The sequence below is a fragment of the Burkholderia theae genome, from assembly GCF_048565265.1.
Lineage (GTDB): Bacteria > Pseudomonadota > Gammaproteobacteria > Burkholderiales > Burkholderiaceae > Burkholderia > Burkholderia theae.
Window position 1 is genome coordinate 865,072 of the sequence record NZ_CP183463.1, and the last position, 57,671, is coordinate 922,742.

The following is a 57,671-nucleotide window of genomic DNA, read 5'->3' on the forward strand; positions in this document are numbered from 1 at the left end:
GCGAGCGCAGGATCGCGGCGGCCGACTTCTTCGTCGCGCCACTCACGACGATGCTCGACGATGACGAGATGGTCGTCCGCGTCGATTTTCCGGGCGTGAAGCCCGGGACCGGCTGGTGTTTCGAAGAATTCTCGCGTCGCGCAGGCGACTTCGCGTTGGCCGCTGTAGGCGTGTTGCTGGATGTCCGCGACGGCGTGATTCGCGATGCGCGCGTCGCGATGATGGGGGTAGGCGACACGCCGTTGCGGCGCAGTGCCTCGGAAGCGATCCTGCGCGGCAAGCCGGTGTCCGATGTGCTCGTGGAAGAGGCGGCGGAAGCCGCGTGCGACGGACTATCTCCCGCCATCGATCTGCATGCTTCGCCGGCGTACCGTCGCCATCTCGCGGGCGTGCTCGCGCAGCGCGCGATACGCAGCGCATGGCGCCGTGCTTCAGGAGTCCCGCAATGAACGAACATGACATTGGTCGCAAGCCCGTCTGGATGATCGTCAATGGCACGGTCGTCGAACGCAGCGTCGAACCGCGTCTGCTTCTGTCCGATTTCTTGCGACACGTCCTGTCGCTGACCGGCACACACGTCGGTTGCGAGCATGGCGTATGTGGGGCATGCACGGTGATCGTCGACGGCGATAGCGTCCGGTCCTGCCTGATGCTGGCGATTTCGGCCGACGGTTGCGACGTGCGTACCGTGGAGAGCATGGGCTCGCCTGATTCGCTGAGCCCGCTACAGGAGGCGTTCCGCGAACATCACGGCCTTCAGTGCGGGTTCTGTACACCCGGCATGCTCGCGACCTGCGCCGATGCGTTGCAGAAATACGCGCTCGACAGCGATGAAGAGATCCGCGACGCGCTGTCCGGAAATCTTTGCCGCTGTACCGGCTACCAAGGCATCGTCGAAGCCGTCCGTGTTTGCGTAACGGCGCGCGATGCATTGCGGCATGCCGCCGAATCCGAGCCAACCGAGGAAAATCAACGATGAAAATGCATGTTCTGAATGGCGGCCGGCTCCGGATGCGCAAGAGTGTTTATCTTCCGGAAGCTGAGCGAAGCGAAACGATCGACCTGCCGGTGGCATGCATGCTGTTTCGACATGATCAGGGAAACGTATTGTTCGACACCGGATGTCACCCGCAGGTCGTCGACGCTGGCGCAGCACGCTGGGGCACGATGGCGAAGGCCATGACGCCGATCGCCGGGCCGCGAGACAACGTCGTCGCTCAGCTGGAAACGCTCGGGCTCGCGCCTGACGATATCGATGTGGTCGTCAACTCCCATCTGCACTCCGATCATTGCGGCTGCAACGCTTTCTTCAAGCAGGCGACGTTCTTCTGCCATGCGAAGGAACTGGCGGCCGCCCAGGGGGAAGAGGCACTGCAACGCGGCTACATTCCCGCCGACTGGCAGCATCCGATGCCGACCGAACTCGTCGAGGGGGAGCGCGACGTCTTCGGCGATGGAAAGATGCTGCTGGTCCCGTTGCCGGGCCATACGCCGGGGAGCATGGGCATGCTCGCGACGCTGGAGCGTGACGGCGCCTTCCTGCTGGCTGCCGACGCCGTTGCACTGCGCGAGAATTTGACGCGCGAAGTGATGCCGCGCAACACGTGGGACCCGGATGCCGCATTGTCATCCCTCGACGAAGTCCGGCGGCTCGAACGAGATGGCGCAAGCGTGATCTTCGGCCACGACCCGCAACAGTGGGACACGCTTCGCAAGGGGGAGCACGCGTATGAGTAAGCCGCATCATGATCCTGGCGCGCCGCCGGACGCCGATGTCGGCATCGACGAACGGTCGCGCGGCGGCTTTGTCGGGCAGCCGGTGCGCCGATTCGAAGACGCGAGATTGCTCACGGGGCTCGGTCGTTACGTCGACGATCGACCGGCCGGAAATGCACTTCATCTCGCGATCGTGCGTAGCGACCAGGCGCATGCGCGCATCCGCGCCGTGCGTGCCGACGCTGCGCGGGTCATGGAAGGTGTATTCGGCATCTATGCGTGGGCCGATCTGGCCGGCCTCGTCAAGCCGGCTGTCGCGGTATCGCGCATGGCGGATTATCAACTCACGCCGATTCATGCGCTGGCCGACGGTGTCGTGCACTTCGTCGGCGAACCGGTCATCGCGGTGCTCGCTGATAGCCGCTATCTGGCTGAGGATGCGCGGGATGCGATCGAGATCGAATACGAAACGCTGCCGGTCGAGACCGATGCCGAGGCGGCGGCACAGCCCGGCGCGCCACTGCTGCACGAAGGATTGACGAGCAACGTGTTGGTCGAACGTCGGTTCGTGCGCGGCGAGATCGACGACGCGTTCGCGAACGCGCCCGTCACCGTTGGCGGCCGGTTCCGGTTTCACCGGAAGATGCCGACCGCGATGGAGCCGCGCACCTATATCGCGGAAGTGGATCAGGGCCGGGACGCCCTGACGCTCTATACGTCGAGCCAGATACCGGGCATCGTGCGCGACGCGATGGCGGATCTGCTCGACATGCCGGGCAACCGGCTGACGGTGATCGCGCCCGATGTCGGCGGCGGATTCGGCGGCAAGTCCTCGGTCTATCAGGAGGAAGTGCTCGTATGCGTGCTCGCGCGCAAGGTCGGGCGTGCGGTGCGCTGGAGCGGTGATCGGCTCGAGGACATGCTGTCGACGAGCCAGGCCTTCGACGAACGGGTCGATGCCGAACTCGCACTGGATAGCGACGGCCGGATTTTGGGCCTGCGTGCCGAAGTGATCGGCGATGTGGGCGCGTATTCGATCTATCCGTGGACTGCCGGCATCGAGCCGGTTCAGGTGATCAGTTTTCTGCCCGGGCCGTACCGGGTCCCCGTCTATCACGGACACGTGCGTGGGGTGACGACACCCAAGGCGCCGACCGGGCCCTATCGCGGCGTCGGACGCCCGACGTCGACATTCGCGATGGAGCGCCTGATGGATCTGGCGGCAAAGCGGCTCGACATGGATCCGACGGAGTTGCGGTTGCGCAACCTCGTGCGTCCGGACGAATTCCCGTATCGCACGCCGGTCGGCATCGTGTGGGATCAATCGGCATTCATCGAAGGACTCGAGGCAGCGAAGGAACGCTTCGACTACGCCGCTGCGAGGCAAGCACAGGCGCAGGCGCGTGCCGTAGGGCGCTGGGTCGGCATTGGCGTAGCCTGCTATGCCGAACTGTCCGGTATCGGGTCGCGCATTTCCGCATCGCCAGGTATGCCGATCAATACCGGCACCGATACGTGCGTGATCCAGCTCGATTCGACCGGAGCCGTCACGGCATCGTTCGGTTGCGCATCGCATGGTCAGGGACACGAGACGACGCTTGCTCAGGTGTTGGCCGACGAACTCGGCGCGTGCATCGAAGATCTGCGCGTGATCACCGGAAATAGTACCGCCGTGCCGCACGGTACCGGCAGTTATGCCAGCCGAACGGCAGTTATCAGCAGCGGGGCGGGAATGCTGGCGGCGCGCGAGTTGCGCGCACGGATGTTGCGCGTCGCCGGCCACCTGCTTGACGTGTCGCTGGCCGATCTTGACGTGATCGATAGTGTCATTCGCGTGCGCGGGAGCGATGCACGTCTCACGTTCGCTGAACTCGCGAAGGCGCTCTATTCACAAATGGGACGCGTGCCGCCGGAGTTCCGAGAAGACCTTTGTGTCAGTCGGGTGTATGACCCGGTGGTAGGCACGACCAGTTCTTCCACGCATCTCGTTCAGGTGGAAATCGATCCAGAAACGTATGGCGTTCACGTTCAGAGATACGTGATCGCGGAAGACTGCGGACGGGTGATCAATCCGTTGATCGTCGCGGGGCAGACGCGTGGAGCCGTGGCACAGGGCATCGGTGCTGCTTTGCTCGAAGAAGTCGTGTACGACGCAGACGGCCAACTGCTGACCGCGAGTCTGGTTGATTACCTGCTGCCGTCAGCACCGGAAATTCCGACGTTCGAGCTCGTACACCTCGACAAACTGGCACCCAATACGCTGGGCGGCTTTCGCGGCATGGGCGAGGGTGGCACGATCGGCTCGCCCGCAGCCATCGCGAATGCGATTACCGACGCGTTGTCGCCGCTGAACGTCGACATATCAGAGTTGCCGGCGACGCCCGAACGTCTGTATCGCCTCATTCATTCATTCCCCATTGAATCAACCAAGGAGCAACAAGATGGAATTCAGACTTGACGGAAAGGTCGCGCTCGTCACTGGCGGCGCCCGGGACGTGGGCCGCGAAATCGCACTCGGCCTGGCTGCCGAGGGGGCTAGTGTCGTCGTCAACTATCACGGTGCCAAGGCGACGGCAGAATCGGTCGTGGACGAGATTCGCGCGCAAGGCGGGCGCGGTATCGCGATCGGCTGCGACATCTCGGACCGTCGGGCCGTAAACCAGATGATCGACGAGACCGTCGATGTATTCGGCAGATTGAACATCCTCGTCAACAACGCGGGACTCGTCATCCGCAAACGCTTTCTCGATTCCGATCCCGACGAATGGCGCAGGCAAATCGACGTGTGTCTTTACGGCACGCTGAACTGCACGCATGCGGCTTTACCCCATCTCGAGTGGGATAAGGGATGCGGCCGCATCATCACAATCACAGGGGACTCGTCGAGGGTCGGTGAATCTGGTCTGGCGATCGGGGCGGCCGCGCGCGCGGCAAATATCGCGTTGATGAAGTCGATCGCACGCGAAACGCGTTCAGGCACGACTGCAAATGCGCTGGCGCTGGGATTGATCGAGACAGCACACGATCCAGCATTTCTCGAGGCGAATCTCGAACGGCTGGTCAAGCTGTATCCGCTTCGGCGTCTCGGTCAGCCGCATGATGTTGCGCCCATGGCGGTTCTGCTTGCATCGGAAAAGGGAAGCTGGATTACCGGTCAAGTGATCAGCATCAGCGGCGGCTTCAGTATGGTTTGACGGCGCAACCCACGGCTTCCTTCCGACAACTGACACATCGGCGCCGCCGACCGAATCCGACGGCAGTGCTCGAGGAGACAAACGTGATTCATACCGAGCTTATTGTTCCTGTCCACGAATTGCTCAAGCGCCATAAGGAGCGCAATCCGGACAAGGCCGCATTCGAGGACGCACGCACATCTATCACCTACGCGGAACTTGACGCGATGACGGCACGCCTCGCGACGCACTTCCAGCGGGCGGGCGTTCAGGCCGGCGATCGCGTCGCCGTCGTGCTGCCGAATTCGATCGAATGGGTGGTGACCTGCCTTGCCTGCGTTCGAGCCGGTGCAATCGCCGTGCCGATCAGCCACGAGGCGACGTCGCCGGAGATCGAGTATCGGCTCGACGATGCACGCTGCACGGCGCTGGTGACGAGCGATGCGCGAGAGCGAGAATTGCGCGAGATCGGTGCGTCGGTTGGCTCGGTCAACGAATACGTGACCGTGTCTGGCTCGTTGCAGCCAGTCGTCGGTACGCCATTTGCAGTCGCGATAGCGTGTGACGCCTCGAGCGAGCCGTTGGATCCGGATGCGATCGACGATCCCGCATTCGCGATCTACACGTCGGGAACGACCGGCAAGCCCAAAGGCGTGCTACTGTCGACGCACGGCATGCTGTGGGTCGCCGCCGCATGCTGGGCCCCGATTGCCGGCCTGACGGGCAGCGATCGCGTGCTGAGCGCACTTCCGCTGTATCACTCGTATGCGCTGAACTTCTCCGTGCTGAGCGTGCTCGCAGTCGGTGCGACCGCGTATCTGATGGAGAAGTATTCGTCGAGTGAAATCCCGCGGCTGCTGTCGGACGGGCGCTTCACGGTCATGCCGGGCGTGCCGACGATGTTCCACTACCTGCTCGAATCCGCGCGGGCGAACGGGCGTGGCTCGCTGCCCGGGCTGCGATTGTGCGTGTCGGCCGGCGCGATACTGCCGGGCACGACGAATCGCGAATTCGAAAACATGTTCGGCCTGAAGCTGCTCGATGGCTACGGCATTACCGAAACCTCGACGATGGTCACGATGAACTGGCCGACCGGTGCGCGCGTATTCGGCTCGTGCGGCCTGCCACTGCCGGGCGTAGCGGCGCGCGTCGTCGATCCTGTTGCGTTGCGCGATGTCCGTGTCGGAGAAGAAGGCGAGTTACTCGTCCGCGGCCCCAATGTGATGAAGGGATACCTGAACAAGCCAACGGAAACCGATGCGGCATTGAGCAGCGGCTGGTATCGCACGGGCGACTTGGCACGCTTTGATGCGAACGGCTATATCACCATCACGGGGCGCCTCAAGGAAGTAATCATTCGAGGCGGCCAGAACATCTCACCGGCCGAGATCGAAGAGGTGGTCTGCGAGTACGACGGCGTTCACGATTGCGCGGTCGTCGGCATGCCGCATGCGCATCTCGGCGAGGTGCCGGTGGTGTTCGTCGTCGAGCGAGCCGAGGGCGCTGTGGATATCGCGGCGCTGCTCGCGCACTGCAGTCTCCATCTGTCGGCTTACAAGGTGCCGTCCGCGATTCATGTGACGACGGAAATTCCGCGGACCGGATCTGGGAAGGTCATGCGGTTCAAATTGCGCGAAGCCGTACAACCGGCCGAGCACGGCGACGTCTGACACGTTACGCCTATCCTATGACTGGAGAAATATTGATGTCGACAATTTCATTGAATGGACAGGTAACGATTCGCAATCCTGAATTGCTAAGGCATGTATGCCTCATCGCAGGTGAATGGATTCCCGCTGACCAAGGGGGCACTATCGACGTGCGCAATCCGTCGACGGGGCAGTCGCTTGGGACCGTGCCGCGCATGGGGCGAGATGAAACATTGCGCGCGATCGACGGCGCCAATGCCGCGCTGGCCGAATGGCGCGCGCGTACTGGGAAGGAACGTGCGGTGGTTTTGCGTCGCTGGTATGAATTGATGATCGAGAATCAGGATGATCTGGCGGCGATCATGACGGCTGAGCAGGGCAAGCCGCTTGCGGAAAGCCGCGGGGAGATCGGCTATGCCGCGTCGTTTCTGGAATGGTTCGGCGAGGAAGCCAAGCGCGTCTATGGCGATACGATTCCGGGGCATGCGCGCGACAAGCGCATCGTCGTGCTGAAGCAACCCATCGGCGTGTGCGCTGCGATCACGCCGTGGAATTTCCCGGCGGCGATGCTGACGCGCAAGATCGGGCCGGCGCTCGCCGCTGGTTGCACGATGGTATTGAAACCGGCGAGCCAGACGCCATTCTCCGCACTTGCGCTCTGCGTGCTGGCGGAGCGTGCCGGCGTACCAAAGGGGGTGATCTCGTGCGTGACTGGCGCGGCGGCGGAGATCGGCGAAACGTTGACGGCCAGCCCGATCGTCCGCAAGGTCTCGTTCACCGGATCGACGGAAATCGGCAAGGTTCTGCTGGCGCAATGCGCGTCGAGCGTCAAGAAGGCATCGATGGAACTGGGCGGCAACGCGCCGTTCATCGTATTCGACGATGCCGATCTTGACGCGGCGGTGAAAGGTGCCATCGCATCGAAGTATCGCAATGCCGGACAGACCTGCGTATGTGCGAACCGGCTGCTGGTTCAGGACAGTGTGTATGACACGTTCATCGAAAAACTGTCGGTGGCCGTGCAATCCATGAGTGTCGGCGACGGATTCGAGGAAGGTGTCGCGATCGGTCCTCTGATCGATGAGCATGCCGTCGCGAAGGTTATGGAGCACGTCGACGACGCGATATCGAAGGGCGCGCGTGTCGTAGTAGGCGGAAAGCGGCATCAGAAGGGCGGCAACTACTACGAGCCGACGATTCTTGCCGATGTGACTCCGTCGATGCGGATCTTTCGCGAGGAGACATTCGGTCCCGTCGCCCCCATTTTCCGGTTCAGTACCGATGACGAGGCAATCGCGCTCGCGAACGACACCGAATTTGGTCTCGCTTCTTATTTCTACAGCCGAGATATCGGCCGCGTGCTCAAAGTGGCCGAGGCGCTCGAGTACGGCATCGTAGGCATCAACGAAGGCCTGATCTCGACCGAAGTCGCACCGTTCGGCGGTGTCAAGGAGAGCGGGCTCGGACGCGAGGGATCGAAGTACGGCATCGAGGACTACCTCGAGCTCAAGTATCTGTGCGTGGGCGGAATCGCCTGACGCTCGGGGCGGCACCTGGGTGCATCGACGCTTCGGTGCCGGTTCATCGTGAATTGTTCGATGGAGGTATCTCCCGCAATAAAGTCCAGTAATGAAAGTTAAACAACAACGATGAATCCATTGGTTTGGAGGAGCTAGACATGTCAACGGTCAATGTGGCAGTCCCTGCGTCGCGGATGTCCCGTGACGAAAAAAGGGTGGTTTTCGCATCTTCGTTAGGTACGGTGTTCGAGTGGTACGACTTCTTTCTCGCTGGCTCGCTGGCGACGTTCATTGGCAGGCACATTTTCTCCGGTGTCAACCCGACCGCGGGATTCATCTTTACGCTGCTGAGCTTTGCTGCGGGTTTCGCGGTGCGACCTCTCGGGGCGATCGTATTTGGACGTCTGGGCGACCTGGTAGGTCGCAAATATACGTTTCTCGTGACGATCGTCCTGATGGGCGGCTCGACGTTTCTCATCGGGTTGCTGCCGGGCTTTGCCACTATCGGGATCGCTTCGCCGATCCTGTTTGTCGCGATGCGGATGATTCAAGGGCTCGCGCTTGGCGGCGAATATGGCGGCGCGGCGACCTATGTCGCGGAGCATGCGCCGAATGACCGGCGCGGTGCATGGACCGCCTGGATTCAGATGACCGCGACGCTCGGGCTGTTCCTGTCGCTGGTGGTCATTCTGGGTGTGCGAACCACGACAGGCGAAGGTCTGTTCGCATCGTGGGGATGGCGAGTGCCATTCCTGATGTCCATCGTCCTGCTCGGGATATCGGTGTGGATCCGCCTTCAGTTGCACGAGTCGCCGGCATTCGAGTGCATGAAGGCGGAGGGCAGTCGCTCGAAGGCACCCGTAGCCGAGGCATTCGGGCAATGGAAGAACCTCAAACTGGTGTTGGTCGTGTTGTTCGGGCTGACGGCGGGGCAGGCAGTGGTCTGGTATACGGGGCAGTTCTACACGCTGTTCTTTCTGACGCAGACGCTCAGGCTCGAGGGTTCGACGTCGAATATGATCCTTGCCATCGCACTCGTGATCTCGGCGCCGTTCTATGTCGTGTTCGGTTCATTGTCCGACCGAATCGGACGCAAGCCGATCATCCTGATCGGTTTCGCGTTGGCGGCCGCCACGTATTTTCCGCTGTTCAAGGGGCTCACGCACTTTATCAATCCCGCGCTGGAGACGGCACAACGGAATGCGCCGATTGTGGTGAAGGCATTTCCTCGCGAGTGTTCGTTCCAGTTTAATCCGGTCGGTACGGCGACCTTTACCAGTTCATGCGATATCGCCAAGAGTGCGCTCTCGAAAGCTGGGCTGAGCTACCGTAACGAACCGGCGGCGCCGGGCGAGAGGGCAGCGATCGTCGTCGGCGCCAGCGTTATTTCGTCATACGATGGAAAATCCGTCGACGCAGCCATGCAAGGGCGTGATTTCGATCGGGCGCTGCAGCGTGCGCTGCATGATAACGGCTATCCGGCGAAGGCCGATCCGGGCAAGATCAATTGGCCGATGGCGATCCTTCCGCTGGCGATCCTGATGATCTACGGCACGATGGTCTACGGGCCGATCGCGGCCATGCTCGTCGAGTATTTTCCGACACGGATCCGCTACACGTCGATGTCGTTGCCATATCACATCGGTAACGGATGGTTCGGTGGATTTCTCCCGGCTTCCGCATTCGCGATCGTCGCGGCAAACGGGAACATCTATTCTGGCCTCTGGTATCCGATCGTCATTGCGACCGCTTCGCTGATCGTCGGGATCTTGTGCGTGCGCGAGACGCGCGGCACCGATATCTGCGCAAACTGACCAGACAGCATATCCATACGGAGTCCAGCGGATTATGGCGTTATACGAATATCGAGGCGTGGCGCCGCGCGTCCATGCGACCGCTTACGTACACTCGAGTGCGAGCGTCATCGGCGACGTGATCGTCGGCGCTGGTTGCTATATCGGACCGTGCGCGTCTCTCCGTGGAGATTTCGGCGCCATCCGTATCGACGAAGAAAGCAACGTACAGGACAACTGTACGTTGCATGTCGGGCACGGAAAGACGTGCTGGCTGGGTGTACGATCCCACGTCGGCCATGGCGCCGTGGTACATGGCGCCCGTCTAGTGCGCAATGTCTTAATCGGGATGAACGCGGTCGTGATGGATGGCGTGACAATCGGCGAATCGGCCATCGTCGCAGCATGCACGTTCGTCAAGTCTGGTATGCAGGTGCCGGCAAGTACTTTGGTCGTGGGTGTCCCTGCTCGAGTCGTCCGAATGCTGACCGACGGTGAACTGCAGGCGAAAATCAACGCCACTAATAAGTACTGTGAACTCGCAGCGTTGAGCTCGGTGACGATACGCGCTATTGACCAGGCGGCGTCGTTGCCCGCTGAAAAAAGCGAAAATAAATAATCGTCAAACACTATCAAGTAGCTGCTTCGATGGCCGAGTTGAGACAGTTATACGGAATCTCGGTGATCAATTACTCGCTTTGCTTTGCCTGTAGAGGTTGCGGGTATACCCCCTGCAGCCAGGAGGTGCGCTATTGCTGAAACTCCAACTATTGATTTGATTCGTTGCTGCAGCTCGCGCGCAAGCGCCGCGCGATCGCCGTCGGTGACGGACGCGGCCACCTCGGAGCGCAGCTCGACCGCGAGGTCGAGCCTGTCCATATGACCGTCGCGCGACAACGTGATCTGGAACTGGCCCGACAGCTGCGGCAGCGCGACCACGATCTCCTCGATCTGGCTCGGAAACACGTTCACGCCACGCACGATCAGCATGTCGTCGGAGCGGCCCGTGATCTTCGCGAGGCGGCGCATCGCGCGCGCGGTGGGCGGCAGCAGCGCGGTGAGGTCGCGCGTGCGGTAGCGGATCACCGGCATCGCTTCCTTCGTCAACGACGTGAACACGAGCTCGCCCTGGCTGCCGTCGGGCAGCACTTCTCCCGTGACGGGATCGATGATCTCCGGGTAGAAATGGTCCTCCCAGATCACCGGGCCGTCCTTCGTCTCGACGCATTCGCACGCGACGCCCGGGCCCATCACTTCCGACAGCCCGTAGATGTCGAGCGCGTCGATACCCACGCGCGTCTCGACTTCCTCGCGCAGCGCCAGCGTCCACGGCTCCGCGCCGAAGATGCCGATCTTCAGCGACGACTCGGCCGGATCCATCCCCTGCCGCACCATTTCGTCGATCAGGTTCAGCATGTACGACGGCGTGACGAGGATGATCTTCGGCTCGAAATCGCGGATAAGCTGCACCTGCTTCTCGGTCTGGCCACCCGACATCGGCACGACCATGCAGCCGAGTCGTTCCGCGCCGTAGTGAATCCCGAGGCCGCCCGTGAACAGGCCATAGCCGAACGCGTTGTGGAGCGTGTCACCCGGGCGGCCGCCGGCCGCGCGGATCGAGCGCGCGGTCACGTTCGCCCAGGTATCGATGTCGCGCGCGGTGTAGCCGACCACGGTCGGCTTTCCGGTCGTGCCGCTCGACGCATGCACGCGCACGACCTGCTCGCGCGGCACGGCGAACAGCCCGAACGGATAGTTGTCGCGCAGGTCGTTCTTCGTCGAGAACGGGAATTTCGCGAGATCGGCGAGCGACTTCAGGTCGTCCGGATGCACGCCGGCCGCATCGAACGTGCGGCGATAGTGCGGTACGTTGTCGTACGCGTGGCGCAGCGACCACTTGAGGCGCAGTAGCTGCAGCGCTTCCAGTTCGTCGCGGCTGGCGGTCGTAATCGCGTCTGCGTCGACGACACAGTTATAAGAATACATAAAGCTTCTCTAGCGTATATGGAGTATCGCTGGCAAGACTTGACGCGAGTGCGGGCCGCGGTCAGCCAGCGTGTCATCGGCAAACACTTCACGCAAATCAAAATATTCCAGCAGATGAAAATACGATATCGGCGCGGCCGGCAGCCCCCTTCCGTTTGCCGGTCGCCGTTGTTCGATCAAAGTCGAATGGACACTGACTTCAGCTCGGTATAGGAATCAATGAAGGATGATCCATATTCGCGCCCCACACCGGAACCCTTGGCGCCACCGAAAGGTACTGCAGGATCGACCAGCGTGTGCATGTTTACCCAGACGGTACCGGCCTCGATACGCGGAACGTATCGAAGCGCCTTCGCCAGGTCATTCGTCCAGATGCTTGCCGTCAAGCCGAAAGGCGTGTCGTTCATCATTGAGAGCAGTTCATCGTCGTCGTCGAACGGTACAAACGTGCCGACCGGACCGAAGATCTCCTGACGGTATGCGCTCGAGTCCAGGGACTTCGGCAGAATGATCGTTGGCTGAATGTAAAGTCCATCGTGCCGATATGCGCCGCCGCCGGTGACGATGTCATCGCCTTCCGTCTTGGCCAGTTCGAACGCGGCGAGGCATTTATTGAATTGCGGCTCGTTGCACACTGGCCCGATCATTCCTGCGTCATCCATGGGTTGGGAAGGTTTGATGCCTTCCATACGGGATCTGAGTTTCTCGATCACCTCGTCGAATTGAGAGCGATGCACGAAGAAACGTTCCGCTGAAGCGCACACTTGACCACTGTGCAAAAACCCCGCCTCGAAGACTCCGTCGAGAATTTTGTCGATCGACGTATCCGGAAGGAACGCTGCAGCATTCTTGCCTCCAAGCTCGAGCGTGAAGCGCGTGAGGTTGGCCTTAACGGCCTCCTCGCCAATGAGGCGACCGGTCGGAACCGACCCCGTAAACGACACCTTGGCGATACGCGGATCCGAAGTGACTTTGCCTCCGATCTTGCCCGTGCCGTTGATGACGTTCAGCGCTCCGGCCGGCAGCCCCGCCTCCGTGCCGAGTTCCGCGATGCGTAGCATCGTCAGCGGCGAGAACTCCGAGGACTTGATGAGTACGGTGTTGCCCGTCGCGAGCGCGGCCCCGAATTTCCACACTGGGATCATGACCGGGAAGTTCCACGGGATAACACCGAAGACAACGCCCAGAGGCTCCCGCAACGTAAAAGAAGTGTAGCGCTCGCCGCTCATGCTCGGATAAGACGGCGTAATCGTTTCGCCGGAAATTTTCGTTGCCCAACCTGCGTAGTAACGCAGCCAACGAGCAGACCATCCTACTTCTATGACGCGGGACAACGCGATAAGCTTCCCCGACTGTGCCGTTTCGATTTGAGCGATTTCCTCGCCATGCATTTCGATCAGATCTGCGAATCGCAGGAGGATACGCTCTCGGTCAGCAGGCGAGACGGACGCCCAATCTTTTCGAAATGCTTGATGAGACGATGCAATTGCGGCTTCGATATCGACGTCTACAGCCTGCGCGACGGAGCCGACCACAGTAAGAGTAGACGGGCACCGAACTTCGATTCGTTCACTGCCTTGTCCCGCGACCGGCCGACCCCCGATGTAGTGCCCATGTTCGCGAGCAAGGAATTGTTTGACTTCGTCAAGCATCTGGACTATTGCCATCTATTCGCCTCCCGGAGAGATTTGATTCGCAAGCGTTAGCGCATCGTATTCGAGATCAGGTCCGATGCTTTCTCGGCCAGCGCGATGGTTGGCGCGTTCGTATTACCGCTCGGGATGCTGGGCATCGTCGAGCTGTCGGCTACACGAAGCCCTGCGATACCATGTACGCGAAGTTGCGTGTCAACGACCGACGACGCGGGCTCCATTCCCATTCGACACGTTCCGACCGGGTGATAGACCGTCTTGGCGGCACCGCGCACCCAGTCTTCGATCGCGGCGTCGTCATCGGGAATGCAATTCGGCGAAAAGATCTCGTCCACATGCGCGGCGAGCGCCGGCTGCTGCAAGATTCTGAGGGCCAGTTTGGTCGCACGAACTTGACCGTCTACGTCCCTGCGATCTGACAGGTAGCGTCCGTCGATCCGCGGAAGATCCGCAGGGTTCGACGACCGAATCGTTACACGACCGCGCGAATATGGTTGAAGGTGACCGGTTTTGATCGTGATGCCGTGTGTCCTGCCATTTGTCACACCGAACGGATCGTCGAACGCATCGATGACTGGCAGGAAGTGAAACTGGACATCCGGTTGTCCTTGGTTACACGTGTCGACGAATGCGAATCCTTCGAGTACCGGGGAGGTCAATAGTCCCGATCGGAACAACATCCATTGAAGACCGTGTTTGAGCGCTCGGAGGCCCCGATCCTGCCCGTACAGCGAGATCGGCGTCTTGATGGATGCATTGACCGACGTGTGCATGTGGTCATGAAAATTCTCACCAACCGGCAGGACATGTTTGACTCGAACACCCGCATTTTCGAGGTCGCTGCGCGGTCCGACACCGGACAACTGCAGAATCTTGGGCGAGCCAATCGCGCCTGCGGTCAAAATTACTTCCGCGCGCGCATAGGCGGTCACCTGCCGGTTGCCTTGGCGATAAGTTACGCCGGTCGCGCGGCTGCCTTCTATTTCGATGCGCTCGACCAGAGCATCGACTTCGAGCTTGAACTCTGCGTGGTTTCTGATTGCCTTTAGATAGGTCGCCGCCGTGGAGCCCCGCTCGCCATTGAAGATGGTGGCCTGATAAAACCCGACACCATCCTGTCTGTCGCCGTTGTAGTCGGTCCGGTATTCGAGTCCCATCTGTTGGCCCGCCCGGACGAATGCTTGCGAGAGCGGATGCCGATAGCGAATCTCTGTGACCTTCAGATGTCCATCGTTTCCATGGAATGGAAGGGTCAGCGATTCATTGTTCTCGGCCTTGGCGAAGTAACGCAGCATTTCGTCGGCGCCCCAGCCCTTGCAGCCGAACTCGTTCTCCCACCGGTCGTAGTCATTCCGGTGCCCACGAACGTAAAGCATGCCATTGACGGAACTGGACCCGCCAAGCACTCGACCCTGCGGTACCGCGATGGACCGACCTTTCACGTCCTGCGACGGTTCGGCGGCATACGGCCATGTATAGCGGGGGATGGCCTTGCCGAGGCCGCCCGGCATGTGAATGAACAGGTCTTTGTCGTGACCGCCGGCCTCGATCAGCAAGACGCTTCCCTTGCGCCGCTCGATGAGGTTGGTTGCAATGGTGCAGCCGGCCGAACCAGCGCCAATGATGATGTAATCGAACGTTTTATCGGACATCGTTTATCGCCCACGATCGTGCAAGTGACATCCGCCAGTTCTGTCCCGTTCTGCGCATGCTTACTGTCCCGACCTTTGTGGGCATCTCCTTACAAATTTCTGATGGTTTTCTACGGTATTCGCCGGCGCTTTCGGTTCAATGCTTCATCGAATTAGTGACAGATACGCGTCTCGATTAGCCACGAGCTAGGAGCCGACTGCGACCGATTCTAGTTTCGCGCACTGAAGCTGGACCGACGTTGAGTGCATACTTTTGGTCTCAGCGTGCACAGTGTGTGGCGGCGTGGAACACATGGCCACGGTCCGATACCGACGCAGGGAAGGTAGCTGGCTTCACTGGTGCAAACCATCATTGACCGACCGGTTGGTCGGTAAAAAAATGAGTCATGTCGATTTGATGCTGTGAGAATGCATACGCGTCGTCCTAAGCACGACGCGTTAGACGCAATCGCTGATTCAATCGACAATTAAAAACCAGCAGTTTTCAATGATGATGTCAGATGCGCCTTATTTCGTAGTGCGATTCTTCAATGGTTGGCCTTTCGTCAACCGTCTCCGTTTTCGGCATGGTTGTCGTCGAGCTGTTCCGACGACCTGGGAGCGCGTCTGATATGCAAACCAAGCATCCGGCGCAGGTTCACGGTTCGTGAACAAGAAAGAATCGACCAAAATAATAGGTAATACTAAATCACCAAGCAATGGCAAATGAAATCCTTGTTGGCGAAAGCGGTAGCGGCGCAAATTTGCGAGATCTTATCTCGGACAGTTTCCTGCCGCTGGCTCTTCGAGATACAGGCCCGCTTTTCCGTATGTCCGTGCGCATTGCCGTAGCGGGAGGTATTCGTGCGGCGGAGGTGGACACCTCGTCGATCCGGGCGGATCGCGATCGGGCGCTGGCGGAGCGGGCCGATAGAGACTGCTACAAGATGCTGTTTCAGATTGCCGGGCAAAGTCGCGTGACGCAAAGAAACAAGACGGCTACTGTTAGTGCGGGGCAGTGGGTGGTCTACGACGCGACTCAGGCGTATTCGATCGAGTGTGCGGATGCGTCGAGGTTCGTCGCCGTGCTTGCACCACCGAGGAGCAGCACGATGTGGCGATGGTTTGTTGATCGTGCTGACACGCAGGTGCACCAAACGGTTGGCAATGCAAATCTCGCGTTGCAGTCAATTCGGTATCTGATTGATGGGCAGGTGCCCGACGATCTCGAAAGCCTGTCCGGTTTCGAACAATCGACCTTGATGCTGCTAGATTCCGTCGTGCGCCGTGAGGCCGGCGAGGCTCTCAACCGGGCTGGAGCACGAAGTGCGTCTCTGCGTATGAGTGCTGAGCTCTATCTAGCACAGCACTATTGCGATCCGAGCCTGACGCCAGACAAGTTGGCGAGTGCATTGAACGTGTCGAGGCGTACGCTCTACGGCGCATTATCTGCTACCAACCAGACGCCCCAGGGGCTGATTCAGGAATATCGACTGCAAGCGAGCAGGCGGGCGCTCTTGGACCCCGCCGACACGAACCGCAATCTGCTTGAGCTCGCGATGATGTGCGGCTTTTCGGATATGACGCATTTTGGACGGTTGTTCAAGGCGCGATTCGGATGCAGCCCGGGCGTTTATCGGATGACATGTCGAGATGCATTGAAGCTCGCTTGACGTGGCGAGAGATCGCGTTACGTGAGATCAAAGCGCATCTGTTATAGAAAACATTTGCACACGTTGACGCAACATCTGCACGGAACGTCGAAACAAAATGATGAGGGATCCTAGACTATGCCGGACGGCCAACTTATATGGTCGACGGTACTCTAGGAGACGAAATTGAAGAACAACCGGGCAGTTACTCACGCGTTTAGCGTTACGCACGTGTTCCGCGGTCCACGCATCTGGAAGTTGGCCGCTCTCACGATGGTGGTTGCCTTCCCGACGTTGGCTTCAGCGATCAATGTCGATGCAGGGGACTATACGGCTTTGCCCGCCGGCGCGAACGTCGGTGCGTTGTACCTTCAACATGCGCAGAATACGCGGATCTATGCTAACGGTTCGCGCGTGGCGGGAGGTGACATCACCCAGGATGTTGGAGTTGCGCGTTTTATTCATTTTACGTCGATTGGTGGATTTACGGTCGACCCCCAAATCCTGGTCCCATTCGGCCACGTTGGTGCGACGAATCAGATGTCGGCCCTCGGTAACAATACCGGTATTGGTGATGCGATCTTTGCCGCTACGATCTGGCTCGTCAACCGTCCCGAGTCGAACACGTTCCTGGGTGTCACGCCCTTCATCTACGCTCCGACCGGCAGTTACGACCGAAATCGAGGAATTAATCTCGGCGAGAACCGTTGGAAGTTTGCGTTGCAGGCGGGATTTATTACGCCCATCGCGCCCAAAGTGATTCTCGATCTGGCTGCCGACGCGACCGCATTCACGCCGAACCACAACTTCGGCCCTGCCGGCGCGACGATGACTGAGTCGCCCCTCTTTCAGGCTCAGGGTTGGTTGCGATACCAACTCACGAGCAGTATCGATTTACGGGTTGGTGGTTCGTATGTCTTCGGCGGCAATCAAACTGTTGCAGGCGTGTCCTCTGCAAATCGGCAATCGACACCGAGTTTTCTCTTGGGTGCAGCATGGTTCCCGACGAAAACTTGGCAAATCATCGCGCTCTACGGCCGTCAGACGTCAACTGAGAATGGTCCGCTTGAGACGCAACGCTTCAATGTTCGCGTTGCGCACTTTTTTTGAGAATGTGATCGGACGCTGATCGTGTACGCATACCGTCAAGGATAATAAGCCATGGATGCATATGACTATATCGTTGTTGGCGCTGGTTCTTCCGGCTGTGTTATTGCCGCTCGTTTGAGTGAAGACCCGCGAGTCCGGGTGCTACTACTCGAGGCCGGACCGAAAGATGATGATCCCAATATTGCAGCGCCGAGCGGTTGGCCTTCTCTGTGGAAAACTCCAGTCGATTACGCGTACCACACAGTACCGCAGGCGCATACTGCCGGGCGAACGCATTATTGGCCCCGCGGACGGACACTCGGTGGTTCCAGTGCTATCAACGGCATGATTTATGTGCGCGGGCACAAGAGTGATTACGACGCGTGGGCATATCAAGGATGCCTGGGTTGGGACTTTGAATCTCTGCTTCCGTATTTCCGGAAATCAGAGGACCATGAAAGCGGCGAAACGCGGTATCACGGGGTCGGCGGACCGTTGCATGTGTCGCGAAATCGTTCACCCAATCCAATCTGTGAAGCTGCGATTGAAGCTGCGGTCCAGGCGGGATTTGCGCGCAACGAGGACTGCAACGCAGAGGAGGTCGAAGGCGTTGGCTACTGCCACCTCACGATCAAGGATGGCATGCGCCAGTCAGCTGCGCGGGCGTTCCTATTGCCCGCTCGTGATCGCCCGAACCTGACGGTTAGAACCGGCGCATGCGTCGAAAAATTGATCCTCATGGGCGATCGCTGTATCGGCGTTCGCTTCTACGACGGTGTGCAGGCCGTCAATGTTTTGGCCGAGAGCGAGGTGATCGTCTGCGGTGGGGCGATCGCCAGCCCGCAAATTTTGTTGCTTTCGGGTATTGGCCCAGCGGACGAACTCGCGCGTGTCGGCATCAGGGCGACGCACCACCTTCCGGGGGTTGGGAAGAATCTGCAGGACCACTTGCTTTGCAGCGTGATCTTCGAGGCATCCAGGCCGATCCCGGCAGCGCGAAGTAATCTTCTTGAATCGCAGTTGTTCTGTCGCAGTGACGAACGTCGTGTTGGTCCGGACTTGCAGCCGCTGTTCATGCACATCCCGTACTATGCGCCAGGCTTCGATGGTCCGGCCAATGCGTGGACACTGTGCGCAGGCCTAGTTCGCCCGGCGAGCCGCGGCGAGATCCGTTTGGAATCCACCGATCCGTCCGCCGCGCCTCTTCTCGATCCCCGCTATCTTTCGGAGCAGTCGGACCTGGATCGCCTTGCTCAAGCAGTTCAGATCTGTCGCGAAATCGGGCGCCAGCGCGCATTCGACGAGTGGCGCGCACGCGAAGTTTTGCCGGGCCCTGCCGGGGACGACCCTGGCGCACTGCTCGAGTATGTGCGGCGTGCATGTGTAACCTACCACCACATGGCGGGCACATGCAAAATGGGCATAGGTGCCGATGCCGTCGTCGATCCGGAACTCCGCGTTCGAGGTTTGACCGGTCTTCGTGTGGCCGACGCTTCGATCATGCCGGACGTCGTTTCTGGCAACACCAATGCTCCCGCCATTATGATCGGTGAAAAAGCAGCCGATTTGATCAAGAAATCGCAAGGGAAGTGATGTTATCGCATTCCTATCCGTAAGGCGCGAAATACTTACATTCAAATGTTGTTGGCTATTGTGTTTGAGCGCGGTCAAGGGATTGCCGCGCCACGGAAAAAGCATTGTGATTAAAGGTCCAGGAAATTGATGACGAATGGGCAAATTATCGATTTTAGGAGCGCTGCAGGCGAGGCGAGGGCGAATCGTCTGCCTCGCAGACCTGAAAAGAATGTTGCTTCCACGGGTTTGTTTATTGTTACCGTCGCCTCCCGTTCGGGAAGCGGCGGCGCGTGCCAAATCGCACCGACTTACGCTCTCGCTAGTGCCAGGACCGCGTTGACGGCATCGTCTTCCAGACCCCTAAGGTCAGATGGAAAACGATTTCTCTGTGGAATAAATACGATCAGCCCTTCGATCTGCGCCGTGATCAAAGCCGCGCGCCGTGCGAGTACGCTAGGTGGAAGCTCTGGGTTAATCGCAGTGACAAATTCGGCAATCATCAACCGCTGAAATGTATAAGCTTCCTCGATGGTTTTGCGCGCGAATTCCTGCGATTGTGCTAGGGCAAAAAGATTTACGAATAACCCCTGTGTTTTCGATTGCTTGCTATCTTCGATTAGCAATCGCACCAGCGCTTCCAAGCGTGCTTCGGGTGTTAGGGTTGTATCGGCTCGAAGAGTATCGTAAGAATTCGAATATTCGTTAAGTGTGACGTTGATGATAGTGGCGAGAAGATCTTCGCGGGACGGAAAGTAGTGCTGTAGATTTGAAAGTGACAATCCAGATCTGGTTGCGACTTTTCGCATACTTAATTCGCCATATCCATCGGTCACAAAAATATCGATCGCGTTTGAAAGGATGCGCTTGACCGTTTGGCGTCCGCGTTCGGTCGCAGGGCGCGGAGCATCGGCAAGATGCATACGCGCCAAAGGCTCGATGTTTCGATCGTCGCGGTCAAAATGATCAGTCTTTTCGCTTTGGTCATGGTCCATCGTTTTCGACGACATTGAAAGTATTCCGAAGTACAGGCAAGAGTGGCACAACTCTTGCCCCGGCGGAATACATTATGGGCCGGTCGCACCGTCGTGTGCAAGGCAACATTTTTTCATCGACTTCGTGCAATATTTTGTCGAACTTTAATGCAAACACACAATATTAATATTTAATATCGCACAAGTAAGCAATAAAAAGCTAATTTTATATTGACGCCTATGGCGATATTCGATCGATTCGGCCCCTCAACCGGTTTGCGATGACAAAAGCAAGGAATCATGTTTTTTGTCGATTTTTGCCTTGTCGGCGCAAGACTAATTATAGGTCAAGCAACCCAGAAAAATTGACGCTGAAAATGGATGGTGATTATCGGTCACATTTGTGATGCGCTGGTATTCATCGATATGTGCCGTACAAGAGGTGTAATTGGCTGTTTTTATTGGATGTTATGTACAATGTGCGGTGGGCATGCTTGTATGGCGCAAAGAGAATTTGCAGCGCAAATGGGTCGGTAGACTAATTTAAGGATATCAATCAAGTGGGTGTTTTTCAGTGTTGGGAAGTGGGCGGTACGGCGACCGGCGTGGCTGGCGCAAGATCGGGCGGGCGAGTTCGTTGCGCGGACGTCCGTGGTTTATGTACCTAAATACCAACGATGGCCTCCGGCCCAAATCGATCCTGTGGAGCGAGATGGGGTTCGCTTGCGACATGTAATGGACTGGCTGCTTAAGATTGGAAGGCGGCGTGGGGAATTGCCTCGGCAATGATGGCTCGGGGGGGGGGGCTATGTGTTTCGTCAAGCGTTAGGGGCTGACTTGGGTTGGTAAATGGTGCCGTCACGCAGCATGGCGAACAGGACGTCGCAGCGTCGCCGTGCCAGTGCGATGGGGGCTTGGTTGTGGCGCTTGCCTTGCTGGATCTTGCGCGAGTAATAGGCCCGCGAGACTGGGTCCCGCAAGGCCGCGAAGGCGGATAGGAACAAGGCACGCTTGAGTACCTTGTTGCCGCGTCTGGATGGATGTTCGCCGCGTATCGATGAGCCGGAGCGTCGGGTGGCCGGGGCAAGGCCAGCGTAGGCTGCTAGGTGTGCAGCTGAAGCGAACACCTTATGGGCAACCTCGGTTAGGAGTCTGGCGGCGGTCCTGACGCCGACTCCCGGCATGCTGGTCAGGACCGGCCAAAGAGGGTGAGCAAGCACCAGTCGTTCAACTTCGGCAGCGACCTCGTCGCGTTGCTGACGCAAGGCCGCAAGCTGCTGGGCCAAACGGGGCATAACGATGGTGGCGGCTTGCGTGCCGGGCACGGTTACGGCTTGTTCGCTCAGTGCCTGAACGATCTCGGCCGCCAAGCCTTTGCCCATGCGAGGAGCGAGCTTGGTCAGGCGATTGGCGAGCGTCTTCTCGCTGGTGCTGGCAAGGGCGGCGGGCGACGGATAGCGCTCAAGCAGATCGAGTACCGCTGGATGATCAAGGCGCGGTCCGAGAACACGCTCGAGCGCCGGATGGATCTGAGTAAGCAGGCCGCGAATGCGGTTGCTGGTTTGCGTGACCTGAGCGGCGAGGTCGTCATCGAAGCCGCAGAGCATGGTGAGCTCGGCGAGCTGCTCGTCGGCCAGTCGAAGCGAGCGCAGCGTATGCGGCATCGAGCGAGCGGCTTCGGCGATGATCGCGGCGTCTCGGGCATCGGTCTTGGCTTCGCCGGCGTGCAGATCAGCGATGCGGCGCATGGCCAGTCCGGGCAGATAGGCGACGAGTACGCCTTCGGCGCGGGCAACGGCTACAGGAAGCGCACCGATGGTTGAGGGCTGATCGACGACGAACAGCAATCGACCGTGAGTCTTGAGTTCGGCGATGAGGGCTCGCAGCTTGACCTCGTCGTTGGGTAGCGCCTTGTTGTACAGACGCTTGCCGTTCCGATCGAGCGCAACGGCGTGATGCTGCCCTTTACCGACATCGACGCCGACGAAGACATCGACGGCACCATGTAGTTGAGTGTCTTGCATCGAAGTATGAGCAGAGTGAACGGATTGGCCTGCAACAACGGTGGCAAGTCTCGGCATCCACGTTACGGACGGCGTCGGGATATCCGGCCAAACCCCTATCAGCGATCACCAGCCACCCACCACGCCCGGTGACAACACCCCCCGGATCATGACTGCGACTGGGGGCGGGAATCATGCCGGGCCTGGCTGGCCATAGCCCCGATTATCGGGGCGTGAAGATAGTAACGGGGGCGCAGGAGAGGCTGTGGTGTCGTGTCACGGTTCGTCGCTCCTTGGGCGCGCCAGCTCTCGATTTTGCAGCCTGGCCGAGTCGTTACGACTTGTGGTGATATTGACAGAGGCTCGATTTGCTATTCCTTGGGCATGTTTGGGCGATATTAGGGTTGGATCATCGAACCCTGGGCTGGCCTGGCTGTGGCGTATGTCAGTGCAGTTCATGCCGCACGCCGGTCCGATGCGCCAGTTTCGTGTCGAATCGTTGTATGGATTCATTGCCCAGGTTGGAGCCAGCCTCCCCCCCCCCCCGAGCCTGTCATCAAAATTGACCGAAGCTCCGCAACGCTATAGGCGCCCGCACCATTGTTTGAGAGGTCCGGCCGTCAGCGGTAGTGTTGGGCCTGAATTTCCGTAGATTTGGAGTGCCATGGCGGACCGCCACCGCTCACATCGTTGCATTGACGAATAGGGTCGGGAGGGACCTAACGTCGACGTAGTGCGCATGCCGCAAATTGGTGGACCCCATCGGAATGGTTCTTTGGCGTCATTGTAGGGCTTCCTTTGTCGAGCTTTTTCGGTGGCCCGACACAAAAGGGTCAATATACCTAATTGTGTGAATAATGGTAAGAATACAGTCGGACTCTAGAGTACTCATTCGATCGCGATCCTCCACGAAACATGACGTCAACCACCCGAGTAAGGCCCGAAAAAACGGAAAAATTGGTTAAATACCGTTAAAAAACGTTTGCTTGACAATTCATTTCAAATCTCGAGGGTAGCAAGACTTGTTCTTGAATGGCGCCGTAGGTATAACGACGGCTGGGTCTTGTGAACTAGTCTTGATGGGGTGCATTGGTTCCATGTTTATGTGTCGGGTTCAGCGCGGCGCGAGCTGTCAGACCAGGTACGGAGGTCAGCAGGTGGTCGCTCCGACAGCTTGCCCTTGATCCAGCGGTTAGCACAGAAACCACGTGATGTCATCCGATTTCGGGATTTTCTAACGGATGACAACTGCGTTGTTTTTCCGACAGCGCTTCGCAGATGCGGGTCCGCCTACCAAAGCGTTCTTGAGGGGCTTCGATGTCGCTGCAAGAAAGCCACCTGTGTCGCGTAGGTACCGATCCCAATACTTCGCGAGCCAAAGGAAAAGCGATGCATATTCAGTGATCACATCGCACGATGTGGCGCCGGTGATTTCATCACATGTCATCAAGAAGACGATCAACAGTACTGACTATTCCGCCTTCTGGCCGAATGAAGATGACTGATCAAATGTGATGAAGGATGGTCGAGTGGTAATGAAAGCTTCTGTAATTTAACTCTCGTTGCAGGCGACGGGACGAATTTTAATCGTTCGGCTAATGCCAGCGATTTATGTAGGACTATTTATTATTTTTAACAATCTCTCGGCTCGGTCATTGCAAGAGGCGTTATGAACAAGATATTCAAGGTGATCTGGTGTGCGGCGATCGGTGGATTTGTCGTGGCATCTGAACTGGCAAGTTCTAAGCGAGGCGGTACCAAGTCGTCTGCGGCGTCTGGAACACCGATGTTAGACTCGCGCCGACCAACGGCTGTGGCTATGGCTGTCGCGGTGGTATTTCTTACACTTGCGGGCGGGCCTAATGTCATGGCCGGGTCGATTGTCGCTGGCGGCCAGACAACTGGTTCGAACTTCTCGGGTGGTTCCGGGTCGGCAAGCGGAGTACTCACAAACAGCTATATTGGCGCCGCTGGGCAGGGAGTGGCTATCACAGGCGACGACGACTGTCTGTCCCTTACTGCTTCGAGAAAAGCGCTCAATTCTGCGAATACGGCATGGTTACTTGGTACAACTTCACAGACTACTGATCCTGGTCCGTTGTATCCAGGAGCCGGAACTGATAACGGTGTAACCGTCAACTATTCAGGCACCTCCGATTTCTCGGGTGGCGGCGCCAGTGCTACGGGTTCGCAAGCTACGTTGGCGTGGGGATTCAATTCGTTTGTGGGAGGTTGCGGCAACAAGGCGTTGGGTATGGGCTCGACCGCGATCGGTATGAGCAATCTCGCCGGGCTGGCTGGGTCGACTGCTTTGGGAGTGGCTAATTCCGCCTCGGGTGCGGGGGCGACCGCTATCGGCTTGTATAACACTGCATCAGGTGCGGGTAGTACTGCCATTGGGATCGGATCCCAGGCGACTGGTAATGGGGCTGTCGCGTTAGGCTTCGGTGGAAATGGAAATTCTGCCAATGCCACCATTGCCAGTGGCGCCAATGCTATCGCCATTGGCGGCGACTCAACGCAGGGCGCTCAGGCGACGGGTTCGGACTCCATCGCACTTGGAAGTGAGGCAGCCGCGACGAGCTCAAGTACTGTTGCGATTGGGAAGACTGCGACTTCAACACTGGCAAACAGCGTAGCGATAGGCGCTGGTTCGACGGCAAGTTCGACTAGCGCTACGGCAAACTGGACGACCGCAAACGCTATTGTCAACGGTAAGACGTTTTCGGTAAATCAAGCGCCGACAAATGGTGTTGTTGCCATTGGCAATAGGCAAATTCAGGGTGTCGCGGACGGTAACGTTTCCGCTACATCTACTGATGCCGTCAATGGAAGCCAGCTTTATCAAGTAGCCCAAGCTGTTTCGAGTGCTGGGGCCGTTCACTACTATAGTGTGAACGATAACGGAACGCAGCAAGGTAATTACGGAAATAATGGTGCTACTGGCATCAATGCCGTCGCTGTCGGCACCAATGCAACAGCCGCGTCGACCTCAACTATTGCGATCGGCAACTCAGCGAACACTGGTCCTGCCAATGCGGGCGGCTACGGCAATATTGCAATCGGGGCGAATGCGACGAATGGCGTTACTCAGGGAATAACTTCAAGCCATGGTGGCCAAGTTGCCATCGGGATTGGCGCAACGACGGTCGCGGACGGCGCAATTGCGATTGGTAACGGCGCACAGGCCGTTGCGAATAATTTTAATCTCGCGCTCGGCTTTAACACATCTTCATCAGGCAACAGCTCGGTCGCAATGGGGCGGCAAGCCACGGCATCGGCAGACTACACTGTTGCCCTTGGGCCGTTTGCAAGCGCGACTAGCCAAGGTGCCGTCGCTGTTGGCAACGGCGCAAAAGCGGTTGGCGGGCGTGCCGTGTCGGTTGGGTATACCAACACCGCATCCGGTAACGGTGCGGTTGCTATTGGCGATCCGAATGTCGCAGTGGGGACTGGGGCAGTCGCGGCCGGGGACAATAACACGGCTTCAGGTACCGGTGCCGTGGCAATCGGTAGTGGCAATGCGGCCGGCGGCACGGGGTCTGTCGCAATGGGAAGCGGGAGCACGGCGGCAAATAGCTCGGTCGCAGTCGGTGTAGGGGCGAATGCAACGGGTGCTAACGGCTCGATCGCTGTTGGCAACGAGGCAACCGCGACAGGTCAGGGCGCAATCGCCCTCGGCAACTCGGGGTCGTTTGCTGGCACCGCAATTGCGTCAGGCGCAGACGCTCTGGCGTTGGGCAATGGCTCCACCGCGAGTGGAACATCTGGATCAGTAGCACTCGGGGCATCAAGCTCGGCGACCAGTACGAATGGCACAGCGATTGGTGCGGGTTCGGTGGCCTCGGGGACCGCCGCAACGGCACTCGGTCACGGCGCGTCGGTAGGGGGTATTTCTTCGGTCGCTGTCGGCGATTCCGCGGTAGTCGGAAACGTTGCTAATGCGGTCGCTGTTGGGGTGGGCGCTAACGCTTCTGTTACTGGATCAGTCGCGCTTGGAGCAAATGCAGTCACGATCGGCGGCGCTACTAGCGCGACGGCTGGGACTGGTACTGTTAGCAATACCACAATCGGCAGTCAGACCTTCGGTACGTACGCCGGGAGTAGTGGAGCGGCAGGTGTGGTGAGCGTCGGTGCCGCGGGCACCGAACGTCGCATTCAAAATGTTGCCGCGGGTCTTGTTAGCGCGGGAAGTACCGACGCGATCAACGGTAGCCAGCTCTACGCAGTGGCAAGCACGACGACTTCGAGTATCACGAGCTTGTCGACCTCAACATCGACCGGCATCAATTCGCTGTCCACGGGCCTGAGCTCGGCAAACAGCTCGGTTACGTCGCTGTCGTCCTCCACGTCGACTGGCCTCTCGTCGGCCAACAGCTCGATCGGTTCGCTGTCGACCTCGACTTCGACGGGCATCAACTCGCTGTCTACCGGCCTGAGCTCGGCAAACAGCTCGGTTACGTCGTTGTCGTCCTCCACGTCGACGGGTCTGTCGTCGGCCACCAGCTCGATCGGCTCGCTGTCGACCGGCCTCTCGTCGACCAATAGCTCGGTCACTTCGCTGTCGACCTCCACGTCGACGGGCCTGTCGTCGGCCACCAGCTCGATCGGTTCGCTGTCGACCGGCCTCTCGTCGACCAATAGCTCGGTCACTTCGCTGTCGACTTCCACGTCGACCGGTCTGTCGTCCGCCACCAGTTCGATCGGCTCGCTGTCGACCGGCCTCTCGTCGACCAACAGCTCGGTCGCCTCGCTGTCGACTTCCACGTCGACGGGTCTGTCGTCGGCCACCAGCTCGATCGGCTCGCTGTCGACCGGCCTCTCGTCGACCAACAGCTCGGTCACTTCGCTGTCGACCTCCACGTCGACGGGCCTGTCGTCGGCCACCAGCTCGATCGGTTCGCTATCGACCGGCCTCTCGTCGACCAATAGCTCGGTCACTTCGCTGTCGACCTCCACGTCGACGGGCCTGTCGTCGGCCACCAGCTCAATCGGCTCGCTGTCGACCGGCCTCTCGTCGACCAATAGCTCGGTCGCCTCGCTCTCGACTTCCACGTCGACGGGCCTGTCGTCGGCCACCAGCTCGATCGGTTCGCTGTCGACCGGCCTCTCGTCGACCAATAGTTCGGTCACGTCGCTGTCGACTTCCACGTCGACGGGTCTGTCGTCGGCCACCAGCTCGATCGGTTCGCTCTCGACCGGCCTCTCGTCGACCAATAGCTCGGTCACTTCGCTGTCGACCTCCACGTCGACGGGCCTGTCGTCGGCCACCAGCTCCATCGGCTCGCTCTCGACTGGTCTCTCGTCGACGAACAGCTCGGTCACGTCGCTGTCGACTTCCACGTCGACGGGTCTGTCGTCGGCCACCAGCTCCATCAGTTCGCTGTCGACCGGCCTCTCGTCGACCAATAGCTCGGTCACTTCGCTGTCGACCTCCACGTCGACGGGTCTGTCGTCGGCCACCAGCTCCATCGGTTCGCTGTCGACTGGCCTCTCGTCGACGAACAGCTCGGTCACGTCGCTGTCGACTTCCACGTCGACGGGTCTGTCGTCGGCCACCAGCTCGATCGGTTCGCTCTCGACCGGCCTCTCGTCGACCAATAGCTCGGTCGCCTCGCTGTCGACTTCCACGTCGACGGGTCTGTCGTCGGCCACCAGCTCGATCGGCTCGCTGTCGACCGGCCTCTCGTCGACCAATAGTTCGGTCGCCTCGCTGTCGACCTCCACGTCGACCGGTCTGTCGTCTGCCACCAGCTCGATTTCGTCGCTGTCCACCTCGGCCTCGACCGGCATCAACTCGCTGTCGACCGGCCTGAGCTCGGTCACGACGAAGACGAACAACCTCGGCACGAGCACGGCATCGGCGCTCGGCGGCGGCTCTACGTACGACCCGACGACCGGGACCGTCTCCGCTCCGGCATATACGACGTACAACGCGAATGGCACGACGTCGACCGCCAACAGTGTCGGCTCGGCGATCAACAACATCAACAGCCAGGGCATCAAGTACTTCCACGCGAACTCGTCCGGCGCCGACAGTCAGGCGCTCGGCACCGATTCGGTCGCGATCGGCCCGAGCGCGGTCGCCAACAATGCCGGCGACGTCGCGCTTGGCAGCGGCTCTGTTACGGCGGCGCCGGTCAAGACGCCGACCGGCACCATCGGCGGTGTAACCGCAACGTTCGAGGGCGGCAATCCGACCAGTGTGGTCAGCGTCGGCAAGCCTGGCGCCGAGCGTCAGGTCACCAACGTTGCAGCCGGCCAAATCACCGCGACCAGCACCGATGCGATCAATGGCTCGCAGCTGTTCGCAACCAATTCGATCGTCGACTCGCTGTCGACCACGGTGTCGACGTCCGGCAGCGCTATCGCCTCGCTTTCGACCGGCATCACGTCGCTGTCCACGGGCCTCAGCTCGACCAACAGCTCGGTGACATCGCTGTCTTCCTCGACTTCGACTGGCCTGTCGTCGGCTAACAGCTCGATCACCTCGCTGTCGACCTCGACCTCGACCGGCCTGTCGTCGGCGAACAGCTCGATCACTTCGCTGTCGACTTCCACGTCGACCGGTCTGTCGTCCGCGAACAGCTCGATCGATTCGCTTTCGACCTCGACCTCGACCGGCCTCTCGTCGGCGAACAGCTCGATCACCTCGCTGTCGACTTCGACCTCGACCGGCCTGTCGTCCGCCAACAGCTCGATCGATTCGCTTTCGACCTCGACCTCGACGGGGCTGTCGTCGGCGAATAGCTCGATCACCTCCCTGTCGACTTCGACGTCGACCGGTCTGTCGTCGGCCAACAGCTCGATCACTTCGCTGTCGACTTCGACCTCGACCGGTTTGTCGTCCGCGAACAGCTCGATCGATTCGCTGTCGACTTCGACCTCGACCGGTCTGTCGTCGGCTAACAGCTCGATCACCTCGCTGTCGACTTCCACGTCGACGGGCCTTTCGTCGGCCAACAGCTCGATCACGTCCCTGTCGACCTCGACGTCGACCGGTCTGTCGTCGGCCAACAGCTCGATCACTTCGCTGTCGACTTCGACCTCGACCGGCCTGTCGTCGGCCAACAGCTCGATCACCTCGCTGTCGACCTCGACCTCGACGGGCCTCTCGTCGGCGAATAGCTCGATCACTTCGCTGTCGACCTCGACCTCGACGGGCTTGTCGTCCGCGAACAGCTCGATCACTTCGCTGTCGACCTCGACGTCGACGGGTCTGTCGTCGGCTAACAGCTCGATCGACTCGCTGTCCACCTCGACCTCGACGGGTCTGTCGTCGGCCAACAGCTCCATCACGTCGCTGTCGACTTCCACGTCGACTGGCCTGTCGTCGGCTAACAGCTCGATCACTTCGCTGTCCACGTCGACCTCGACCGGCCTCTCGTCGGCGAACAGCTCGATCACCTCGCTGTCGACTTCGACCTCGACTGGCCTGTCCTCGGCTAACAGCTCGATCACGTCGCTGTCGACTTCGACCTCGACCGGCCTGTCGTCGGCTAACAGCTCGATCGATTCGCTGTCGACCTCGACCTCGACGGGTCTGTCGTCGGCCAACAGCTCGATCACGTCGTTGTCGACCTCGACTTCGACGGGTCTGTCGTCGGCCAACAGCTCGATCACGTCGCTCTCGACTTCCACGTCGACCGGCCTGTCGTCGGCCAACAGTTCGATCGATTCGCTGTCGACCTCGACCTCGACCGGTCTGTCGTCCGCGAACAGCTCGATCACGTCGCTCTCGACTTCGACGTCGACGGGTCTGTCGTCCGCGAACAGCTCGATCGATTCGCTGTCGACCTCGACCTCGACGGGCCTGTCGTCGGCCAACAGCTCGATCACGTCGCTCTCGACCTCGACCTCGACTGGCTTGTCGTCGGCTAACAGCTCGATCACGTCGCTGTCGACTTCGACCTCGACTGGCTTGTCGTCGGCTAACAGCTCGATCACGTCGCTGTCGACTTCGACCTCGACCGGCTTGTCGTCGGCTAACAGCTCGATCACGTCGCTGTCGACTTCGACCTCGACCGGCTTGTCGTCGGCTAACAGCTCGATCACGTCGCTGTCGACTTCGACCTCGACTGGCCTGTCCTCGGCTAACAGCTCGATCACGTCGCTGTCGACTTCGACCTCGACCGGCCTGTCGTCGGCTAACAGCTCGATCGATTCGCTGTCGACCTCGACCTCGACGGGTCTGTCGTCGGCCAACAGCTCGATCACGTCGTTGTCGACCTCGACTTCGACGGGTCTGTCGTCGGCCAACAGCTCGATCACGTCGCTCTCGACTTCCACGTCGACCGGCCTGTCGTCGGCCAACAGTTCGATCGATTCGCTGTCGACCTCGACCTCGACCGGTCTGTCGTCCGCGAACAGCTCGATCACGTCGCTCTCGACTTCGACGTCGACGGGTCTGTCGTCCGCGAACAGCTCGATCGATTCGCTGTCGACCTCGACCTCGACGGGCCTGTCGTCGGCCAACAGCTCGATCACGTCGCTCTCGACCTCGACCTCGACTGGCTTGTCGTCGGCTAACAGCTCGATCACGTCGCTGTCGACTTCGACCTCGACTGGCTTGTCGTCGGCTAACAGCTCGATCACGTCGCTGTCGACTTCGACCTCGACCGGCTTGTCGTCGGCTAACAGCTCGATCACGTCGCTGTCGACTTCGGCCTCGACCGGCTTGTCGTCGGCTAACAGCTCGATCACGTCGCTGTCGACTTCGACCTCGACTGGCCTGTCCTCGGCTAACAGCTCGATCACGTCGCTGTCGACTTCGACCTCGACCGGCCTGTCGTCGGCTAACAGCTCGATCGATTCGCTGTCGACCTCGACCTCGACGGGTCTGTCGTCGGCCAACAGCTCGATCACGTCGTTGTCGACCTCGACTTCGACGGGTCTGTCGTCGGCCAACAGCTCGATCACCTCGCTGTCGACCTCGACCTCGACCGGCATCAACTCGCTGTCGACCGGTCTGAGCACGACCAACAGCGCGGTCACGTCGCTGTCGACTTCCACGTCGACGGGTCTGTCCTCGGCCACCAGCTCGATCTCGTCGCTGTCGACCTCGACCTCGACAGGCCTGTCGTCGGCCAACAGCTCGATCACGTCCTTGTCGACCTCGACCTCGACCGGCATCAACTCATTGTCCACCGGTCTGAGCTCGACGAACAGCACGATCCTGTCGCTGTCGACCTCGACGTCGACCGGCATCGGCTCGCTGTCCACCGGCCTGAGCAGCACGAACAGCTCGGTGTCGTCGCTGTCCACGTCAACCTCGACTGCGATCAACGCCGCGAAGACGCACTACTACAGCGTCAACGACAACGGCACGCAGCAGGGTAACTATGCCAATGACGGCGCGACTGGGGTAAATGCGCTTGCTGCCGGCACCAATGCCTTGGCTTCAGGCGCGAGCAGCGTCGCGGTGGGAGATGGTTCGAACGCGTCGTCCGACGATGCAGTTGCGATCGGCCATAACGCATTGGCAACGGGCGGCAAAGCCGTGTCGATCGGATCGGGCAATACGGCGAGCGGGGACGGTGCAGTTGCGATTGGTGATCCGAACGTGGCGGCTGGCACCGGTGCCGTCGCAATGGGCGCAAATAACACTGCGACAGGCAACGGTGCAGTGGCGCTCGGCAACGCGAATACGGCCAGCGGTGACGGAGCGCTCGCGTTGGGTAACGGATCGACGGCAGCGGCAGCGGGTTCGCTCGCGTTCGGGTCGAAAGCACTTGCAAACAACATCAACGATGTTGCACTCGGGACGGGCTCGATTACAGCAGCGCCGAACGCTACGTCGAGCGCAACTATTGGTGGCACGACTTACTCGTTTGCCGGCGCAACTCCGACGAGTGTGGTTAGCGTCGGCGCGCCCGGGGCGGAACGACAGATCACGAACGTCGCTGCCGGTCGGATTACGGCAAGCAGTACCGACGCAGTCAACGGCAGCCAGTTGAGCGCGACGAACCAGGCTCTTTCCAGCTTGTCGACGTCCACAGCCTCGAATGTCGCGTCGCTTTCGACCGGAATCAACTCGCTTTCGACGGGTCTCAGTTCGACGAATAGCACCGTTGCATCGCTGTCCACGTCAACTTCGACCAGCATCAGTTCCCTGTCGACAGGCTTAAGTTCGACCAACAACAATCTGACGTCACTTTCGACGTCGGCGTCGACAGGATTGAGCTCGTTGTCTACCGCGTTGTCCTCGACCGACAGCAACCTTGCGTCTTTGTCGACCTCAACTGCAACCACCACGCAGGGCATCCAAGGGCTTACTACGACGATAGCTAATGCGCGCACTCACTACTACAGCGTCAATGACGGTGGGACGTTGAATGGGAATTACGCGAACAATGGCGCGACGGGGCTTAATGCGATGGCGCTTGGTCCGAATGCAACCGCGGCTGGAACGGACGGTATCGCGATTGGTAATGGAGCAAACGCCTCATCGGATGGCGCGACGGTCATCGGAGCGAAATCGCTCGTTTCAGGTGTGAACAGCGTTGCTGTCGGCATGGGTGCGACGGCGTCGGCTGCCAACGCCGTCGCACTCGGCGCTAATTCGATTGCTGAGCAGCCAAACACAGTGTCGGTTGGAGCTCCCGGCAGTGAGCGACGTATCACCAACGTTGCGCCGGGTGTGAACTCGACGGACGCAGTGAACGTATCGCAGCTGAATGCACTGGGAAGTTCGGTAAACGACGTTGCACGCAAGGCCTACGCTGGGATCGCAGGAGCGACGGCGCTCACGATGATTCCGGATGTCGACCAGAACAAGACGCTCATGGTTGGCGTAGGCACGGGCGTGTATCAGGGTTACAGCGCATTTGCGTTTGGCTTCACTGCTCGCTTGACCAATAACCTTAAGCTTCGTGGCGGTGTGAGCGGCAGCAGCGCCGGCTACACATACGGCGCAGGTCTCGGCTATCAGTGGTGATCGGAGGCTGACGGCGCACCTAGGTCGATTGTCCGGGTGCGCCGGATTACTCCAGGTCGTTAAAGGGTACTCACGCTTTCAGGCAATGAAGAAGGAATTGTCATGATTAAATCATTGGGAATGAAGCTTGCGCCGGTTGGGCTGGCCCTACTGGCAGGGTGTTCATCGATGTCAGGGCCGACTTTTTCGGCGTGGTCGATCGATCTACCGAACGGGGATACCGCTTATCGAGTTGATTGCTATGGATTGTTCGAAGGAGCACAGACTTGTCAGCGAAAGGCCGAGGAAATTTGCGTCAAGCAGCCCGTTCGTGTGCTTCAAGGCGTATCAGCACTTGGGGCAGATGGCTCGCGCCGACCTAATGTGCGAGAACTGACGTTTCAGTGCGGCGCAGCGCCGATCCCGACGGAACCTGTCTCACGATCGACGGCGACGAACAGAGCTGTCCTACGCGGAGATGCGACTTTCGAGTTCGGTCAAGCGGAGCTCACGGCGGAGGGGCGCGCAGGCCTCGACAGGCTCGTCTCGGACGCGCAGGGCGCGACCGTCGATCGCGTGACGGTGACCGGCTATACAGACGATGTGGGCGGCGATACATACAACGCGCGTTTGTCGGAGCGTCGGGCAGCGGTCATAGCGGCCTACTTGGGCGAGCACGGAATGCATGCGGGGCAGTTCATCGTTCGTGGCCGTGGAAAGGCGGACCCAGTAGCGTCGAATGCAACAGCGGAAGGACGTGCACAGAATCGCCGCGTCGAAGTCTTGCTCGATTCGAACCGGTAGTATTCGGTTACCACGTCAAGGTACATCGCTTCGCGAAAGGATTCTGTTGATTTGCATTCGTGATCCTGGGGCGCGATAGTGGAGAACATTGGAATGAAATCGTGGTTTGCTATCCGCTATCGCCGACCGCTTGTCGGCATACTGATGATATGCATTTCGAATCTCATCGAGGCACAGGCATTGCAACCAGGGGGCGTTGCACCGGCGCAGGAGACGACCGTACTTGCAGGCGCCGCCACCGCGGCGGGTGTTCGGCGCTGTATCTCCGCGATTGATATGGTATCTCGGCGGATGTTCACTGGGGCATCGCGTGCCGACGTCATTCTGGATTGGGATCGCTCCAATCCGGACGGCGCTCCTTTCTTTTCGTTGTCGGGCATGGACTTGCACCGAGATTCGGCCCTGTTGTCATTGACGACTGCTCCTGTAGCGACGGGGGCATGTGCGATTCTCGTTGAACGGATCTCGAGCGCGCCGACGACCTGCGGCACAGTTGCCCGTACGGAACTCGCGGGCTATCGCGCGACGGCCCTTGTTCGTGCCGTAACGGTCTATACGAATCCTGCGCGGCCGCGCGAAACCATCACGTTGGTCGATGCGCCGCCTTCGTGTCTGGTTCTGCGCCGACAAGTGGAGTTCAATTGGCCGTCCGGCCGATAAATCCGATGATCCCACCGAGTTGCATTGTTTCCATGCGGGAAAGTAGATGAATTCATGAGAACTTCTCGTTGAGATTTTTGATTGCTTGGCATTGGACCGGCCAGTCCATTTGTGCCATTCGCCAACCCTCCCTCATTCGATATTAATAGGAAGGTGTTGCAACGATCCATTGAACCTACCTCCGCGTACCTTGCAAAAGGATAACGGCAAGGTACGCGTTCATGCGAGCCCATCTCGGCGAGTTCCACCTGCACTCGATGTGCCGAGTCCTTGGCGTGCATCGCAGCGGCTATTAAGTCTGGCAGCGGCAGACAGTTGGAGCCCGCAAGCGCGAGGATGATCGATTGCTCGGTTTGATCAAGTATTCCTGGCAAGCCAGCGGCGGCGGCTATGGCTACCGCAAGATCACGGTGGATTTGCGTGAATCGGGCGAAACGTGCAGCCGTCACCGCGTCCATCGCCTCATGAAAGGCGAAGGTCTGCGGGCAGAAGTGGGCTATGACAGCAAGCCCCGCTATCGGGGTGGTCCGGTCGGCGTAATCGCCAACGTGCTGAACCGTGAGTTCGCGCCAACCGCACCGAACCGGGTCTGGGTAACGGACATCACGTACATCCGGACTTACGAGGGCTGGCTGTATCTGGCGGCTGTTATGGATCAGTACTCGCGCCAGATCGTCGGTTGGGCTACGCGCTCGACGATGGCCAGCGATCCGGTTTGACAGGCGTTGTTGACTGCGGTTTGGAAACGCAAACCGGGACCCGGTGTCATGGTGCATTCCGATCAGGGCAGTCAATTCACGAGCGATGACTGGCAGTCATTCCTGAAGGCGCACCATATGGTGCCAAGCATGAGTCGGCGCGGTAATTGCCACGACAATGCCGTGGCCGAGAGCTTCTTCAGCGCCCTAAGAATGGGGCAAATCAAGCGGCGCATCGATCCGAGTCGGGCGACCGCAACCTCGGACCTGTTCGATTACATCGAAATGTTTTATAACCCGGTTCGTCGGCATGGTTCTGCCGGCGATCTTTCACCGATTGAGTTTGGCGGCGCTACGCGCTAAACGGCTCGTGAGTGTCTACGAAACTCTGGCTGGTCCAATACGTCGCGGGAACTGCGGCCAGAGCCACGTTAAAGAGCGCGATAGCTGAGATTGCTTTATGAGTCAATCGACCCTAAAATATAAATGGGGACACGTGGCCACATTCACTTTTCGAAAGTTGCTTGAACTGCTCGGATTGGTTGAGACGATCGGGGCGAAGCCATCATGTCATCGTGGTTTGTTGTTATATATAGTGAAGTCGCCGTAAATTAAACACCAAAAATTAATAATTACGTGCTTTTTCCGCGATTGTCTTTCATAAAATGATATGAAGATATGAGGCCGGCAGTGGATGTGTCGTGAGGCTTGTCATGAGGAATTTGACTATGTCAGAATTGAAATGGGTCGTGCGACACATTGTCTGGCCGAGATTGATGGGAAATCTGCTTCACTTTGGCAGGATTTCGATGCCCAGCAACGATTTGTTGGTTGTGAGCATCACGACGCCAATGGCGAGACGGCAGGCGCGCAACTATGGGGCTGGGCGGGCGACGTAACGGCGAAAGAGCAGACATGGAGTCGATCATTGTGAGCACCTACGCTGAGCTATTGAGTCAGTTCGATAGATTGAAGCAGGAAATAGAAAATGCGCGTGAGCGTGAAAAGGAGCGCTTCCTTCAACAACTTATCACGTTGCTTGAACGAAACGGCGTATCATTAATCGATTTGATTAGTTATTGGAAAAATGCGCCAGCGACGGCAAAGACAACGGTGAAGCCTAAATATTTCGACCCTGCAACGGGCAAGACATGGGCTGGGCGGGGTCGGGAGCCTGAATGGATTCGTGGAAAAGATCGTCGTGACTTCTTAATTGATTGGCAGTAAATGGAGGGGCTGATGGAGGGTGTGTGAATTCAACTTAGGTGTAAAATTTTGTGATTAGATAATCGTTCGATATGAATATGTGGTCACGGCGATTCGTGGAAGTTGGATGTTGATGGTGCGTATGAAGTGTTACGTTTATGAATTCGCGTTGGCCTAACCAAAACGTGCAATCAGGCTGAGCATCTGTGCTGGGGGTTGCGCTTGTTACCTGGTCCGATTTAATTGGGGAGCCGGTGATCATGGGCCCGGAATATAGATGCAGTGACAACGCGACTGTCGCGTAACGGCCGTTCGACTTCAAAGGTAAGTGATTCTGGCGGGTCGTTACCCGATCGCAAACCTTCGCAACTTTGGGCCGTCTCCTAGCGCATGCGGTCACACAATCGATGTTCCATACCACTTTGATGCCGGTCAAGGATCGTTTGGACTGCCTGAGCTAAGCCGATTCGCTCTATACATTTTTTTGCGCAATGAAATCCCCGGTTATGAAAATACGGGTTCCCCGCCGCGATGGTCGGCGCGGGAGTGTTTGCTGGGGAATGTGACATTGTGTATGTCGCCACATAACGCAATCGTAATCAAATGCTGTTCTTGATGCTCGTCTCATGCTCGCTGCGATCCCGTGTGACTGATTCGGGACGGGATGTTGAACGGGAAAACTGCGGGGACGCGCGGGACTGCTAGCGGCGTGCGTCGAGACGCTGATATTGCATGGCTGGATCGCAGAGGCGACAGGGGATTCATTGCAAAAAAGATTGTCGTTCCAACGGGGGTTCTGAAGTCGTTCGAGATTAATCTCGAATTCTTTGCGGCTTCGCTGTCAACAGAGTTGGCACAAGCATGACGGCGCTTTACATCGCGTGGCTGATCGGTTTGGGTGGATCACACTGTGGATCTGACACCATCGCGGCGCTTTATGGCAAGTCTGCGCGACAGCATTTCTGGTGCGTTTCGGAGCGGAAGCCTGCCGCGTGACGCAATGGCTCACATGGGAATCGGCGGATCTGGCAGGACGTGACGAATTTTAAGTTGATTGCCGTTCCATGGGAGCAGGCCGCCGCACCAGCGGCAGCCTGCTGCTTAATGTTGCAGCCGAATTTCGACGCGGCGGTTGCTCGCGCGGCCTTCGGGCGTCGCGTTCGAGGCGACCGGATCGGCCTTGCCGCGGCCCGACACCGTCAGCGCGTCGGTCTTCAGGCCGTGCGCTTTCAGATAGGCGGCGACCGATTCGGCGCGGTGCTTCGACAGCGCGAGGTTGTAGTCGTCGCTGCCCACCGAGTCGGTAAAGCCGGTGACCGTCACCTGCGAGTACGTGTGGTCCATGCGCTCGCTCAGCAGGCGATCCAGCGATTCGCGCGCGGTCGGTGCGAGCGTTGCGTGATCGGTGGCGAACAGCGCGTCGCCCGACAGGTTGACCTGTTCGACGACGGCGGTCGCCGGTTCGGCGGCCGAGGCCGCTTCGGCCGGCGCGGCGCCGCACTGGAAGACCAGCGTGGCCGGATCGGATTTGTCGCGCAGCGCGCGGGCCGAGTCGACGGCGCGCACAGCCTGGTCGCCGCAGATCTTTCGGGCGGCCTTCATGCACGTCTGCGGGCCCGACAGCAGGCCGTGGCAGTCCACCTGGAATGTGCGCACGCCATCGCGCGGCTGCAGTTCGGAGGCGCTGAAGGTCGGGCCGGATGCGGTCGAGCACGCGGCGAGGGCTGTTCCGGAAAGCGCGAGCGCAAGAGCAAGTTTGTCCATTTTGACGTCCTTAAAGCTTGAGTTGACTAAGGCCCGTCGCGCAATGCGCAGTAGGCCAGTCCTGTCGTTGGAGTCGCGTGCCGCCCGGCTAGCGAGCCGAGCGGCCTGCCGGCGCGACGCCTTACTTCCACTGGTACAACATACCTGCGCCAATCACCTTCTGACCGCCACTGAAGCCACCGTTGATCGACGCCTTCAGATTCTCCGTGATGCGCGCCTGCATGTTGACCGCCATCGCCTTCTGGCCGAGGAAGGTCGACGTGCCGACGCCCATCCCGAAGTTGGCGTCGCGATCGAGCTGCGGGATCGACGCCATCGCGCCGACGGCCGCGATACCCTGCTTCGCCATCTGGTCGGTCTGCTGCAGTTGCGAACCCAGCGAGTTGATCTGCGTCTGCTGGCCCGACAGCGCCGTCGACAGCGTCGTCTGCACCTGCGTCAGCTGGTTCACGTTCACCGCATCGGTGCCTTGCGTACCCGGCGCGACGTTCGTGATCTGGCGCTGCTGCGTGTCGCTACCGACCGACACCACGTTCGAGCGGCCGCCGTCGTTCGAATTCGCACCGATCGCCACCGAGTTCGAGCCGGCGGTGACGGTCGGGATGTCGGTGCCCTTGCCGTTCATGTCAGCGGCGACGCCGTTGTTGTTGTTGGCGCGAATGGTGTTGTTGTTGATCGACGTCGACAGCGAGTTCAGCGTGTTGTTGATGTTCGTCACGCCGGTCGACAGCGAGGCCACGTTGCTGTTCGTCGTGCTCAGGCCGGTGGACAGCGAACCGATACCCGTCGAGGTCGACGTCGACAACGAGTTGATCGCGGTCGAGGTCGACGTGGACAGCGAAGCCACGTTGCTGTTGGTCGCACTCAGGCCCGTGGACAGCGAGTTGATGCCGGTCGACAGCGATGCGACGTTCGACGCGGTGGACGTCGACAGCGTGTTGATCGCGTTGTTCGTCGCGTTCAGCTGGCTGCCGTTGATCGCGTCCGTGCTCGTGGCCGAGATCCGACCCGCGGCGACGTTCGTGATCTGGCGTTCCTGGCCCGGCGCACCGACGCTGACCACGCCAACCGGCGAGCTGCCCGCGAAGAAGTACGTGACGCCGCCGATCGTGGCGCTCGAGGTGCCGACGGCCGCGGCCGTGACCGAGTTGGCGCCGAGTGCGATCGAGTTGGCGACGTTCGCTTGCGCGTTCGTGCCGAAGGCGAGCGCGTCGGCGGCCGTGGCCTTGGCGGCGGAGCCGTAAGCCTGTGCGCCGGTGGCGCTGGCCGTGGCCTGGCTGCCCAGCGCGATCGTGTTGTCCGCGGTGGCCTGGTTCGAGCTGCCGAGGGCGAGCGCGCTGGCGCCGTTTGCCGTGTTCGCGTTGCCGAGCGCCACTGCGCCGTTGCCGGTCGCCGTGTCGTTCGCGCCCATCGCCACCGCGCCGGTGCCCGTCGCGATACTCGGGTCGCCGATCGCGACCGCGCCGTCGCCGGACGCCGTGTTGCCGGAGCCGATCGACACGGCCTTGCCGCCCGTTGCCGATGCGTTCTGGCCGATGGCGACCGCACCTGCCGACTGTGCGTTCGAGCCGTCGCCGACTGCCACGCTGCTGGCGCCTGCCGCGCTGGCGTTCACGCCGGCGGCGAGGGCGTTGGTGCCCGTTGCGCCCGTGTTGTCGTAGTTGGCTTGCTGCGTGCCGTTGTCGTTGACGCTGTAGTAGTGCGTCTTCGCGGCGTTGATCGCGGTCGAGGTTGACGTGGACAGCGACGACACCGAGCTGTTCGTGCTGCTCAGGCCGGTGGACAGCGAGCCGATGCCGGTCGACGTCGAGGTCGACAGCGACAGGATCGTGCTGTTCGTCGAGCTCAGACCGGTGGACAACGAGTTGATGCCGGTCGAGGTCGAGGTCGACAAGGACGTGATCGAGCTGTTGGCCGACGACAGGCCTGTCGAGGTCGAGGTCGACAGCGACGTGACCGCGCTGTTGGTCGTGCTCAGACCGGTCGACAGCGAGTTGATGCCGGTCGAGGTCGACGTGGACAGCGACGTGATCGAGCTGTTGGCGGACGACAGGCCGGTCGACGTGGAAGTCGACAGCGACGTGACCGTGCTGTTGGTCGAGCTCAGACCGGTCGACAACGAGTTGATGCCGGTCGAGGTCGAGGTCGACAGTGAGGTGATCGAGCTGTTGGCGGACGACAGACCCGTCGAAGTCGAAGTCGACAGCGAGGTGATCGAGCTGTTAGCAGACGACAGACCCGTCGAAGTCGAAGTCGACAACGAAGTGATCGAGCTGTTAGCCGACGACAGACCCGTGGAGGTCGAGGTCGACAGCGAATCGATCGAGCTGTTGGCGGACGAGAGGCCAGTCGAGGTCGAGGTCGACAGCGAAGTGATCGAGCTGTTGGCGGACGAGAGACCCGTCGATGTCGACGTGGACAGCGAAGTGATCGAGCTGTTAGCCGACGAAAGACCCGTCGAGGTCGAAGTGGACAGCGAGCTGATCGAGCTGTTGGCCGACGACAGGCCCGTCGAAGTCGATGTGGAAAGCGACGAAATGGTACTGGTCGCGGTACCAACTTGTTCGGCGACAGAGTAAAGCTGGCTACCGTTGATCGCGTCGGTACTCGTTGCGGTCACCTGGCCGGCAGCGACATTGGTGATCTGCCGTTCTTTGTTGACGTCGCCGACACTAGCGGTGCCGACCGGCGTAGCGCCGGCGAACCCGCCTAACGTAACGCCGTTGACGGTTGCGCTGCTCGTCGGGGTGGCAGTGGCGGTGGCCGAGTTGGCGCCGAGCGCGACGGAGTTGTTCGTGCCGGCGACAGCGCCGGTGCCGATAGCGACGGCGTCAGTGCCCGTCGCGGTGCTGTCGGGGCCCGTCGAATTCGCGTGGAAGTACTTGATGCCCTGGCTGTTGATGCTGTCGATCGTCGAGCCGACGCTGTTGGCGGTCGACGTCGTACCGTTCGCGTTGTACGTGGTGTACGACGGGGCCGAGACCTTGCCGGTCGTCGGGTCATACGTCGAACCACCGCCAAGTGCCGAGGCCGTGCTGTTACCCAGGTTGTCCGTCTTCGTCGAGACCGTGCTCAGGCCGGTGGACAGCGAGTTGATGCCGGTCGAGGTCGACGTCGACAGCGAGCCGATTGAGCTGTTAGCTGAGGACAGGCCGGTCGACGTGGAGGACGAAAGCGATGTAACCGAGCTGTTTGCCGAGCTGAGGCCCGTGGACAGCGAACTGATGCCGGTCGAGGTCGAAGTCGATAGGCTTGTGATACTCGAGCCAGTTGTGCTCGCGACGGCGTAGAGCTGACTACCGTTAATCGCATCTGTACTGCTCGAGCTCACGAGGCCCGCTGCAACGTTTTGGACGCGCCGCTCCGTACCCGTGGCACCTATACTCACGATGCCACTCGAGGAGCCCGCGCCTGCGTAAGTTCCAAACGTTTGACCACCAATCGTCGTGCTGCTGACAGTGCCGGTGCCACCCGTCGTCGCCGATGCGACCGCATTTGTCGCGGATAGTGCACCGATTGCGACCGAACCTGGCACAGATGCATTGGCGCCTGCGCCGACCGCTACTGCTAGGTTTGCTGAACTAGTTGAATTTACCCCAAGCGAGATCGCGCCGATTGCGCCGCTCGATACCGACGCCTGGTTCCCGACGGCAACCGAACTCTGACCGCCAACAGATGCCCCATGCCCAACGGCTGTTGCATTTGCTGCGGACGCGATAGCTCCAGCCCCAACAGCGCTGCTATCTAGACTACTAGCTGTACTCGATGCACCCACTGCAATCGAGCCGGCGCTTCCGCTTGCAGTGGATCCGTTTCCCAACGCGAGCGCGTCGGAACCAGAGGCGACAGTTACGCCCGCAAATGATCCGAAATTGCCAAACGCGATTGCTCCACTGCCCGTTGCCGTTGCGGCGGTGCCCAATGCGACGGAACCATTCGCCCCAACTGCCTGCGCTCCAGTGCCGACGGCTATCCCGCCGCTATTTGCGACATTGGCGTTCCCCAACGCAACCGAACCAGAGCCAACGGCAGAATTCATATTGCCAATTGAAACGGCGCCACTGCCGCTCGCGGAGTTGTTCGCGCCCATTGCCACAGCGCCCAGACCAAGCGCGACGTTCGGATCGCCGATCGCTACTGCACCGGCGCCAGCGGCCGTATTCGCGACGCCGATCGACACCGCTTTGCCTCCCGTGGCCGACGCGCTTTGCCCGATAGCAACAGAGCCGTCCGCAAGGGCTCTTGAGCCGTCGCCAGCTGCAACGCTGCCGACGCCTGACGCTAGAGCGTTGGTCCCTGCTGCGAGCGAGTTGAGGCCCGTTGCTCCATTGTTGGCATAATTGCTTTGCTGAGTACCATTATCATTCGCGCTGTAATAGTGGGAAGCGGAGGTCGAAAGCGAAGCCTCTACATTGAAAAGCTGGGCACCCGTTACGGCGTCGTTGGATGTAGCGGACACTTGACCAGGAGCTAAGCCCGTAAGAATAGTATTGGTCGCGCTAAAAGCCCCCGTTGCCGGATTGAATAAAGTAGTAGCGATATTCAAGGTTGGAGTAATAATGCTGCCATTTTGGCTTAGCCCGGCCGTGGTTCCATAGTAGATGTTGCATGAATATGTTGCACTCAAATTTCCACATGCACTTGAAGGTGATCCAATTGAGGATCCTACTAGTGATGCATTGGTCAGATAATTTAAGGCAATGCTTCCAAATCCGAAAATTGTTGGATTAAGGTTTGCTATTCCTGATGGTGAGACATTACTTATTGTTCCGCCGGATGTACCGCCTAGCGACGATCCATTATTTAGTGTCCCGTCGTTCACGTTTCCTAACTCGAGGGGTGATGTTTGCGCATAAAGTGAAGTGGAAACGGAGGCAAAACACAGAAGTGCGCCAGCTGCTATTAATCGTATGGACGGCAACGCTTCCATAAAGATGCCATTGCTCAAGAATATGTGGCTATAAGACAGGTTTCTGCTGACTCTCGTAGTTCGATTTATCTCGCTAACAGCAACCCACGTGCCAAGAGCCTCATTCCACACGGTTTTGTATGACTTATTCATAGGGACACCTAAGTATGTTAAAAACCTTAAGGATGTGTTGCGCCCTCGTAAGCCAATGTTTAATATATTGTGATTATTATATTTTGCACCCGGATAGGGGTGAAGAATATTATGGTTAGATTATTTTTAATAAAAATGTCTTATGTCGTCTATAGCGTTTCGGTGAGTGTTTATAAGTTTGATGGATCTATCGATTTTGTATGAAAATATGGGTGATGCCAGATTTATTAATGAAATGATGAATTTGATATTCCGAAAAGGACGTTGGGCGCGTACCATGAGTGAAATTGCAAAGGAAAAATCGCCTTTGTCTCTCGTCGTCAGGTCTTTGGCGCGTAATGCTCATGGGCGCGGCCGAGGCAAAGCTACGAAGCCCGCGGATTGAGCGCGTACGTCGATGTGGGCCAATGCAAGTTCGCTAGCGACGTGACTGTCGCATGGATTCTTGCGATGCACGAAAATCTACGGGCCGCATGCCATGTATTTACAAGTTAGTGGCCCAATGTAGGCTGCGATGTCGGATCGGTGCGTGCGCATGACGACTTCCACCCTGGCCGAATTCGTGAAGTGATTGCCAACACATGCGAGTGCGTAGTAGTCGAGAGGATGATGGGCTTGATTGCTTGGTCCCTTCTTACCTGGTTTTGAGGCAAAAAAGACTTTAACTTTGCATTTGAGCTTGGTCAGTACAAACTCCGCGTTAACTTGGCCGCCAATCGAACAAGGCCGAACAAAGCCGGCACGATTGGCCAGTTCAGTTGTGCATAACCTGAGGATCTCGTAGACGGTTGCCACTGCCCGCAAACGGCGTGCTTCGACGACCGCTCTCAGTCGTGAAACGACTTCATCGTACAAGGAAGTGACTCGGGCGATCAAAGCCTCAACCGATGGGTTGGATTGCAAATCAATTCGCTCGACCGGGTCGACGCACGCTACCGCTGCGTCTGATGCGACGAAGTTGTCTGCAACGTTAAGGGTCGAACTGGCGGTTGACGTGACGTTGTCTCCAGAAAGTGCGTCAAGTTGAAAAGAATTTGACCCCAAATAATTGGATGCGTGCAACCCGAATTCCTGCTGCTCGGTTATACCCATTCGCCGCTCTTCCACGTTTTGAGCGAACTGCGACCCTGACGCAGTCTTCAAATTGAAAGTCACTGCGGTGCGGGGCGGACATCGACAAGCATTGGCGGCGATCGATTGCTGGTTTTCGAAGCCGGATCCGCTGGGTAGGGGGGGCAACTCAAAATAGTCATCGCGTCTTGACATTGCGCCTCCTTGAATGACTACCTTCGTCGCATTTGAAGTGTATGCGAATTTCTAGAAAAGTGAAGCGGAAAAGCGGTTCACGAGAGGGTGACGTCGAAAGTTTGCGTTGCATCGCCCATGACCTTCGCCCGTGTCGGTATAGCCATAAAAGGCTATTCCAACGGTTCCCGGATGAAACGTTTTTCCGAGTCGGTCGCTAAATAGACGGCAGGTCCGAAGATCGAGACACGGACGGGGGGAACGCGCGGCATTACTTGTTCGACTCGCTGTCGGCTCGCTACACGTCAGCGATTGCCTATGCATCGATGCGACCGCCGCAAGAAGGTAAACGCGCTGCCCTAGGCATAATCCGCACACATCATTCATGGGTGGCGTCTCCAAAAATCATTTTTTTAGAATTGTTTAGTCTTGGGGGCACCATATTTCATATGACAAATAATACTTTTCGTGCTTGCACGGTTGCCTCTGATGGGCCGTCCCCTCGACCATCCGCGTGGGGATGGACCTGATCGCCCACTGACCTGCCTCGAATCGTGAGGTGCTGATCGGCATCCTGTCCAAGTTCAACGTGGACGCTGCGGAGGTCCGGTGACTGAGAGTCGATGTGGCTTGGGGGCTATGTCCGGGATATCCGCGTGAGTGGCGAGCGACCGGGTGTGAGCTCTTTGCGCGAGCGACCGATCCGAAACCCGCGAGCTGCCAGCAAGGTTGAGCTCTTGTTGCGGCCGTCGTTGGCTATCCTTTCCTTCGTCAGGTCAAACAAAAGCTGGCCAAATGCTCCGGATCGCACGCGAACCGATGGCGGGCTCGCCGGATGGGACGTCGTCGACGATCTGCAATAGCTGCCTCATATCGACGCGATCTCGCCGGTTCGCGGCTTGTTCGCCAACCTATGGCGAAAATGCATCAGCCTGCCTCTATTGCGACTACAAATTCGAGTTGCGTTCCAATCGAATGCGCCGTAACCGAAGATCCAGCTGTAAATCATAAAGCGGAAAACGCAGCTCGGCAGCGAGCCTGCAAGTATCGGAGAACACACAGGGCATTCCTGCAGGTAGCTCCGAAATGAATGCAAGCCATATCTTGAAAAACTATGGACGAAGGTCTTAGTCTATTTGACTAATAAAGTTTTTCATCTTGCGCATAAAGTCTCATTTATTTTAAGTTTCATATTGAATAAGCTTAAATAAAAATAATTGACCTGTTGAGGGGTAATATTGTGGGGATGTGTAAGATCGAGGAAAAATAATATATCAGGCGGTTTGGGGTGAATGAGGAAATATTGTTTTGTATTTTACGTTGAGAAATTAAGTTTTTGTGGAAGTATTTGTAAGAAGTGATTTTGTAAAAGGAAATTTTCGAAATTTATAGGCGTAGGTAATTTAAATTGGGGGTCGATCATGAGTGTGAAGAATGCGACTGACGCTGTCTGGGAATTGAATATGTCCTATCTTTGGCTCGCGCAGCGATTGCTTCAAGAGGATCGGGCGACGGGGATGTTTCGCCTGGGTCTGACGGCCGACGTGGCGGACGCGCTGACGTCATTGTCGATAAAAAATATGATCGACTTATCTTCTTCGGGGCAAGTGGTATGTGTGTTGCGTCCAAGCCAGCTGGGTGTGGTTTCGACGTTCACTCGGCCGACATTGCCAGTCGATATCGCTCGCTTGCATGTCGCCCTTGCGTTTGCAAGTGGGCGTTTCAACAACGAGGAGCTTTTATGAGCAGAAAGCGTGAGGCGAGGGGAGTGGCAGACGATGCCGAGTCGCTGATGGACGCAATCGCTCTGATCAGGTTTGGTGCGCGATTGCAGATGCTAAAAAGCGAGGTTTCGATCTCGCACGATCGATTGGTCCGCCTATACCGCGAGGTACGGGGTACGTCTCCGACGAAAGGGATGCTACCGTTTTCCGCAGACTGGTACATGACATGGAGGGCCAACTTGCACGCGTCGTTGTTTCATGCAATTTATCGCTTCTTGCTTGCCGACGCGGGTTGCCGTCGGCTCGAGGCCCTCGTTAAGGCATACGATCAATATACCTCATGCTGCGACGAGAGTGGCACGCCTCCGGTGCTTGATCTAACACGAGCGTGGACACTTGTGCGTTTTGTCGATGGAGGTGTATTGGGTACGGAGCCCTGCGTGGAGTGCGGCGTATGGTTCATCAAATATCCTCATGACATGCGCTGTACTCCGCGCTGTGTTGCGTGTCATTTGCCGGCTCGCGCCGGTAAGCGTTCCGGCAGTGCACACCCGCGGCGCGAAAAGGGCGCGAGCGAGCGTCATCTTGCAACAAAGGCCCCGAATCTAGGTTGAAGCCGGATTGAATCTAGCGCCGAGTGGACGAGCGAGGCAGATAGCGGCAAGAGACGAATCTTCAGTCGTTAGGGCCCCGGCAAACACGCCGGCCGATGCCCATGCACGTATTTTTCGGCAGGCCAGCTGATGCCAAGATCACAACTGCGAAAGTTGTGCTGGACTCATGGTTGAGACCCGAGGTGCTGGTGTACGAGTGTGCCCCCTGAAAACGACGCAGCCGGCCGAGGTACTTAAGGATGTGCTTGAGCGGTACCGGCGATCCGCGATTAGGAACATTGATCAAAGCCACTGCCTCCTTAATCGCGTCGTTGGGCCGACGATTGCGATTGCCGACGAATGAGGGCGGGAAGCAGGTGCAGCCATCGGTTCGTCGAACCAATATGGTCTAATAGCAGACACGAGGTCAATACCTGCAAGCCTTTGCAGTAGCCCGGTGACGTTTAGCTCCGCCCCGGTGAGTTCATAGATAGGTGCGCAATCGGCCGCAGTTGTGTTCAAGCCCGGTTGGCCATAAGCGGGATAAGGCATGCATTGTCATGGTAGCTTTTATCGAATTAATCGCATGGTTGCCTTGTTCAAAATATCAGGAGTATTTTTCAACGAACAACGGTAGCTCTTTTTTACTATAAAATGCCTGCATCTCTTGCGGCAGTTGCGGCTTGAGTGCGGTTGAGGACGTTCAATGCCTTGAAAATGGCCGAAACGTGAGCTTTCACAGTCTTCTCTGACAGTCCGAGCCGGTTAGCAATCACCTTGTTGGGTGCCCCGTCTGTAAGGTACCGTAGCACTTCGATCTGGCGACGGGTTAGCGGAAGGTCAACCGCATCGCGTGGTGGCGACCGGGGACCACTCCGGAATGGAACTGGCTGCTCTTCAAGTATAAGCGGAGGCACATAGCGTTCACCGTTCGTCACGATTCGGATTGCGAGCAGTAAAGTATTTGGACCAGCGGATTTCGGCACATACCCACGCGCACCTCGGGCGAATGCGGAACGCACATCGTGAGGGCTATCGGACATGGAGAGCACAATTATCTTCAGTTCGGGACACTTGCCTGAAATAGTGGAGATTGCGTCGAGGCCGCTCATTCCGGGCATCTGCAGGTCGAGTATGGCAACTTTGAAGTCGGCTTGCTCATCAAGCATCCGCATGGCGTCCTCCGCATTTGCGGCCTGGGCGATGATTAGATCAGAATCATTTTGGCGGATCAACGTTTCGATCCCGCTTCGTACGATCGGATGATCGTCGATGATAAGAAGCTTCATGGCAATTGCTAGGACCATTAATGAAATGTTGACCGGTTGGTATATAGTCGGACAGGGAGGGGGCGAGCGTATGGTCAGTCGGTGATATCTCTCGACCGCGCCTGTGCACCCGTAGCAAGGGCGTTTCCGATAGCGGCTCGAAGCTTATAGTTTGGGATCGGTTTATGCAGCATGATGCCCCCCACCTTATTTGCTTCAGTAAGGCGCTCGGCACTGGTGTCGCCGCTGACGAGCATAGCGGGAATCTCCGAGTTGTATTCGATTCGTAGCCGCTCGATAACCTGCTTGCCCGTTTCAGCGCCATTCAAACGGAAGTCGCAAATCAGTAGATCAGGGAGCTTATCGCAGGTCGACAGGCGAGCAATTGCTTCGTCTCCCGATGCCACAGCAATCGTTTCGTAACCCCACATGCCGAGCAGTTTTGACATGGCTTCGCGGATCGCAAGCTCGTCATCGACGATGACGATCAGCTCGCTCGCGGGCAATGTATCGATGGTTTCGTCCGCTTCAGCGTCAAGTTGGGTCGGGAGAAGACTCGATTGCTCGACGTCAACGCAGAAACATGAGCCGCGGCCGGGACTTGACTTTACCGTCAATCGGCAATTTAGTAGATCGGTCAGACGCCGTACGATTGCGAGTCCGAGTCCAAGCCCCTTTTCGCGGTCGCGTTCGGGATTTCCGACCTGATAATACTCTTGGAAAATGACTTCAAGTTGGTCCGACGGGATGCCACACCCCGTGTCGTGCACTTCAATTGAGATGCCATCAACGCGACGCCTGCAGCCAACGAGAATACGGCCGGACTCGGTATAGCGAACCGCGTTAGAGACGAGATTGCGTACGATTCGTTCGAGCAATACGGGATCCGAATCTACGATGGCGCGACTTCGAACGCACTTAAGCTTGACCCCCTTCGCTGCCGCGTCCACCGCGAAGTCGTTGCAAACCTGATCGAGTACTGCATTGATGAAAAACGGTCGTCGATAGACCTCGACGACGCCGGCGTCGAGCTTTGAAATGTCAAGCAGCGCGCTGAACAACTTGTCAAGAGCGTCTGTGGACATCTCGATCTGTCGCCGGATTCGTTCGCCTTCGTCGGACATTGGCACGCCCCGCAGCGCGCCGACGAGTAGGCTTAGCGCATGTGAAGGTTGACGTAGATCGTGACTTGCCGCAGCGAGGAATCGTGATTTGGCCAGATTTGCTTCTTCGGCGATCTGCTTCTGACGTAACAGGTCCGCCGCAAGCTGCTCGGCTTTTAAGCGCAGTCGGATATTCTGGCTTGAAGTCCGGTTCGCCAATAGTCCGAGGTAGCTGATGACGCAAATAAACAGGAACATCATCGGGGCGGTGGACTGCTGGACGCGATTTGCCGATAACCCGGCAACGACAACATACGGAACTGTTGCTGGTAACAGAAATGTAAAGAATGCGGGCAGGTAAGCGCTGAACACTGGCACGGAGCCGGCGACGACGCCGAGCGTGGCGGTTACGGTCAGGCTTCCAACCTCGAAACCGCCGCCGGCCGCGAGATGAACCGAAGACCAACCCCAAGCGATGCCTTCCGCAGCGCAGCATAAGACAAAGCCTCCTGCCCAAAGCGGCCAACAGCGGATGCGCGTCGTAGAACGATCATAGAATCTGGCGAGTGCGGCATGGAGAGTCGAAATGACGAGCAGACTCAAAACCCATCCCGGTCCGGTACGAGGGTCAAGGTGTCCTAGGCGATTGAGCGAAACTACAAGAATGGCGGCTAATAGCGTGGCGCCGCATACGCTCAATGTCACGCTGTTAAATACGATTCGTAGCTGTTCGGCAGCGATCGAATTTTTCGATTGAGTCTTCAACTGAATGAGCTCCAGAGGGTACACAAAAGGCGAATACCAACCAGGTGGCCACCCAGAACAAAGTTCATTGATTCTCCCGTCACCCAACGTCGCGCATGACAGCAAAATCAACTTGCAGAGGTGTTCCGCAAAATCAGCAAACCATTCAGCCTTTAGTTTTCGAAGTATTGTCCAAATCCTTTGAGGCTCTCAGTTTGGACGCGCGCGCTCGATCTGCAACGGGCCTAAGCAGGTGGAAGTGCCGTATCGATCGGCCTCGGGAGGCGAAGCACGATCGGAAACGGATCAACGCAACACGCGGATCACTTCACTTGCGGCGCGTATGCCAGACTCAAGCGCGCCCTCCAGGTAGCCTGCGCATTCCATCGCAGTTTCGGTGCCGGCCCAATAAATGCGGCCGAACGGCTTTCGAATACTGTTCCCGTAAGAAGTCATGACGCCAGGCGGCATGTGAGCTGCATACCCGCCGTGCGCCCATTCGTCCGTCGTCCAGTCATGGTCGGCGTAATCGAGAGGCGCTGCTGCATCGTCGCCAAAGTAATGCACGAGGTCGGAAATCACATGTTCACGGCGCGCTTCCTTACTGAGGCAGCTCAGTTCAAGTGCGTGGTTCCCTTCAATAAAGCCCACCAACACGCCGACACTTTCGTTTGTCGGCGACTGATCGAAAACGAAACCGAGATGACGGCCAATGCTGGCAACTGAGCCATTGAGTCCCTGCTGGCGCCAAAAGGGAGAAGGGTAGGCCACGTGGATCTTGATGACAGCGCCCATCTGCATCCGTCGTATCAATCCTGCGCGTTTGGCGGGCAATGGAGGCGTGAAGTGAATACGTGATACGAGCGGGGGAGGCGCAGTGACGATCGCGTACCTCGCCATATATATCCCTTGCGGGCAAGTCACCCGAACACCGTCCGCATCCTGTTCGATCATGTTCACCGGTGCGTCAAGCACGATGGACCCGTTCAGTCGATCCGCCATTCGTTTTGGGATCAGCCACGCGCCGCCAACAAACTTGTCTTGTTGCGCGCCGCCTTCGACGCCCATCATCGTCTCCAATCCGCCTCCCTGTCGCAGGCATTCCAGGAAGAACAGATAAGATATCTGTGTTGCCTCGGTGCAGGCGATTGCACCGACAACAAGTCGGACAAAATCGCGGGAAGGGGCGGTGCGCATATGTCGTTCAATCCATACCTCGATCGACATGGCATCCCACTGCAGTGCGTTTTCTGATAACCACGGCGCCCCTGCTGGGAGGGTTCGCATGTCGCGTTTCCACCGATGCAGGGTGAGCCCAAGTTCCAAAGTTGACAGCAACGGGAGCGGCGGCATGCTGGAGTACGCACGAACTTTCCCGTTTATATTGATGAGGCTGTCGCCCTTCGCATATTGGCCATAAATCGCTACGCCCAGCTCGACCGCTTGTTGGCGCAGCAGCCTGTGCGACGCACCCACCCATTGACCGCCGAAGTCGACCGTTTGACCACCGACTTCTCCCGGCATCGATCGGCCGCCGACTCGATCGCGTGCTTCAAGAATCACGACCCGCTTCCCGGCATTCTTGAGTTCGAGCGCTGCTTTCATCCCCGAGAGACCGGCGCCGACGACTATTACATCTGCATCGCAACTGGCCGATTGATAGTTCGTTGCCAAAGTAACCTTCTCCCGATCAAGTTCGTGCAGCGCCCGGTCACTACGCTTGCGAGAGCCTTGGCGTAGCTGACTTCAACAAACATTCATTACGCTGTCGCCTACGACAGCGCAATAGTGCAGGTGACTTGGCGTCCGCAGGCAAAAGTGCGGCATGCCGCGTGCACATTTATAGGTCGGATGACCGCTCATTGCAAGCGCAAAAATATGACTGTGATCGGTGCGCGACAGGCGAACGTGGCACGCTCGCTTGTTTCCGAAGCCTAGGTGTGACTATCCCAATCGATTGGGCCAATGAGCCTCTAGCAAAGTCCCTTTAATCTAGCTCCAGGAAATCGACAGGAGCAGCCGCTGTTGCCCGATGTCGCCACAAACTCTGCTGGCGCAAGACAGTTCAGTGCGCTTGGCGGCCTTTGCTCGTTTTAGTTCTGTCGCCAGGGTGAGATGAGCGCCAGAGCGTGTGAAAGCGTCGCGGGCTAGTGCTCATTAAGACATTCGTCACGTAGCTTGCCGTTGAACAATTCGATGAACGCGTTGTGCGTTGGCTTGCCCGCGTGAATCAACTTCAGAGCGATGCCGCTCGCATACGCCCGGTGGTCGAGCGCGTGGCTCATTAATTCGGGCCCCTAGTCTGTTCGCACCGCTTTGGAATAGCTACTGAAGCGAATGGCGCGGCCCAATGCCGGAGTGACAAACAAGCCTGGGATGCCGCGATCGACGACGGTGTCGATCGTCTCCTTCGTGAAATCGTCGACGATGGCCAGGCACGTCAGGCGACGGCCGTTGGCAAGCGTATCCATCGTGAAACCGATTGACCATACGACGATGGGCGCGTTCGGCAAGGCTAGTTGCTCGCGCTCAATCATGACGTGATGGCGCCTGCTACCGCGCCGCGCCACCAGTCCCGCCTCACGGTACACGCGATAGACGCGCTTGTGATTGGCGTGCATGCCTTCGCGTTTGACCAAGGCGTGCAGCCGCCGGTAGCCGAACCGACGATGTTGGTGGATGAGTTCCACCCGACGCGCTGCTAGTACCTCGTTTTCGTGTTTGAGCTTTTCCCGAATTGCCAACACAGCTTCGCGTTTGGCTTGTGGGTTCAGGCCTATCCCGTCACGACCACCCTGTACGCTTCCATGTCGAGCATCGCTTCAGCCAGCAGTAACTTGGGCCGCGCAATCTCGCTTTCCAGATCCTGGATTCGGCGGGACTCAAATCGCCATGTCCCTGAACGCCGGATGCCTGTAGAACGGTGCGTTACTGAACCCGTGCTTCCTGCGCAGCTCCTTGAGCGGCATTCTGGCCTCGGCCTCCTTCGGAAAGCCTATGATTCGCCTTTCTGTGAAGCGCTTCATCGTATTCGTCTTCTACGAAAACGAATTTTATTACTTTCGGTTGGATCTTTTTGTCGGAGTAGGTTGACGCGTACTGGGTCAAGACGTGACTGTATATAATCGTTCCCTTCGGTTTTCTCATTCTGAGCGAAATACTTTAAATGTCCGCCGGACCGTCTTCTAGACAGAAAATTGGCGCACGACATGCTCGTTCAAATTTCGGCAGATTAGCGAGAGTACAAGGTGGATGCCGGCGCTGGTCCAGAACTTGTATCGCTAGATCGTACACCTTCTGCAGGTGCGTAATCTTTCACGCGGGCATGGTTTTTGTCGACTTCCTGAAAAATCGTTCGCAGCGAGCTTTCCATGTCGTGCCTGCCATCGTCGACGAAACTCGCGGTGTCTGAGGGCTACAGGTCTTAGGCCTATTGGCCTACGTGATCGCCGTTCTTTCGGGAAAGGATGTCCTTCGCGAATGCACGCCTGATCTTCGCGACATCTCTCGTTAGGCCGGTGCTCGCCTTCGTCGATATCCGTGTTCATTGTTGGTCACGTATTGCTGCGCGAACTGGTCTTTCTAGGTCGGTACATGATTCGCGGAGATGTCCGCAACCCAGAAATGGGGGGGGAAATCTGCCTATATCGTCTCACTCAAGGAGTGCGTTCGATGTAAAACTATATCCCATATGACCGAGTTTTCATCTGCCGTTCGACCCGCATAAATTTTTGTAGCGTTGAATTTTTCCTGCGATACAAATTAGAGCGCGAGACGAGTTGGCTGGCGGGGGGGTATTTTTCTGAAAATGTCACTATTCAATAAATAGTGGTAAAAATTATCACATCATATAAATATAACCGAGCGGCTGGGGCTGATATGGACAAGGTATACAAGGTAATTTGGCGTGAGGAAATTTGCAAATTCATTGTCGTCTCTGAATTGACTCGATCGAGTCGAGGTGAAACCAGATCGGGCACAGTATTCGATGCGTCGCTCGACGATTCGTGGCGACCGACGACCATCGCAAATGCGGCCACGGCGTTCTTCTTCGCGGTTTCTGGCGTCACCAGTGCGGTGGCTGGAATCGTTGATGGCGGTAGCAATACGGCGGGCTCGAACTTCACCGGTGGATCAGGTTCCACAAGTGGAGCTCAGGGTAATAGCTATATCGGCGCAGCCGCTCAAGGGGTGGCTCTCACTGGCGATGATGACTGTCTGTCACTCACAGCTACACGTACAACGGCAAGTGTTGCAAATGTGGCATGGTTGATCGGGACGCGTTCACAAACAACGGATCCTGGTCTGTTGTATCCGACGGCCGGAGTCGACAACGGAGTCACGATCGATTATGCGGGCACTAGTGATTTTTCCGGGGGCGGATCTAGTGCAGGAGGTTCGCAAGCCACCCTTGCGTGGGGCTTTAATTCGTTTGTGGGCGGTTGTGGTAACAAGGCATTGGGAATGGGGTCTACCGCGATCGGTATGAGCAATCTTGCCGGATTGGCGGGGTCGACCGCTCTTGGAATCGCTAATTCGGCATTGGGGGCCGGAGCGACTGCAATCGGCTTATATAACACTGCGTCTGGTACGGGCAGCACAGCGATAGGAATCGGTTCGCAGGCCACTGGAAATGGGGCTGTCGCCTTGGGCTTTGGTGGAAGCGGTAATCCGATTAACGCTACCATTGCCAGCGGTGCCAATGCTATTGCGATTGGTGGAGACACGACGCGGGGTGCGAGGGCGACCGGTTCAGATGCAATCGCGCTTGGCAGTGAAGCCGGTGCAACGAATACGAACACCATTGCGCTCGGTAAGTCTGCGACGGCTTCGTTCGCGAACAGCATCGCAATTGGCGCAGGATCGACGGCAAGCGCGACTAGTACCACGACGAATTGGACGACGGCAAACGCCGTCGTCAACGGCAAGACGTTTTCGGTCAATCAGGTGCCAACAAACGGCGTGGTGGCGGTCGGGAGCAGGCAGATCCAAGGCGTCGCCGACGGAAATGTATCGGCGACGTCAACCGATGCCATAAATGGTAGCCAGTTGTATCAGGTGGCCCAATCAATTGCTAGTGCAGGTAGCCAACACTACTTCAGCGTTAACGACAACGGCAGGCGACAGGGCAACTATATCAATAACGGTGCGACGGGATTGAGCGCACTGGCCGTAGGCCCCAACGCAACCGCTTCAGGTACAGCAACGATAGCCATCGGTCTATGGGCGAAAGCGTCGGGAGTGCAAGCTGCTGCATTGGGCAACGTGGCGACCGCCGCTGGATACCATTCCTCTGCATTTGGGACTTCTTCATATGCAGGTTCATTCGACGACACCGCATTTGGTGCATTGACGACTGCATCGGGCGGAGGATCTACAGCGTTCGGCGATCAAACCGTGGCCACCGGTAGATCGTCGATCGCATTGGGGACGACCAGTACGGCTTCCGCATTCGGTGCGGTAGCTATTGGCGCGACGTCCATAGCGGAGAGTACACAAGGAATGGCGCTCGGCTATGGAGCAATGTCCAACGGTACAGCCGACATTGCCACCGGCTCGGGCGCGGTGGCTGGAATCAGCGGCTCCGCGTCAATTAGCAACGACATCGCAATCGGTACTGGCGCTGCATCAATCGGGGGCGACTCGATCGCCCAAGGTACTCGGGCGATAGCTAGTGCGGCGAACGCAACGGCTATCGGCAGTAATGCGAGCGCCGTTGCCGTCGATGCAGTCGCGATTGGCCATAACGCATTGGCTGGCGGTGGACGGGCTGTGTCGATCGGTACGGCTAATACAGCGAGTGGCGACGGAGCGGTAGCGATCGGCGATCCGAACGTTGCAACGGGTACGGGTGCGTTGGCTATGGGAGCGAATAACGCGGCCACCGGAAATGGTGCCTTGGCGCTCGGAAACGCGAACACGGCAAACGGTGACGGGGCGCTTGCGTTGGGCGACGGATCCATAGCCACATCAGCCGGCTCGCTCGCCTTCGGCTCTCACGCAATTGCGAGCAACGTCAACGATGTCGCATTGGGAACTGGTTCGATCACGGCGGCATCCAATCCGACCGCAGCTGTCACGATTGGTGGCGTGACTTATTCGTTTGCGGGAGCCGCTCCGATGAGCGTCGTGAGCTTCGGAGCACCGGGCGCAGAACGTCAACTTACTAATGTTGCAGCCGGTCGAATTTCTGCCACAAGTACGGACGCGCTCAACGGTAGCCAGCTCTATGCTACGAACCAGGCGGTAAACAACTTGTCGACGTCAACGATGTCGAGCATCACATCGCTCTCGACTGGTGTTGGTTCGTTGTCCACGGCCCTCAGTTCAACCAACAGCACAGTGGCGTTGCTGTCGACGTCGACTTCGACCAGTATCAGTTCGTTGTCGACAAGTCTCAATTCCACCAACAACAACCTCGTGTCCCTGTCGACTTCAACCTCGATCGGGCTGAGTTCGCTTTCTACCGCAATTTCGACCTCATTTACGTCCGTCACACATAGCGTAGAGACGATCACGAATGCGATCGAAAGTGCACGGACCCATTATTTCAGTGTCAATGATGGCGGGACGGTCAGCGCGAATTACTCCAACAACGGTGCGACGGGGCTGAACTCAATGGCGCTTGGCCCGAACGCGACGGCCGGTGGCGCAAATAGCATCGCGATTGGTAGTGGCGCGAGTGGGTCGTCGGAAAACGCGACCGTCGTCGGCGCACATTCGCTCGTGTCGGGTGCTGGCAGCGTGGCATTGGGCACGGGCGCCACTGCGACCGCTGCCGGCGCAGTGGCGCTCGGTTCGAATTCAATTGCTGACCAACCAAATACCGTTGCTGTGGGCGCGCCCGGCAGTGAACGACGCATCACCAACGTCGCACCGGGTATCAACTCGACCGATGCGGTGAACGTATCGCAGCTGAACGCATTGGGCGGCACGGTAAACCAGATAGCACGCAAGGCTTACGCCGGAGTCGCAGGAGCGACAGCGCTTTCGATGATCCCAGATGTCGACCAGAACAAAACGCTTACGCTCGGTGTTGGAACAGGGGCGTATCAAGGGTACGGTGCATTTGCAGTTGGTTTTACCGCGCGCTTGACTAATAACTTGAAACTCCGTGGTGGAGTAAGCGGCGGCAGTGCTGGTTACACCTATGGCGCTGGTATAGGTTACCAATGGTGATTTTCTGGTGGTTGAGCTTGGAATTGAGAATGAAAGTGCGTAGAGATTCCGATATTTTATTATTGGAAGATCGATTTTGTCGCCAAGGATAAGGTGTCTGAAATGAATAAATCAATTGGGGTGGCTTTGTTGTTAACTGCTTTGTATTTAATGGTCGGGTGTTCCTCAGAGTCTGCCCCGCTCTATTCAGTGTGGGTGATCGATCTTCCCGGAGGGGCGAAGTCGTATAAAGTGGATTGTTATGGCCTCTTCGAAGGGGCGCGTGTATGTCGACATAAGGCAGTCGAAATATGCGA

The 57,671-nt window shown here is 58.3% G+C and carries 28 protein-coding genes and 7 pseudogenes (1 of these 35 running past the window's edge); 22 read left to right on the forward strand and 13 right to left on the reverse strand.

Features of this window, described 5'->3' with window-relative positions:
* From ACN22W_RS36590 to ACN22W_RS36630, 9 genes are all read left to right on the forward strand, one after another.
* A protein-coding gene (locus ACN22W_RS36590) for an FAD binding domain-containing protein (RefSeq protein ID WP_419689981.1) crosses the window boundary here: on the forward strand, positions 1 to 449 show its 3' portion. It extends 430 nt beyond the left edge of the window; the window shows 449 of its 879 coding nt (coding positions 431-879); its start codon lies off the left edge, out of view; its stop codon occupies positions 447 to 449.
* Positions 446 to 979, forward strand: a complete 534-nt coding sequence (locus tag ACN22W_RS36595) for a (2Fe-2S)-binding protein (protein WP_419689982.1) — start codon at positions 446 to 448, stop codon at positions 977 to 979. The genes ACN22W_RS36590 and ACN22W_RS36595 overlap by 4 nt, the downstream gene beginning before the upstream one ends.
* Entirely contained in the window at positions 976 to 1,737 is a 762-nt protein-coding gene (locus tag ACN22W_RS36600; RefSeq protein WP_419689983.1) for an N-acyl homoserine lactonase family protein, read from the forward strand. The genes ACN22W_RS36595 and ACN22W_RS36600 overlap by 4 nt, the downstream gene beginning before the upstream one ends.
* A complete protein-coding gene (locus ACN22W_RS36605; RefSeq protein ID WP_419689984.1) occupies positions 1,730 to 4,174 on the forward strand; it encodes a xanthine dehydrogenase family protein molybdopterin-binding subunit in 2,445 nt (814 codons plus the stop codon). The genes ACN22W_RS36600 and ACN22W_RS36605 overlap by 8 nt, the downstream gene beginning before the upstream one ends.
* Positions 4,158 to 4,910 (forward strand): SDR family NAD(P)-dependent oxidoreductase, encoded by a 753-nt coding sequence (locus ACN22W_RS36610; RefSeq protein ID WP_419689985.1) that lies wholly within the window; start codon positions 4,158 to 4,160, stop codon positions 4,908 to 4,910. Before ACN22W_RS36605 ends, ACN22W_RS36610 begins: the two co-directional genes overlap by 17 nt.
* Positions 4,907 to 6,559: a class I adenylate-forming enzyme family protein gene (locus tag ACN22W_RS36615; RefSeq protein ID WP_419689986.1), complete on the forward strand. Its 1,653-nt coding sequence runs from the start codon at positions 4,907 to 4,909 to the stop codon at positions 6,557 to 6,559. Before ACN22W_RS36610 ends, ACN22W_RS36615 begins: the two co-directional genes overlap by 4 nt.
* A gap of 35 nt (positions 6,560 to 6,594) precedes the next feature.
* The gene (gene gabD, locus ACN22W_RS36620) at positions 6,595 to 8,076 is read left to right on the forward strand and encodes an NADP-dependent succinate-semialdehyde dehydrogenase (protein ID WP_419689987.1); all 1,482 of its coding nucleotides are present in this window, start codon (positions 6,595 to 6,597) and stop codon (positions 8,074 to 8,076) included.
* 140 nt (positions 8,077 to 8,216) lie between these two features.
* A complete protein-coding gene (locus ACN22W_RS36625) occupies positions 8,217 to 9,872 on the forward strand; it encodes an MFS transporter (protein WP_419689988.1) in 1,656 nt (551 codons plus the stop codon).
* A 34-nt stretch (positions 9,873 to 9,906) separates the two neighbouring features.
* Positions 9,907 to 10,470, forward strand: a complete 564-nt coding sequence (locus ACN22W_RS36630) for a phenylacetic acid degradation protein PaaY (protein ID WP_419689989.1) — start codon at positions 9,907 to 9,909, stop codon at positions 10,468 to 10,470.
* 47 nt (positions 10,471 to 10,517) lie between these two features.
* On the opposite strand, the gene paaK is transcribed toward ACN22W_RS36630, so the two are convergent.
* The 3 genes from paaK to ACN22W_RS36645 all read right to left on the reverse strand — a co-directional run bounded on the left by paaK (position 10,518) and on the right by ACN22W_RS36645 (position 15,141).
* Positions 10,518 to 11,837: a phenylacetate--CoA ligase PaaK gene (paaK, locus tag ACN22W_RS36635; RefSeq protein WP_419689990.1), complete on the reverse strand. Its 1,320-nt coding sequence runs from the start codon at positions 11,835 to 11,837 to the stop codon at positions 10,518 to 10,520.
* 176 nt (positions 11,838 to 12,013) lie between these two features.
* Positions 12,014 to 13,489 carry an aldehyde dehydrogenase family protein gene (locus ACN22W_RS36640; protein WP_419689991.1) on the reverse strand — a complete coding sequence of 492 codons (1,476 nt, stop codon included), beginning with the start codon at positions 13,487 to 13,489 and terminating at the stop codon, positions 12,014 to 12,016.
* Positions 13,490 to 13,539: 50 nt separating this feature from the next.
* Positions 13,540 to 15,141, reverse strand: a complete 1,602-nt coding sequence (locus ACN22W_RS36645; RefSeq protein WP_419689992.1) for a GMC family oxidoreductase — start codon at positions 15,139 to 15,141, stop codon at positions 13,540 to 13,542.
* 698 nt (positions 15,142 to 15,839) lie between these two features.
* Here ACN22W_RS36645 and ACN22W_RS36650 point away from each other — a divergent pair.
* From ACN22W_RS36650 to ACN22W_RS36660, 3 genes are all read left to right on the forward strand, one after another.
* A complete protein-coding gene (locus ACN22W_RS36650; protein ID WP_419689993.1) occupies positions 15,840 to 16,793 on the forward strand; it encodes an AraC family transcriptional regulator in 954 nt (317 codons plus the stop codon).
* A 165-nt stretch (positions 16,794 to 16,958) separates the two neighbouring features.
* Entirely contained in the window at positions 16,959 to 17,882 is a 924-nt protein-coding gene (locus tag ACN22W_RS36655; protein WP_419689994.1) for a transporter, read from the forward strand.
* A gap of 51 nt (positions 17,883 to 17,933) precedes the next feature.
* Positions 17,934 to 19,454, forward strand: a complete 1,521-nt coding sequence (locus ACN22W_RS36660; protein ID WP_419689995.1) for a GMC family oxidoreductase — start codon at positions 17,934 to 17,936, stop codon at positions 19,452 to 19,454.
* Between the two features lie 290 nt (positions 19,455 to 19,744).
* Here ACN22W_RS36660 and ACN22W_RS36665 read toward each other — a convergent pair whose 3' ends face one another.
* Both ACN22W_RS36665 and ACN22W_RS36670 read right to left on the reverse strand, forming a co-directional pair.
* A complete protein-coding gene (locus tag ACN22W_RS36665) occupies positions 19,745 to 20,443 on the reverse strand; it encodes a TetR/AcrR family transcriptional regulator (protein ID WP_419689996.1) in 699 nt (232 codons plus the stop codon).
* 782 nt (positions 20,444 to 21,225) lie between these two features.
* Positions 21,226 to 22,431, reverse strand: coding sequence for an IS110-like element ISBma3 family transposase (locus ACN22W_RS36670; protein ID WP_419689997.1), 1,206 nt, complete (start codon positions 22,429 to 22,431; stop codon positions 21,226 to 21,228).
* A gap of 1,648 nt (positions 22,432 to 24,079) precedes the next feature.
* Between ACN22W_RS36670 and ACN22W_RS36675 the strand changes: the two are divergent.
* The 7 genes and pseudogenes from ACN22W_RS36675 to ACN22W_RS36705 form a co-directional block, all read left to right on the forward strand.
* A pseudogene (locus ACN22W_RS36675) lies at positions 24,080 to 24,823 on the forward strand (ESPR-type extended signal peptide-containing protein); the annotation flags it as partial.
* A gap of 348 nt (positions 24,824 to 25,171) precedes the next feature.
* Positions 25,172 to 33,184 (forward strand): annotated as a pseudogene (locus ACN22W_RS36680) (hemagglutinin); the annotation flags it as partial.
* A 42-nt stretch (positions 33,185 to 33,226) separates the two neighbouring features.
* Positions 33,227 to 33,346 (forward strand): annotated as a pseudogene (locus ACN22W_RS36685) (YadA-like family protein); the annotation flags it as partial.
* A 168-nt stretch (positions 33,347 to 33,514) separates the two neighbouring features.
* Positions 33,515 to 34,129, forward strand: coding sequence for an OmpA family protein (locus ACN22W_RS36690; protein ID WP_419690735.1), 615 nt, complete (start codon positions 33,515 to 33,517; stop codon positions 34,127 to 34,129).
* Positions 34,130 to 34,222: 93 nt separating this feature from the next.
* Positions 34,223 to 34,789, forward strand: a complete 567-nt coding sequence (locus ACN22W_RS36695; RefSeq protein WP_419689998.1) for a hypothetical protein — start codon at positions 34,223 to 34,225, stop codon at positions 34,787 to 34,789.
* A gap of 182 nt (positions 34,790 to 34,971) precedes the next feature.
* Positions 34,972 to 35,861 (forward strand): annotated as a pseudogene (locus ACN22W_RS36700) (IS3 family transposase); the annotation flags it as partial.
* Between the two features lie 541 nt (positions 35,862 to 36,402).
* Entirely contained in the window at positions 36,403 to 36,714 is a 312-nt protein-coding gene (locus ACN22W_RS36705; protein ID WP_419689999.1) for an H-NS family nucleoid-associated regulatory protein, read from the forward strand.
* A 1,080-nt stretch (positions 36,715 to 37,794) separates the two neighbouring features.
* Here the strand turns inward: ACN22W_RS36705 and ACN22W_RS36710 are convergent.
* The 4 genes and pseudogenes from ACN22W_RS36710 to ACN22W_RS36725 all read right to left on the reverse strand — a co-directional run bounded on the left by ACN22W_RS36710 (position 37,795) and on the right by ACN22W_RS36725 (position 44,785).
* The gene (locus ACN22W_RS36710; protein ID WP_419690000.1) at positions 37,795 to 38,457 is read right to left on the reverse strand and encodes an OmpA family protein; all 663 of its coding nucleotides are present in this window, start codon (positions 38,455 to 38,457) and stop codon (positions 37,795 to 37,797) included.
* A 121-nt stretch (positions 38,458 to 38,578) separates the two neighbouring features.
* A pseudogene (locus ACN22W_RS36715) lies at positions 38,579 to 42,805 on the reverse strand (beta strand repeat-containing protein); the annotation flags it as partial.
* 60 nt (positions 42,806 to 42,865) lie between these two features.
* Positions 42,866 to 43,519, reverse strand: a pseudogene (locus ACN22W_RS36720) (ESPR domain-containing protein); the annotation flags it as partial.
* Between the two features lie 462 nt (positions 43,520 to 43,981).
* Positions 43,982 to 44,785: a hypothetical protein gene (locus ACN22W_RS36725; protein ID WP_419690001.1), complete on the reverse strand. Its 804-nt coding sequence runs from the start codon at positions 44,783 to 44,785 to the stop codon at positions 43,982 to 43,984.
* 1,400 nt (positions 44,786 to 46,185) lie between these two features.
* Between ACN22W_RS36725 and ACN22W_RS36730 the strand changes: the two genes are divergently transcribed.
* Positions 46,186 to 46,509, forward strand: coding sequence for a flagellar transcriptional regulator FlhD (locus tag ACN22W_RS36730; RefSeq protein WP_419690002.1), 324 nt, complete (start codon positions 46,186 to 46,188; stop codon positions 46,507 to 46,509).
* Between the two features lie 47 nt (positions 46,510 to 46,556).
* Complete coding sequence (locus ACN22W_RS36735; RefSeq protein ID WP_419690736.1) at positions 46,557 to 47,102, forward strand: FlhC family transcriptional regulator; 546 nt, start codon at positions 46,557 to 46,559, stop codon at positions 47,100 to 47,102.
* A 626-nt stretch (positions 47,103 to 47,728) separates the two neighbouring features.
* Here ACN22W_RS36735 and ACN22W_RS36740 read toward each other — a convergent pair.
* The 4 genes and pseudogenes from ACN22W_RS36740 to ACN22W_RS36755 form a co-directional block, all read right to left on the reverse strand.
* Entirely contained in the window at positions 47,729 to 48,370 is a 642-nt protein-coding gene (locus ACN22W_RS36740) for a response regulator (protein WP_419690003.1), read from the reverse strand.
* A gap of 74 nt (positions 48,371 to 48,444) precedes the next feature.
* Positions 48,445 to 50,217: an ATP-binding protein gene (locus ACN22W_RS36745; protein WP_419690004.1), complete on the reverse strand. Its 1,773-nt coding sequence runs from the start codon at positions 50,215 to 50,217 to the stop codon at positions 48,445 to 48,447.
* 285 nt (positions 50,218 to 50,502) lie between these two features.
* Complete coding sequence (locus tag ACN22W_RS36750) at positions 50,503 to 51,870, reverse strand: flavin monoamine oxidase family protein (RefSeq protein ID WP_419690005.1); 1,368 nt, start codon at positions 51,868 to 51,870, stop codon at positions 50,503 to 50,505.
* 313 nt (positions 51,871 to 52,183) lie between these two features.
* Positions 52,184 to 53,222 (reverse strand): annotated as a pseudogene (locus ACN22W_RS36755) (integrase core domain-containing protein).
* Positions 53,223 to 54,024: 802 nt separating this feature from the next.
* Between ACN22W_RS36755 and ACN22W_RS36760 the strand changes: the two are divergent.
* Positions 54,025 to 57,375: a YadA family autotransporter adhesin gene (locus ACN22W_RS36760; protein WP_419690006.1), complete on the forward strand. Its 3,351-nt coding sequence runs from the start codon at positions 54,025 to 54,027 to the stop codon at positions 57,373 to 57,375.
* Positions 57,376 to 57,671 lie beyond the last annotated feature (296 nt).

Coding starts and splice junctions, on each gene's coding strand:
- ACN22W_RS36695 (WP_419689998.1), top strand. CDS start 34,223: ATGAAATCGTGGTTTGCTATCCGCTATCGCCGACCGCTTGTCGGCATA.
- ACN22W_RS36690 (WP_419690735.1), top strand. CDS start 33,515: ATGTCAGGGCCGACTTTTTCGGCGTGGTCGATCGATCTACCGAACGGG.
- ACN22W_RS36705 (WP_419689999.1), top strand. CDS start 36,403: ATGGAGTCGATCATTGTGAGCACCTACGCTGAGCTATTGAGTCAGTTC.
- ACN22W_RS36710 (WP_419690000.1), bottom strand. CDS start 38,457: ATGGACAAACTTGCTCTTGCGCTCGCGCTTTCCGGAACAGCCCTCGCC.
- ACN22W_RS36670 (WP_419689997.1), bottom strand. CDS start 22,431: ATGCAAGACACTCAACTACATGGTGCCGTCGATGTCTTCGTCGGCGTC.
- gabD (WP_419689987.1), top strand. CDS start 6,595: ATGTCGACAATTTCATTGAATGGACAGGTAACGATTCGCAATCCTGAA.
- ACN22W_RS36665 (WP_419689996.1), bottom strand. CDS start 20,443: ATGTCGTCGAAAACGATGGACCATGACCAAAGCGAAAAGACTGATCAT.
- ACN22W_RS36645 (WP_419689992.1), bottom strand. CDS start 15,141: ATGTCCGATAAAACGTTCGATTACATCATCATTGGCGCTGGTTCGGCC.
- ACN22W_RS36660 (WP_419689995.1), top strand. CDS start 17,934: ATGGATGCATATGACTATATCGTTGTTGGCGCTGGTTCTTCCGGCTGT.
- ACN22W_RS36630 (WP_419689989.1), top strand. CDS start 9,907: ATGGCGTTATACGAATATCGAGGCGTGGCGCCGCGCGTCCATGCGACC.
- ACN22W_RS36595 (WP_419689982.1), top strand. CDS start 446: ATGAACGAACATGACATTGGTCGCAAGCCCGTCTGGATGATCGTCAAT.
- ACN22W_RS36735 (WP_419690736.1), top strand. CDS start 46,557: ATGGACGCAATCGCTCTGATCAGGTTTGGTGCGCGATTGCAGATGCTA.
- ACN22W_RS36605 (WP_419689984.1), top strand. CDS start 1,730: ATGAGTAAGCCGCATCATGATCCTGGCGCGCCGCCGGACGCCGATGTC.
- ACN22W_RS36640 (WP_419689991.1), bottom strand. CDS start 13,489: ATGCTTGACGAAGTCAAACAATTCCTTGCTCGCGAACATGGGCACTAC.
- ACN22W_RS36600 (WP_419689983.1), top strand. CDS start 976: ATGAAAATGCATGTTCTGAATGGCGGCCGGCTCCGGATGCGCAAGAGT.
- ACN22W_RS36740 (WP_419690003.1), bottom strand. CDS start 48,370: ATGAAGCTTCTTATCATCGACGATCATCCGATCGTACGAAGCGGGATC.
- ACN22W_RS36625 (WP_419689988.1), top strand. CDS start 8,217: ATGTCAACGGTCAATGTGGCAGTCCCTGCGTCGCGGATGTCCCGTGAC.
- ACN22W_RS36650 (WP_419689993.1), top strand. CDS start 15,840: ATGGCAAATGAAATCCTTGTTGGCGAAAGCGGTAGCGGCGCAAATTTG.
- paaK (WP_419689990.1), bottom strand. CDS start 11,837: ATGTATTCTTATAACTGTGTCGTCGACGCAGACGCGATTACGACCGCC.
- ACN22W_RS36730 (WP_419690002.1), top strand. CDS start 46,186: ATGAGTGTGAAGAATGCGACTGACGCTGTCTGGGAATTGAATATGTCC.
- ACN22W_RS36610 (WP_419689985.1), top strand. CDS start 4,158: ATGGAATTCAGACTTGACGGAAAGGTCGCGCTCGTCACTGGCGGCGCC.
- ACN22W_RS36725 (WP_419690001.1), bottom strand. CDS start 44,785: ATGTCAAGACGCGATGACTATTTTGAGTTGCCCCCCCTACCCAGCGGA.